This is a genomic window from Bacillus sp. FJAT-27231, assembly GCF_001183975.1.
Taxonomy (GTDB): domain Bacteria; phylum Bacillota; class Bacilli; order Bacillales; family Domibacillaceae; genus Pseudobacillus; species Pseudobacillus wudalianchiensis.
The window spans coordinates 3,203,908-3,261,049 of sequence record NZ_LFZU01000001.1; the positions used below are offsets into that span (position 1 = coordinate 3,203,908).

Annotated in this window: 57 protein-coding genes, 1 tRNA gene, 1 rRNA gene, 2 pseudogenes and 1 riboswitch (1 of these 62 cut by a window edge); of the genes and pseudogenes, 23 read left to right on the top strand and 38 right to left on the bottom strand. The window is 41.4% G+C overall.

The annotated features are described in order from the left end of the window. Nucleotides 1-8: 8 nt before the first annotated feature. From AC623_RS15425 to AC623_RS15435, 3 genes are all read right to left on the bottom strand, one after another. A 16S ribosomal RNA gene (locus tag AC623_RS15425) occupies nucleotides 9-1,562 on the bottom strand. Between the two features lie 334 nt (nucleotides 1,563-1,896). After that, nucleotides 1,897-2,811 carry a DMT family transporter gene (locus AC623_RS15430; protein ID WP_049663922.1) on the bottom strand — a complete coding sequence of 305 codons (915 nt, stop codon included), beginning with the start codon at nucleotides 2,809-2,811 and terminating at the stop codon, nucleotides 1,897-1,899. 348 nt (nucleotides 2,812-3,159) lie between these two features. Further along, nucleotides 3,160-3,232: transfer RNA gene (locus AC623_RS15435), tRNA-Ala, on the bottom strand. 96 nt (nucleotides 3,233-3,328) lie between these two features. Between AC623_RS15435 and AC623_RS15440 the strand changes: the two genes are divergently transcribed. Then, nucleotides 3,329-4,321 (top strand): potassium channel family protein, encoded by a 993-nt coding sequence (locus AC623_RS15440; protein ID WP_049663924.1) that lies wholly within the window; start codon nucleotides 3,329-3,331, stop codon nucleotides 4,319-4,321. On the opposite strand, the gene AC623_RS15445 is transcribed toward AC623_RS15440, so the two are convergent. Both AC623_RS15445 and AC623_RS15450 read right to left on the bottom strand, forming a co-directional pair. Continuing rightward, nucleotides 4,311-4,715: a YugN-like family protein gene (locus tag AC623_RS15445; protein WP_049663928.1), complete on the bottom strand. Its 405-nt coding sequence runs from the start codon at nucleotides 4,713-4,715 to the stop codon at nucleotides 4,311-4,313. The genes AC623_RS15440 and AC623_RS15445 overlap by 11 nt on opposite strands. Before the next feature lie 84 nt (nucleotides 4,716-4,799). Further along, nucleotides 4,800-5,963 (bottom strand): iron-containing alcohol dehydrogenase, encoded by a 1,164-nt coding sequence (locus tag AC623_RS15450; RefSeq protein ID WP_049663930.1) that lies wholly within the window; start codon nucleotides 5,961-5,963, stop codon nucleotides 4,800-4,802. A 133-nt stretch (nucleotides 5,964-6,096) separates the two neighbouring features. Between AC623_RS15450 and AC623_RS15455 the strand changes: the two genes are divergently transcribed. Further along, a complete protein-coding gene (locus tag AC623_RS15455) occupies nucleotides 6,097-6,330 on the top strand; it encodes a DUF378 domain-containing protein (protein WP_049663932.1) in 234 nt (77 codons plus the stop codon). A 72-nt stretch (nucleotides 6,331-6,402) separates the two neighbouring features. Here the strand turns inward: AC623_RS15455 and AC623_RS15460 are convergent, their stop codons facing one another. From AC623_RS15460 to AC623_RS21995, 3 genes and pseudogenes are all read right to left on the bottom strand, one after another. Then, complete coding sequence (locus AC623_RS15460) at nucleotides 6,403-7,647, bottom strand: Glu/Leu/Phe/Val family dehydrogenase (protein ID WP_049663933.1); 1,245 nt, start codon at nucleotides 7,645-7,647, stop codon at nucleotides 6,403-6,405. A gap of 31 nt (nucleotides 7,648-7,678) precedes the next feature. Further along, nucleotides 7,679-8,887, bottom strand: coding sequence for an ornithine--oxo-acid transaminase (locus AC623_RS15465; RefSeq protein ID WP_049663937.1), 1,209 nt, complete (start codon nucleotides 8,885-8,887; stop codon nucleotides 7,679-7,681). Between the two features lie 144 nt (nucleotides 8,888-9,031). Then, nucleotides 9,032-9,244, bottom strand: a pseudogene (locus tag AC623_RS21995) (L-glutamate gamma-semialdehyde dehydrogenase); the annotation flags it as partial. Between the two features lie 173 nt (nucleotides 9,245-9,417). On the opposite strand from AC623_RS21995, the gene AC623_RS15470 reads away from it, so the two are divergent. Further along, nucleotides 9,418-10,824, top strand: coding sequence for a sigma-54 interaction domain-containing protein (locus AC623_RS15470; RefSeq protein WP_049663940.1), 1,407 nt, complete (start codon nucleotides 9,418-9,420; stop codon nucleotides 10,822-10,824). A gap of 253 nt (nucleotides 10,825-11,077) precedes the next feature. Here the strand turns inward: AC623_RS15470 and nhaC (AC623_RS15475) are convergent, their stop codons facing one another. From nhaC (AC623_RS15475) to AC623_RS15505, 8 genes and pseudogenes are all read right to left on the bottom strand, one after another. After that, a complete protein-coding gene (gene nhaC, locus AC623_RS15475; RefSeq protein WP_049663942.1) occupies nucleotides 11,078-12,529 on the bottom strand; it encodes a Na+/H+ antiporter NhaC in 1,452 nt (483 codons plus the stop codon). Between the two features lie 226 nt (nucleotides 12,530-12,755). Further along, nucleotides 12,756-13,118 (bottom strand): S1 domain-containing post-transcriptional regulator GSP13, encoded by a 363-nt coding sequence (gene yugI / locus AC623_RS15480; protein WP_049663944.1) that lies wholly within the window; start codon nucleotides 13,116-13,118, stop codon nucleotides 12,756-12,758. A gap of 502 nt (nucleotides 13,119-13,620) precedes the next feature. Next, nucleotides 13,621-15,228: an FMN-binding glutamate synthase family protein gene (locus AC623_RS15485; protein ID WP_049663946.1), complete on the bottom strand. Its 1,608-nt coding sequence runs from the start codon at nucleotides 15,226-15,228 to the stop codon at nucleotides 13,621-13,623. A gap of 26 nt (nucleotides 15,229-15,254) precedes the next feature. After that, nucleotides 15,255-15,887, bottom strand: coding sequence for an NAD(P)H-binding protein (locus AC623_RS15490; protein ID WP_049663947.1), 633 nt, complete (start codon nucleotides 15,885-15,887; stop codon nucleotides 15,255-15,257). 108 nt (nucleotides 15,888-15,995) lie between these two features. Beyond that, a complete protein-coding gene (locus AC623_RS15495) occupies nucleotides 15,996-17,162 on the bottom strand; it encodes an aminotransferase (protein WP_049663949.1) in 1,167 nt (388 codons plus the stop codon). After that, a complete protein-coding gene (locus tag AC623_RS15500) occupies nucleotides 17,162-17,662 on the bottom strand; it encodes an Lrp/AsnC family transcriptional regulator (RefSeq protein WP_049663950.1) in 501 nt (166 codons plus the stop codon). The genes AC623_RS15495 and AC623_RS15500 overlap by 1 nt, the downstream gene beginning before the upstream one ends. 129 nt (nucleotides 17,663-17,791) lie before the next feature. Further along, nucleotides 17,792-18,173 (bottom strand): annotated as a pseudogene (locus AC623_RS21185) (amino acid permease); the annotation flags it as partial. A 76-nt stretch (nucleotides 18,174-18,249) separates the two neighbouring features. Then, the gene (locus tag AC623_RS15505) at nucleotides 18,250-18,513 is read right to left on the bottom strand and encodes a DUF1871 family protein (protein WP_049663952.1); all 264 of its coding nucleotides are present in this window, start codon (nucleotides 18,511-18,513) and stop codon (nucleotides 18,250-18,252) included. Nucleotides 18,514-18,610: 97 nt separating this feature from the next. Between AC623_RS15505 and AC623_RS15510 the strand changes: the two genes are divergently transcribed. Further along, a complete protein-coding gene (locus tag AC623_RS15510) occupies nucleotides 18,611-19,786 on the top strand; it encodes a MalY/PatB family protein (protein ID WP_049663955.1) in 1,176 nt (391 codons plus the stop codon). A 59-nt stretch (nucleotides 19,787-19,845) separates the two neighbouring features. Here AC623_RS15510 and queE read toward each other — a convergent pair whose 3' ends face one another. From queE to AC623_RS15535, 5 genes are all read right to left on the bottom strand, one after another. Further along, on the bottom strand, nucleotides 19,846-20,568 hold the full coding sequence (gene queE / locus AC623_RS15515) for a 7-carboxy-7-deazaguanine synthase QueE (protein ID WP_049663957.1): 723 nt from the start codon (nucleotides 20,566-20,568) through the stop codon (nucleotides 19,846-19,848). Continuing rightward, nucleotides 20,565-21,002 carry a 6-carboxytetrahydropterin synthase gene (locus AC623_RS15520; protein ID WP_049663959.1) on the bottom strand — a complete coding sequence of 146 codons (438 nt, stop codon included), beginning with the start codon at nucleotides 21,000-21,002 and terminating at the stop codon, nucleotides 20,565-20,567. Before AC623_RS15520 ends, queE begins: the two co-directional genes overlap by 4 nt. Then, nucleotides 20,999-21,661, bottom strand: a complete 663-nt coding sequence (queC, locus tag AC623_RS15525; RefSeq protein ID WP_049663961.1) for a 7-cyano-7-deazaguanine synthase QueC — start codon at nucleotides 21,659-21,661, stop codon at nucleotides 20,999-21,001. Before queC ends, AC623_RS15520 begins: the two co-directional genes overlap by 4 nt. Before the next feature lie 217 nt (nucleotides 21,662-21,878). Then, nucleotides 21,879-21,922: riboswitch (PreQ1 riboswitch) on the bottom strand. Between the two features lie 79 nt (nucleotides 21,923-22,001). After that, nucleotides 22,002-22,190: a hypothetical protein gene (locus tag AC623_RS15530; protein ID WP_049663964.1), complete on the bottom strand. Its 189-nt coding sequence runs from the start codon at nucleotides 22,188-22,190 to the stop codon at nucleotides 22,002-22,004. A gap of 157 nt (nucleotides 22,191-22,347) precedes the next feature. After that, the gene (locus tag AC623_RS15535) at nucleotides 22,348-22,938 is read right to left on the bottom strand and encodes a peptidylprolyl isomerase (protein WP_049666696.1); all 591 of its coding nucleotides are present in this window, start codon (nucleotides 22,936-22,938) and stop codon (nucleotides 22,348-22,350) included. A 268-nt stretch (nucleotides 22,939-23,206) separates the two neighbouring features. Here AC623_RS15535 and AC623_RS15540 point away from each other — a divergent pair, with 268 nt between their 5' ends. Continuing rightward, nucleotides 23,207-23,599, top strand: coding sequence for a kinase-associated lipoprotein B (locus AC623_RS15540; protein WP_049666698.1), 393 nt, complete (start codon nucleotides 23,207-23,209; stop codon nucleotides 23,597-23,599). On the opposite strand, the gene kapD is transcribed toward AC623_RS15540, so the two are convergent. After that, a complete protein-coding gene (gene kapD, locus AC623_RS15545; RefSeq protein ID WP_269429923.1) occupies nucleotides 23,596-24,210 on the bottom strand; it encodes a 3'-5' exonuclease KapD in 615 nt (204 codons plus the stop codon). The two genes, AC623_RS15540 and kapD, sit on opposite strands and share 4 nt — an antisense overlap. Nucleotides 24,211-24,654: 444 nt before the next feature. Between kapD and AC623_RS15550 the strand changes: the two genes are divergently transcribed. Beyond that, entirely contained in the window at nucleotides 24,655-26,505 is a 1,851-nt protein-coding gene (locus tag AC623_RS15550) for a transglycosylase domain-containing protein (RefSeq protein WP_049663968.1), read from the top strand. Nucleotides 26,506-26,712: 207 nt separating this feature from the next. Here the strand turns inward: AC623_RS15550 and AC623_RS15555 are convergent, their stop codons facing one another. After that, complete coding sequence (locus tag AC623_RS15555; RefSeq protein ID WP_049663970.1) at nucleotides 26,713-27,270, bottom strand: DUF5366 family protein; 558 nt, start codon at nucleotides 27,268-27,270, stop codon at nucleotides 26,713-26,715. Nucleotides 27,271-27,645: 375 nt separating this feature from the next. Between AC623_RS15555 and AC623_RS15560 the strand changes: the two genes are divergently transcribed. From AC623_RS15560 to mnhG, 7 genes are read left to right on the top strand one after another with little or no spacing between them, the layout of a single operon-like run. After that, entirely contained in the window at nucleotides 27,646-30,063 is a 2,418-nt protein-coding gene (locus AC623_RS15560) for a Na+/H+ antiporter subunit A (protein WP_049663975.1), read from the top strand. Beyond that, the gene (locus AC623_RS15565; protein ID WP_049663977.1) at nucleotides 30,053-30,475 is read left to right on the top strand and encodes a Na(+)/H(+) antiporter subunit B; all 423 of its coding nucleotides are present in this window, start codon (nucleotides 30,053-30,055) and stop codon (nucleotides 30,473-30,475) included. The genes AC623_RS15560 and AC623_RS15565 overlap by 11 nt, the downstream gene beginning before the upstream one ends. Then, complete coding sequence (locus AC623_RS15570; protein ID WP_041094411.1) at nucleotides 30,475-30,816, top strand: Na(+)/H(+) antiporter subunit C; 342 nt, start codon at nucleotides 30,475-30,477, stop codon at nucleotides 30,814-30,816. Before AC623_RS15565 ends, AC623_RS15570 begins: the two co-directional genes overlap by 1 nt. Continuing rightward, complete coding sequence (locus AC623_RS15575) at nucleotides 30,809-32,290, top strand: Na+/H+ antiporter subunit D (RefSeq protein WP_049666702.1); 1,482 nt, start codon at nucleotides 30,809-30,811, stop codon at nucleotides 32,288-32,290. The genes AC623_RS15570 and AC623_RS15575 overlap by 8 nt, the downstream gene beginning before the upstream one ends. A gap of 6 nt (nucleotides 32,291-32,296) precedes the next feature. Then, the gene (locus AC623_RS15580; RefSeq protein WP_049663979.1) at nucleotides 32,297-32,773 is read left to right on the top strand and encodes a Na+/H+ antiporter subunit E; all 477 of its coding nucleotides are present in this window, start codon (nucleotides 32,297-32,299) and stop codon (nucleotides 32,771-32,773) included. Nucleotides 32,774-32,787: 14 nt separating this feature from the next. Beyond that, nucleotides 32,788-33,057 carry a Na(+)/H(+) antiporter subunit F1 gene (locus AC623_RS15585; RefSeq protein ID WP_425415042.1) on the top strand — a complete coding sequence of 90 codons (270 nt, stop codon included), beginning with the start codon at nucleotides 32,788-32,790 and terminating at the stop codon, nucleotides 33,055-33,057. Further along, entirely contained in the window at nucleotides 33,041-33,379 is a 339-nt protein-coding gene (gene mnhG / locus AC623_RS15590; RefSeq protein WP_049663986.1) for a monovalent cation/H(+) antiporter subunit G, read from the top strand. Before AC623_RS15585 ends, mnhG begins: the two co-directional genes overlap by 17 nt. 173 nt (nucleotides 33,380-33,552) lie before the next feature. Here the strand turns inward: mnhG and AC623_RS15595 are convergent, their stop codons facing one another. Together AC623_RS15595 and AC623_RS15600 are read right to left on the bottom strand one after the other, a co-directional pair. Continuing rightward, nucleotides 33,553-33,936, bottom strand: a complete 384-nt coding sequence (locus AC623_RS15595) for a hypothetical protein (RefSeq protein ID WP_049663989.1) — start codon at nucleotides 33,934-33,936, stop codon at nucleotides 33,553-33,555. 64 nt (nucleotides 33,937-34,000) lie between these two features. Continuing rightward, entirely contained in the window at nucleotides 34,001-34,387 is a 387-nt protein-coding gene (locus AC623_RS15600; protein ID WP_049663991.1) for a hotdog fold thioesterase, read from the bottom strand. Between the two features lie 256 nt (nucleotides 34,388-34,643). Between AC623_RS15600 and nhaC (AC623_RS15605) the strand changes: the two genes are divergently transcribed. Continuing rightward, nucleotides 34,644-36,107 carry a Na+/H+ antiporter NhaC gene (nhaC, locus tag AC623_RS15605; protein WP_442853541.1) on the top strand — a complete coding sequence of 488 codons (1,464 nt, stop codon included), beginning with the start codon at nucleotides 34,644-34,646 and terminating at the stop codon, nucleotides 36,105-36,107. A 79-nt stretch (nucleotides 36,108-36,186) separates the two neighbouring features. Here nhaC (AC623_RS15605) and AC623_RS21805 read toward each other — a convergent pair whose 3' ends face one another. The 5 genes from AC623_RS21805 to AC623_RS15625 form a co-directional block, all read right to left on the bottom strand. Then, a complete protein-coding gene (locus AC623_RS21805; protein ID WP_197090981.1) occupies nucleotides 36,187-36,351 on the bottom strand; it encodes a hypothetical protein in 165 nt (54 codons plus the stop codon). Nucleotides 36,352-36,456: 105 nt separating this feature from the next. Next, on the bottom strand, nucleotides 36,457-37,776 hold the full coding sequence (locus AC623_RS15610; RefSeq protein ID WP_049663998.1) for a Na+/H+ antiporter family protein: 1,320 nt from the start codon (nucleotides 37,774-37,776) through the stop codon (nucleotides 36,457-36,459). Nucleotides 37,777-37,916: 140 nt separating this feature from the next. Then, nucleotides 37,917-38,732 (bottom strand): STAS domain-containing protein, encoded by an 816-nt coding sequence (locus AC623_RS15615; RefSeq protein ID WP_049664002.1) that lies wholly within the window; start codon nucleotides 38,730-38,732, stop codon nucleotides 37,917-37,919. Nucleotides 38,733-38,862: 130 nt separating this feature from the next. Then, entirely contained in the window at nucleotides 38,863-40,362 is a 1,500-nt protein-coding gene (locus tag AC623_RS15620) for a leucyl aminopeptidase (RefSeq protein WP_049664006.1), read from the bottom strand. 114 nt (nucleotides 40,363-40,476) lie between these two features. Further along, nucleotides 40,477-42,108, bottom strand: a complete 1,632-nt coding sequence (locus AC623_RS15625; protein ID WP_049664010.1) for an acetolactate synthase large subunit — start codon at nucleotides 42,106-42,108, stop codon at nucleotides 40,477-40,479. Between the two features lie 211 nt (nucleotides 42,109-42,319). On the opposite strand from AC623_RS15625, the gene AC623_RS15630 reads away from it, so the two are divergent. Continuing rightward, on the top strand, nucleotides 42,320-43,180 hold the full coding sequence (locus AC623_RS15630; protein WP_049664012.1) for a cobalamin-binding protein: 861 nt from the start codon (nucleotides 42,320-42,322) through the stop codon (nucleotides 43,178-43,180). 72 nt (nucleotides 43,181-43,252) lie between these two features. Here AC623_RS15630 and AC623_RS15635 read toward each other — a convergent pair whose 3' ends face one another. Then, complete coding sequence (locus AC623_RS15635; protein WP_049664015.1) at nucleotides 43,253-43,570, bottom strand: YuiB family protein; 318 nt, start codon at nucleotides 43,568-43,570, stop codon at nucleotides 43,253-43,255. A 194-nt stretch (nucleotides 43,571-43,764) separates the two neighbouring features. Between AC623_RS15635 and AC623_RS21810 the strand changes: the two genes are divergently transcribed. Next, nucleotides 43,765-43,890 (top strand): YuiA family protein, encoded by a 126-nt coding sequence (locus AC623_RS21810; RefSeq protein ID WP_197090982.1) that lies wholly within the window; start codon nucleotides 43,765-43,767, stop codon nucleotides 43,888-43,890. Between the two features lie 215 nt (nucleotides 43,891-44,105). Here the strand turns inward: AC623_RS21810 and AC623_RS15640 are convergent, their stop codons facing one another. Beyond that, complete coding sequence (locus tag AC623_RS15640) at nucleotides 44,106-45,323, bottom strand: NAD(P)/FAD-dependent oxidoreductase (protein ID WP_049664016.1); 1,218 nt, start codon at nucleotides 45,321-45,323, stop codon at nucleotides 44,106-44,108. 299 nt (nucleotides 45,324-45,622) lie between these two features. Here AC623_RS15640 and AC623_RS15645 point away from each other — a divergent pair, with 299 nt between their 5' ends. Both AC623_RS15645 and AC623_RS15650 read left to right on the top strand, forming a co-directional pair. Then, entirely contained in the window at nucleotides 45,623-46,264 is a 642-nt protein-coding gene (locus tag AC623_RS15645; protein WP_049664018.1) for an SDR family oxidoreductase, read from the top strand. Nucleotides 46,265-46,379: 115 nt separating this feature from the next. Further along, on the top strand, nucleotides 46,380-46,796 hold the full coding sequence (locus tag AC623_RS15650) for a DUF5412 domain-containing protein (protein WP_049664020.1): 417 nt from the start codon (nucleotides 46,380-46,382) through the stop codon (nucleotides 46,794-46,796). A gap of 49 nt (nucleotides 46,797-46,845) precedes the next feature. On the opposite strand, the gene AC623_RS15655 is transcribed toward AC623_RS15650, so the two are convergent. The 3 genes from AC623_RS15655 to AC623_RS15665 form a co-directional block, all read right to left on the bottom strand. After that, nucleotides 46,846-47,544, bottom strand: a complete 699-nt coding sequence (locus AC623_RS15655) for a DUF1287 domain-containing protein (RefSeq protein ID WP_049664022.1) — start codon at nucleotides 47,542-47,544, stop codon at nucleotides 46,846-46,848. A 45-nt stretch (nucleotides 47,545-47,589) separates the two neighbouring features. Continuing rightward, complete coding sequence (locus AC623_RS15660; protein ID WP_049664024.1) at nucleotides 47,590-48,063, bottom strand: YbaK/EbsC family protein; 474 nt, start codon at nucleotides 48,061-48,063, stop codon at nucleotides 47,590-47,592. Nucleotides 48,064-48,297: 234 nt separating this feature from the next. Further along, nucleotides 48,298-48,666, bottom strand: coding sequence for a HesB/IscA family protein (locus tag AC623_RS15665; RefSeq protein ID WP_082174445.1), 369 nt, complete (start codon nucleotides 48,664-48,666; stop codon nucleotides 48,298-48,300). Nucleotides 48,667-48,863: 197 nt separating this feature from the next. Here AC623_RS15665 and AC623_RS15670 point away from each other — a divergent pair, with 197 nt between their 5' ends. Continuing rightward, entirely contained in the window at nucleotides 48,864-49,568 is a 705-nt protein-coding gene (locus AC623_RS15670) for a DUF2225 domain-containing protein (protein WP_049664027.1), read from the top strand. Between the two features lie 75 nt (nucleotides 49,569-49,643). Here the strand turns inward: AC623_RS15670 and AC623_RS15675 are convergent, their stop codons facing one another. Next, nucleotides 49,644-49,880 (bottom strand): YuzB family protein, encoded by a 237-nt coding sequence (locus AC623_RS15675; RefSeq protein ID WP_049664029.1) that lies wholly within the window; start codon nucleotides 49,878-49,880, stop codon nucleotides 49,644-49,646. Nucleotides 49,881-50,087: 207 nt separating this feature from the next. Here AC623_RS15675 and AC623_RS15680 point away from each other — a divergent pair, with 207 nt between their 5' ends. From AC623_RS15680 to AC623_RS15695, 4 genes are all read left to right on the top strand, one after another. Continuing rightward, the gene (locus tag AC623_RS15680; protein WP_049664031.1) at nucleotides 50,088-51,155 is read left to right on the top strand and encodes an NAD(P)/FAD-dependent oxidoreductase; all 1,068 of its coding nucleotides are present in this window, start codon (nucleotides 50,088-50,090) and stop codon (nucleotides 51,153-51,155) included. 136 nt (nucleotides 51,156-51,291) lie between these two features. Continuing rightward, entirely contained in the window at nucleotides 51,292-52,782 is a 1,491-nt protein-coding gene (locus tag AC623_RS15685) for a spore germination protein (RefSeq protein WP_049664034.1), read from the top strand. A gap of 20 nt (nucleotides 52,783-52,802) precedes the next feature. Next, the gene (locus AC623_RS15690) at nucleotides 52,803-53,894 is read left to right on the top strand and encodes a GerAB/ArcD/ProY family transporter (RefSeq protein ID WP_049664036.1); all 1,092 of its coding nucleotides are present in this window, start codon (nucleotides 52,803-52,805) and stop codon (nucleotides 53,892-53,894) included. Continuing rightward, on the top strand, nucleotides 53,891-54,967 hold the full coding sequence (locus AC623_RS15695) for a Ger(x)C family spore germination protein (RefSeq protein ID WP_049664038.1): 1,077 nt from the start codon (nucleotides 53,891-53,893) through the stop codon (nucleotides 54,965-54,967). Before AC623_RS15690 ends, AC623_RS15695 begins: the two co-directional genes overlap by 4 nt. A gap of 39 nt (nucleotides 54,968-55,006) precedes the next feature. On the opposite strand, the gene AC623_RS15700 is transcribed toward AC623_RS15695, so the two are convergent. Both AC623_RS15700 and AC623_RS15705 read right to left on the bottom strand, forming a co-directional pair. Continuing rightward, complete coding sequence (locus AC623_RS15700; protein ID WP_049664040.1) at nucleotides 55,007-56,431, bottom strand: NAD-dependent succinate-semialdehyde dehydrogenase; 1,425 nt, start codon at nucleotides 56,429-56,431, stop codon at nucleotides 55,007-55,009. A 20-nt stretch (nucleotides 56,432-56,451) separates the two neighbouring features. Continuing rightward, nucleotides 56,452-57,142: the 3' portion of a sigma-54 interaction domain-containing protein gene (locus AC623_RS15705; protein ID WP_049664043.1), read on the bottom strand. Its footprint extends 674 nt past the window's final position; 691 of the gene's 1,365 nt are visible here — the last part of the coding sequence; the start codon falls outside the window, past its right edge — the gene reads right to left on this strand; the stop codon is at nucleotides 56,452-56,454.

Here is a 57,142-nt window from a genome sequence, read left to right on the forward strand (position 1 = left end):
TTCCTTAGAAAGGAGGTGATCCAGCCGCACCTTCCGATACGGCTACCTTGTTACGACTTCACCCCAATCATCTGCCCCACCTTAGGCGGCTGGCTCCCGTAAGGGTTACCCCACCGACTTCGGGTGTTGCAAACTCTCGTGGTGTGACGGGCGGTGTGTACAAGGCCCGGGAACGTATTCACCGCGGCATGCTGATCCGCGATTACTAGCGATTCCGGCTTCATGCAGGCGAGTTGCAGCCTGCAATCCGAACTGAGAATGGTTTTATGGGATTGGCTAAACCTTGCGGTCTTGCAGCCCTTTGTACCATCCATTGTAGCACGTGTGTAGCCCAGGTCATAAGGGGCATGATGATTTGACGTCATCCCCACCTTCCTCCGGTTTGTCACCGGCAGTCACCTTAGAGTGCCCAACTGAATGCTGGCAACTAAGATCAAGGGTTGCGCTCGTTGCGGGACTTAACCCAACATCTCACGACACGAGCTGACGACAACCATGCACCACCTGTCACCGCTGTCCCCGAAGGGAAAGATCTGTCTCCAGACCGGTCAGCGGGATGTCAAGACCTGGTAAGGTTCTTCGCGTTGCTTCGAATTAAACCACATGCTCCACCGCTTGTGCGGGCCCCCGTCAATTCCTTTGAGTTTCAGTCTTGCGACCGTACTCCCCAGGCGGAGTGCTTAATGCGTTAGCTGCAGCACTGAAGGGCGGAAACCCTCCAACACTTAGCACTCATCGTTTACGGCGTGGACTACCAGGGTATCTAATCCTGTTCGCTCCCCACGCTTTCGCGCCTCAGCGTCAGTTACAGACCAGAGAGCCGCCTTCGCCACTGGTGTTCCTCCACATCTCTACGCATTTCACCGCTACACGTGGAATTCCGCTCTCCTCTTCTGCACTCAAGCCTCCCAGTTTCCAATGACCCTCCACGGTTGAGCCGTGGGCTTTCACATCAGACTTAAGAAGCCGCCTGCGCGCGCTTTACGCCCAATAATTCCGGACAACGCTTGCCACCTACGTATTACCGCGGCTGCTGGCACGTAGTTAGCCGTGGCTTTCTGGTTAGGTACCGTCAAGGTACGGACAGTTACTCCCGTACTTGTTCTTCCCTAACAACAGAGCTTTACGATCCGAAAACCTTCTTCACTCACGCGGCGTTGCTCCGTCAGACTTTCGTCCATTGCGGAAGATTCCCTACTGCTGCCTCCCGTAGGAGTCTGGGCCGTGTCTCAGTCCCAGTGTGGCCGATCACCCTCTCAGGTCGGCTACGCATCGTCGCCTTGGTGGGCCATTACCCCACCAACTAGCTAATGCGCCGCGGGTCCATCTGTAAGTGACAGCCGAAGCCGCCTTTCCATCCTTCTCCATGCGGAGAAGAAAGAATATCCGGTATTAGCCCCGGTTTCCCGGAGTTATCCCAGTCTTACAGGCAGGTTACCCACGTGTTACTCACCCGTCCGCCGCTAACTTGAACAGAGCAAGCTCCGTCAAGTCCGCTCGACTTGCATGTATTAGGCACGCCGCCAGCGTTCGTCCTGAGCCAGGATCAAACTCTCCAAAAAGATTGTTTGCATAGCTCATTTAAAAATAAGAATTAACTTACTGGCATGTATTTTGTTCAGTTTTCAAAGATCAATCAAGAGTGCTTCTCAACATTAGCACACTCGTTTCATCCTGTCAAAAACTTTTTTCGTTTCTGTCTTTCGGACAAGTAATAATATATCACGATAAAATTAATATAGCAAGCACTTTTTAAAAAAATAAAGGTTTTTTATTTTCCCAATAAATCCAGTAAAATCTAGCACGTTTTATTTTATCACTTTCTATTAGCCTTTGAATATCTTTTTCTCTGCTCTCTTCTCTAAATTAAAATAGAGAGCTTCCTTAGCTCCCTATTTATTCGTGAATCTCCCTATTCCGCCTATAGATTATATTTTTTATCTTCTTAGGATCAGCTACAAATAATAAAAGTCCGGCGAGTACGATAGCTCCTCCTATTATTTGTGCGGTCATTAATTTTTCCCGCAGCAGCCACCAGGCAAGAATACTAGCACCGATTGGTTCTAATAATATAGCCATTGACACAGCTGAGGTACTAATATACTTGATCGACCAGTTAAATAAAGTATGTCCCAGCAGATTGGATAGGACGGCTAGCAAAAAGAAGTATAACCATTCCTTTGCTGGATATGGATAGAAAGCTTCCTTTTTGAATAGAACATAAAAAAATAAAACAATCGTGCAATTAAAATAAACGATAAACGTATAGGTGATTAATGACATGCGTTTACGGATTATTTGACCGAATAGCAAATAGCCAGTAATCAACGCACAAGCAATAAGAGCCAGCACATCTCCGTAGAGGGCTTGTCCGCTAACCCGTAGATCCCCCCACCCAATAATAAAGCTTCCAGCAATGGCAACCCCTCCGCCAATTAAAGCTCCCAATGTAAAACGTTCTTTGAAAATAAAGTACGTACCAACAAACGCAAAAAGCGGCTGTAAAGTGACAAGCACGGTAGAGCTCGCTACAGAAGTGTAATTCAGAGACTCAAACCAAAGAATGAAATGAAATGCTAAAAAAACACCTGCAATAAAGGAGAAGAACCAATCCTTCTTTGAAATCTCCTTTAGTTCTCCCACGTATTTAACAAGAAACAAAGGAAGCATAAGTAAAACAGTAAACAGCAGGCGGTAAAATGCAATCACTCCTGCATCAGCTGTAGACAACTTAACAAATATAGCTGAAGTAGAAACGAAGAAAACACCGATAATTAAAACCACATAAGGATTAAACTTCGGACTGTCCATAGACGTCCTCCTTTGAAAGATCTGGATGTATGATGTAAACAAAAGCCGTTTATCATTTTAAAGCTTTCTATACCAAATTTCCAGCCAATGAATCAAAACAGGGAGAATGACATATTTTACAGCGCCTAAGGCATAGTTTTTACGAGACAGGGAATAATAAAAAAAAGACTTTTCGTCATGACAAAAAAGAGAGGAGAATAGAATGACAACAAAGTGGACACGGACGACCGGAGGAATAATTTTATCAGCTGTCATTATTACCATTATGTTTCTTGCAGGATAGGCCATTAAGTGTAATAACAGATAAAGAGCCTGCAGACAAGATTGTCTGCAGGCTCTTTATGATAATGGAGCATAGCGGGCTCGAACCGCTGACCTCTACACTGCCAGTGTAGCGCTCTCCCAGCTGAGCTAATGCCCCGTCTCAGTACCCTATTGACTATTATATTAATTTCACTATAAATATCAATACTTTTTTTAAAAGAATATTAAAAATTTGTATAAGGAGGATAGCTTTATGTTTCAGGCGATATACTATAAATTTGTCGAATCTCCTCTTTTACTTCGTATCTTTACAATTGCAGTCTTTTTCATTATTCTCTTTGGAACAGCTGTCCATCTTATAGAACCTAATACATTCCCAACTGTTTTCGAAGGAATTTGGTGGGCTGTTGTTACTGCTTCCACGGTTGGTTTCGGAGATTTTGCTCCCAAAACAACAGCCGGAAGACTTCTTGGGATCGGATTAATTTTTGCAGGGGCTGGTTTTTTATCAGCTTATTTCATTAATCTGGCCGCTGCTGCCGTATCTTTGCAAAACTCTTTACAGGAGGGGAGAGCCATTTATACAAATAAAAATCACTTAGTCATCATTGGATGGAATGAACGTACGAAAGAAATCATCGACCACTTATGTACCCTTCCCTTTTCTCGGCACGTCGTTCTTGTTGATGAATCACTGCGGACAAACCCTTATTCAGAAAAAATTGTTCACTTCATTCAAGGAGCTCCCTACAAAGATGTAACGTTGAGAAAAGCAAATATAAAAGAAGCCGCGACTGCTTTAATTACATCAGACCAAAATAAAAACGAAATGCACGCAGATATGAGCTCTATTTTAACTCTAGTAGCTGTAAAAGGCAGCAATCCTGCTTTGCATTGCATCGTAGAAATCTTAACAAACGATCAGGTAGTGAATGCTAAACGAGCTGGAGCCGACGAAGTGATTCAAACGAATAAACATGCAAGCTCTGTCATGTTAAGCAGCATCCAACAAGAAGGTGCTTCATCGTCTTTAATGCATTTAATTGATCCTAAAAACGGCGGATTCTTAAAGTCTATAACGCCAGAATTAGAGTGGAATAATACCACATTCGGGGAGCTGGCCATTATCCTTTTAAAAAATCGGGTTCTCTTGATTGGCATCCAAAGAGCGGGAAACATAACAATTAATCCCCCGCTCACTTTCAAAATTAGCCTTAGCGACCAATTGCTCGTCATTAAACATTAAGAACCTTTTCTGTTTCTTCGAGTATTCTCTTGCCTGATATTAAATATTTTTCTTTCACGTCAGCATCAGCCTCTTTAGGCTCCGCAAACTGATTAAAAGCACCGCCTATATTCCCTGGAGAGGCTAATTCATCAATTCCTCCTTCAAAGATGTGGGCGAGAACGAATGGGGAACCAAACTTAACGATTACACCTGGTGAGTCTAACTGGCCATTGATCGCAGTAAAAGGGAGCCGCAAAAATTGGTACCCGTCTTCGTTATTCATCTTATAGTCAAAAGAACCATGATCATAATCCCAATTGCCGCCGATTGAATAACCGATCGGCTTTAACTTTTGTTCTAAGTCGTATAAATTAAATCTTTTTCCTTCTAGAGCTGAAGGCAATTCAATCATGTCATCATCTCCTCTCTTTTTTTATAGTATCTCCAATAATAAAAAAATTCCGCGGTTTTCCGCAGAATTTCTAAATTTCATGTATTAGAAAGAATCACGCAAAATAGCTAGTATCCGTTCTCTATCCATCCGATAAAAACGCCCAAATTCTCCTCTCATCATGGAGTGCTGAGCTATCTCTTCCAAGCGGCTGCTATCAATTCCATAATCCGCAAGACGAGTTGGGGCACCCAAAGTCACCCAAAAGTTTTGAAGGGCCTCAATTCCCTCATATCCTACTTCCTTTTCTGTCTTGCCCGCATCATCCACTCCAAATACCCGAACTGCCAATTGCGCAAAACGAGCCGGATGAGAATCAATGGCATGTTTCATCCATACCGGAAACAGAATAGCAAGTCCACCAGCATGAGGAATATCATACAAACCCGATAGTGCGTGCTCAATAATATGTGCCGTCCAATCGCCACGATAGCCTGATTGCAAAGTTCCATTTAGGGCAATGGTGCCTGCATACATGACTTTCGCGCGAGCATCATAGTTATCAGGCTCCGCCAATAATCGCGGCGCGGTCTCAATTAGTGTTTTCAACGTTATTTCACCGAAGCTGTCTTGTAATTCCGTATGCTCACCATTATGAAAATAATTTTCTAGAATATGGCACATGATATCAATAATTCCAAAAACCGTTTGCTCACGTGGCACCGTTACGCTATAAGAGGGGTCACAAATTGAAAATTGAGGAAAGACATATTGGCTGTGCCAATCAATTTTCTGGCTAGTGGCCAAATTTGTAATCACAAGCCCCGCATTCATTTCGGAGCCGGTAGCCGCTAATGTCAAAATCGTACCAAGTGGAAGGGCTTCCTTTATCGCTTTACCTTGCGAAATAACCTCCCAAACATCCCCTTCACATTTTGCTCCAGCTGCGATTGCTTTTGCAGAATCAATGACACTTCCACCTCCAACCGCCAAAATAAAGTCGATATTCTCTTTCTTACAAATCTCTACACCCTTATGTACAGCATCAAGCCGCGGGTTAGGTTCCACACCTGGCAGCTCATAAACGTTAGTATGAATAGCCTGTAGACTTTCCATCACCTCATCGTACAAGCCATTTCTTTTAATACTGCCACCTCCATAAACCAAAAGGATATTTTTTCCGAAACGAGACAATTCTGCCTGCAGCCTGCCTATAGACCCTTTTCCAAAAATCCATTTAACGGGGTTATATTGAATAAATCGATTCATCCTTTCTCCTCCTTTATTCTATTATGATAAATCCACCATCTTTTTTCAAAACAACACACTTTTTGTTCTATGTATGAAAAAACAAAATTCGCACATACTAAACATCGTTATAGTTGAAAGGAGGAAAACGAATATGAATACACTTCAACGTATTGCTCTTACGCTTACCATTATCGGAGCTCTTAACTGGGGATTAATCGGACTGTTTCAATTTGATTTAGTAGCAGCTATGTTTGGGGGCCAGGACTCCGTCATTTCAAGAATTGTTTACATCCTTGTAGGATTAGCAGGTCTAATCAACCTGGGGCTTTTATTCAAAACATGGAATGAAACAGACAATCGCCGTACAGCTACACCTAACACTTAATAACAAAAACAAGGCCGGTGAATATTCACCGGCCTTGAATTATGGAGGCTGTTCTCTCTTGTTTCTATCTAATTAGACCCATCCTCTGAACTTAGAAGCTTCTGCTGTTCTGCGAACGCCAACCATATAAGCAGCGAGACGCATGTTTACTCCACGTGTTTGAGCAGTTTCATAAATATTGTTAAAAGCACTGATTAAAGTTTCATGAAGCTTTTCATGCACTTCTTCTTCTGTCCAGTAGTAACCTTGGTTGTTTTGTACCCACTCAAAGTAAGATACAGTTACTCCGCCTGAACTTGCTAATACATCAGGAACGAGTAGAATGCCTCTTTCTGTTAATATTTTTGTCGCTTCCATTGTTGTTGGACCGTTAGCAGCCTCTACAACGATAGATGCCTTAATATTAGCAGCATTCTTTTCTGTAATTTGGTTAGAGATAGCAGCTGGCACAAGAATATCACAGTCTACTTCTAACAACTCTTGGTTTGAAATTGTATTTTCAAATAATGTAGTGATGGTACCAAAGCTGTCACGGCGATCAATTAAATAATCGATATCCAAACCATTTGGATCATGAAGGGCACCGTAAGCATCAGAAATCCCAATAACTTTCGCACCAGCATCATGCATAAATTTAGCTAAGAAGCTACCGGCATTACCAAAACCTTGGATCACGACACGTGCGCCTTCCATATCGATGCCGCGTTTTTTCGCTGCTTCTTTAATACAAATCGTTACGCCTTCTGCCGTTGCTTTATCGCGTCCGTGTGAACCACCTAATACAAGCGGCTTTCCTGTAATAAAGCCAGGAGAATCAAATTCACGAATATGGCTATATTCATCCATCATCCATGCCATAATTTGTGAGTTTGTATAAACGTCTGGAGCCGGGATGTCTTTTGTAGGGCCAACAATCTGGCTAATAGCTCGAACATAACCACGGCTTAAACGCTCTAATTCACCCATTGACATTTGGCGAGGATCACAAACGACTCCGCCTTTACCACCGCCATATGGTAAGTTAACAATACCTGCTTTAAGCGTCATCCACATTGATAAAGCTTTTACTTCTTCTTCATTCACATCCGGATGAAAGCGAACGCCGCCTTTAGAAGGGCCAGCTGCATCACTGTGTTGTGACCGGTAACCAGTAAATACTTTTGTTGAACCATCATCCATACGCACAGGAATACGCACTGTCAACATACGTAATGGTTCCTTCAAGAGCTCATACATTTCTTCAGAGTAACCCAATTTTGTCAAAGCTTCTTTAATGACATCCTGAGTTGATGTGAATAAATTTAGATTTTCCGACATTTTGAAATTCGCCTCTTTTGTTATTTAATCGTTAGTTTGTTGCAGATAGCACTTTTTGAATACGCTCGATCGCCCAATCCAATTCTTCTTTTGAGATAACGAGTGGAGGAGCGAAACGAATGACCGTGTCATGAGTTTCTTTACAAAGCAATCCTTCTTCTTTTAATGCTTCACAGTACTTACGTGCTGGCTCATTCAGCTCTACACCAATAAATAAACCTCTACCACGTACATCTTGAATCATTGGGTTATCAATTTCTTTCAGTTTGCCCACAAAATATTCTCCTAATTCGAGAGAACGGTCAGCTAGCTTTTCGTCTTCAAGCACTTCAAGAGCCGCTATAGAAACTGCACAAGCCATTGGGTTTCCACCGAAAGTAGAACCATGTGAACCAGGGTTAAATACACCAAGAATGTCCTTATTTGCTGCTACACAAGAAATTGGGAATACGCCGCCTCCTAGTGCTTTACCAAGAATATACATATCCGGCTCCAAGTCTTCCCATTCGCAGGCGAACATCTTACCTGAACGCGCAAGCCCAGCTTGAATTTCATCCGCAATAAACATAACATTATTTTCTTTACAAAGCTCGTAAGCGGCTTTCATATATCCAGCTGGCGGAATGTTGATTCCCGCTTCCCCTTGGATAGGTTCAATGATAAATGCAGCAGTATTTGGAGTAATGGCTGCTTTTAAAGCATCAAGATCGCCATATGGCACAAGTTTAACACCTGGAAGCATTGGACCGAAACCACGTTTATACTCTTCATCTGATGACAACGATACTGCCCCCATTGTACGACCATGGAAGTTACCTTCGCAAGCAATAATTTCAGCTTGGTTGTCAGAAATGCCTTTTACATCGTATCCCCAACGACGAGCCGCTTTTAAAGCCGTTTCTACTGCTTCTGCACCAGTGTTCATTGGCAATACCATATCTTTATTTGTTAATTTGGCAACTTTTTCATACCAAGGTCCAAGCTGATCGTTATGAAATGCACGGGATGTTAAAGTTACCCGATCTGCTTGATCCTTTAGAGCTTGAATGATTTTCGGATGACGATGCCCTTGGTTTACAGCAGAGTAAGCACTAAGCATATCCATATACTTATTACCTTCTGGATCCTTCACCCAAACGCCTTCTGCTTCAGAAACAACAATTGGTAGCGGATGGTAGTTGTGCGCTCCGTATTTTTCTGTTTGCTTGATAATCTCTTGTGATTGGACTGTGTTAGCCATCTTTTTCCCTCCATTTATTTTCAATAGTTTCGCTCTAATAGTCTCCTAAGCGCAGGCTTCTACTAGCAACTTTCCATTAAAGCCATTCGGATTTGTATCTTCCCCACCCATTTCTGCACTTACACGCTTTAACCAGATTTGGCCTTCATTTAATTTAGAGGCGCGGCCGATTGCTTGTTTTACCAGCAAGATTGTAAGAAACAATTTTATCTTCCTTTATAATCTTCTCTCCGGCGATCACAAGCGGGTAATCCTAGCCAAGACAACCTTCTGCAAACTGAAGGGCTTCTTCAAAGACTTTCTTTTTTCTGGTTTTGAAAAGTCAACAAACGGTTCATGCTTATATGGAATCAATATCTTTTCTTCTTTAAGATGGGCGAAAAATCCGCTTTTTATGCGACTGAATACGTTTTATGCGCAAATTATTTTTGCATCAACAAAACCCTTACATTTATTATAATGCAAAATATTATTGCTTTTTTCAAGTGTTTTTTCTTAAAATAGAAATATATTTTAAAGAGGGGGATTCTATGAACGCAAAAAGTTTAGAATCGCTATTAACAATGTACAAAGAAATCCTGGAGAAAATCGAGCTAGGAGTTCATGTCATTGATTCTAACGAAAGAACGGTTATTTACAATCAAAAAATGCGGGAAATTGAAGGAATGGATATTGATGATGTTCTTGATAAAAATTTAATGGACGTTTTTGACTTTGGCGCTGCCCAAGAAAGCACTTTACTGCAAGTGTTAAAGTCAGGGGAAAGCATTCAAAATGTCAAGCAGACCTATTTTAATAACAGAGGACAAGAAATCACAACCATTAACCACACCTTCCCAATTGAAGAGAATGGAACCGTGATCGGCGCTGTAGAAATTGCCAAAGACGTTACGAAGCTAGAAAAAATGATTCAAGAAAATATGTATAAGAAAGACGACATTCGTTATACATTTGATCAAATTCTTGGAGAAAACCCATTATTGAAAGAAGCAATTGAAACTGGAAAACGGGCTGCCCGTACCGCCTCCTCTGTGCTAATTATTGGTGAAATCGGAACTGGAAAAGAACTATTTGCCCATAGTATTCATAATGACAGTCCCCGTGCTGACGAAGTATTTCTTTCACAAAACTGTGCAGCCTTGCCAGATACATTAATGGAAACCTTGCTGTTTGGTGTTGAAGAGGAGGGAACAGAGGGACGTCCAGGCTTATTCGAACAGGCGCATGGCGGTACAATTCTGCTGGATGAAATTGACTCACTTAGCCCGGCCCTGCAAACAAGATTGTTAAAAGTCATTCAAGAGAAGAAAGTACGTCGCGAAGGTGGAAAAACAGACATTTTCGTTGATGTTCGCATTCTTGCTACGATTAGCGAAGATCCCATTGATGCAATCGCAGCCGGAAATTTAAGAAAAGACCTCTACTATCGTTTAAGCGTTGTTTCGATCTTTATTCCTCCATTACGAGAACGCAAAGAAGATATCGATTTGCTCACTTCTGTTTTTATTGAAAAATACAATCACTTATTCGGCATGGAAGTAGCCACTGTTGATGAAGAAGTAAAAAGCTATTTTCAAGAATATGACTGGCCAGGCAATATCCGTGAATTAGAACATGTCGTTGAAGGTGCAATGAATTTAATGGATCATGAAGAGGTCATTTCTTTTGATCATCTGCCGATTCAATTTCGTAATAAATCCGGCAGTGGCGGTTTATCAAGTAATTTAGAGAGAGTAGAAGGCTTTCTTTATCAACCAGACAAAGCCATTCTGCCACTTGACGATTATATCCAAGAAGCCGAAACATACTATATTACAAAAGCACTGCAGCATCATGATTTTAATGTAACAAAAACCGCGAAAGCCCTTGGGATGAGTCGCCAAAACTTACAATACCGTATTCGAAAATATAATATTGGCAAAGCAATCAATTTATAAAACTATTTAACAGAGCACTGAATGATCTCAGCTGCTCTTTTTTACTAGCTAGCGGTTGTTCTTCTACACCTGCTAGGAGTACTTAGGGGTGTTTTTAACTTCCAGTGATTAACTTTTCGGTCTAAGCGCAAAAAAACTATTCATATGCAAAATATTTTTGCACTGAAATCAAACTCTTATAGGCAACTCACAGAGTAAACATAAAACTCACAGAAAAGGAAACTTTCTTCTCTGTGAGTTAGTCATTGTAACATCAAGCAGTTTCTGTTTGTCCTGCTTCCTTTGCTTCTAAAGCCTTCACTTGCTCTTCTGTTAGAAACTCTACCTTCCAGCCAATAAAAGCCATGATAATCGCAATAATCGGAACCGAGTAATTCATAATAGCATATGGAGCATAAGCAAAAGGATGAACAGCCAATGTTGCTAAAATGAAGACACCACACGTATTCCAAGGAACAAGTGCCGATGTAATTGTTCCGCCATCTTCAAGGGCACGCGATAAATTTTTGGAGTGCAGCTTTTTATCCCGATAAGCCTTGGCATACATCCTTCCTGGCAAAAGAATAGAAACATACTGCTCAGAAGCGGTTGCATTCGTGAAAAATGCAGAAGCAACAGTTGCAGCAATCAAACTTCCCGCCGAGCGGGCAAACTTTAAAATTTGTCCTACAATCGCCTTAAGCATCCCTGTCCGCTCCATAATCCCCCCAAATGTCATGGCAATAATAGCGAGTGAAACCGTATACATCATGTCTCCAATTCCACCGCGGTTAAACAAATCGTCTACCATTTGATTACCTGATTCAATAGCAAACCCATCGTGAAGAGTATTGACTGCTTCCGCTAAAGAGCTTCCTTGCACAAAAGCATGGCAGATCCACCCTAAAAGAATCCCTGCTCCAAGCGCAGGTATAGCGGGTACCTTCTTTACAACTAACAGAATAACAGTCAGCGGTACGAGCATGAGCCATGGAGAGATAACAAAATTGTTCTGTAAGGCGATTAATACGTCATTAATTTCTTTAGAATCAATCGCTGCACCGGCAAATTTCTGTCCAAGAAAAAAGTAAACAATAAGGGCTAGTACAATTCCGGGAACCGTCGTATAAAACATATGCTTAATATGATCAAATAATTCAGTTCCTGTAATACCTGCAGCTAAATTAGTTGTGTCTGATAAAGGAGACATTTTATCACCAAAATAAGAGCCCGAAATAATAGCTCCTGCTACCATTGGAGCTGGAATTCCCATGCTAAGTCCAATTCCCATACCAGCAACGCCGATTGTTCCCATCGTTGACCACGAGCTGCCAATAGCTAAGGATACAATGGCACAAATCACACAAATTGATACGAGGAATAAAGAAGGTGTAATAATTTTTAACCCGTAATAAATCATAGTCGCTACAATGCCGCCGCCGATCCAAGCACCGATTGTCATGCCAACTAACATGATAATGAAGATAGCCGGCAAGGCTAAACGCACTCCATTGTAAGCGCCTTCCTCAATAACCTCCCACTTATACCCGAGTCTTGTAGCAATAAATGCTGCGATAGCCGCACCAACCAAAAGCGGCACATGTGGACTCCCCTCAAATTTTATAATGGTAACAGCCATTACGACAACCATCATAATCATTGGAATAATAGCCAAGGAAAATGGCATATTGATTTCTTCTTGCTTTTCTTTGTGTTGTTCTTTCATTCTCTACTCCCCTTTATCGTCATCGTATTTATGCCTAGCATTAGCTAAAAATTTCTACCCTTCTACAGCCCCCTTTAATATTTTTCTAAATATTTTAAATTCATTATACATGGTTCGCAGTTTTTATCTATATTTATTTCTATAAGCACTAAAAAAAGCATGAGTAAATCATCACTCATGCTTTTCAATCTTTACTGTTGTCTCAATTGATACTTATTTTGTTGCGTTACTTGCCTTCTCCAGATTGAGCAATCCATTCCTGCAGCTTGTCTTTTAACGTGTTGAATCCTTCACTATTTTCATCAATCTTTAAACGACGGACTGGCTGTACAGCAGACGGCTTTGCCTCTTCTGTCGCTCGAATGGATAAGCTGATTTTCCCCTCATCTGTGTTAACGGACATTACCTTTACCTTTACTTCTTCGCCCACTTGAAGGTAATCATGAATGTCCTTTACAAACCCATGAGTAATTTCTGAAATATGGACAAGTCCTTGCGTACCGTTATCCAGCGCAACAAACGCTCCGTAAGGCTGGATTCCCGTTACCTTTCCTGTGATAATCTGTCCTTGTTCGATCTGATTTCCCATCCAAACACTCCTAAATATTAATTTCATTATCTACGCATCGTAAAATTATAACATATTCCATCATAAATTTCTAAGCATAGCCACTTTCCCCGTTCACTTGCGTGGCGGCCAACTGGATTTTTTTAAAATTATTTTAACAAAAGGAGAATAATTTATAGATAAATAGGGAATGATTAAAATGAGCAACATTCCCTATTCTCCCCTTAACTAGAGAAGGCAGCTAAAAATAGCTGCCTTCTTTCGTTTGTGTACAAATGGTTATCTTTCCTATTTATCATTAGTCTCTGTTATGGTTTGTTGTTGATTTTCACTGCAGGCGGACGCTTTCCGCTACAATCAACTATATTAAAAAACAACATTTAATTGAGCTTATCTTAAGAAAAGAGCAGCTTGTTCAGCTGCTCTAAGAGTCTATTTTCTATCATTAAATTATTGTGTTTTAAAAATAAATAAAAGAGACAAGTTGTCCTCTATGAAAACTGCCACTTTATTCACTTTCTTATTAAGCTTCCTTCTTTCGTTGCGCTCGTTCTGCCGCCATAATAATATCCTCAAGCGGCACAAGGCGGCCCAGTTCGTCTTTGTAAACAACATGCTTTCGCTGGAACTTAGTTGGAGAGTCAATTCCAGCGGCGGCCGCTAAATTGTATAATCCTTCTCGAAGTGATACTACATAATTACACACACGATAGTACTTTTCTTCGATAACCAATCCGTCTTGCAGCTTTTCATCAGTCGTAGCTACACCGACCGGGCACGTATTGTTATGACATACCTGAGCCATAATACAGCCGACACTAATCATAAACCCGCGTGCGATATTCACAAGGTCCGCTCCTAAAGCAAGTGCGATCGCTATTTTGTCAGGAGTAATCAGTTTGCCTGAAGCAATCACCTTTACCCTGTCACGAACACCATACCTTTTCAACATCTCATCTAGAACAGGCAAGGCCGACATGATTGGCAGCCCTACAGTGTCAGCGAGTTCTTGGAAAGTAGCCCCAGTTCCTCCTTCACCGCCATCAACCGTAATAAAGTCTGGACCTTTTCCGCTTTCCTTCATATAGGAAATCATATTTTCAAGGGCATCCAGATCTCCCACAACAATCTTAATACCGACCGGCTTGCCGCCAACAGAACGCAGCTGCTCAATGAAATCAAACATAGTTGGAACATCATCAAATTCATAGAAACGATTCGGACTGTTAATCGTTTTTCCCGGTTCCACGAGACGAATGGCAGCGATCTTTTCGGTTACTTTTTCACCCTCAACATGCCCGCCTCTCGTTTTTGCTCCTTGTGCCAGTTTTAATTCAAATGCTCTTACATTTTCAATCTCGCTCTTCTTTTTAAATTCTTCCCATGAAAATTCACCACTCGGTTTACGCACACCAAATAAGTCTGGGCCGATCTGCATAATAATATCTGGGTGGCCTTCAAGATGATATTCAGATAGGCCTCCTTCTCCGGTATTCATCCACGTACCTCCTGCCAGCCCTAGCCCTTTGGACAATGCTGTAATAGCTCTTTCACCGAGCGCCCCAAAGCTCATGCCCGATTGACCAACTAGCCCTTTTACCTTGAATGGGTGACGACATCTGTTCTCGCCGAGAATGACAGCATCCTCTTCTCTTAAATAGTATGGATCAATTAATCGTTCCTCACTGTGCTCTTTGCGAGTAAATAAATTATCAGAATCTACTTTATACACACGTGTTTTTATTTTTTCCGTATTATCTACTTTCATTTCTTCTCGTTGCTTCGGGAATAATGTATTCCGTATGTAAAACCCGTCTTCAGTAAAGTCACGCTTTGAACCAAATCCAACTAGCCGTTCTTTATATTTACCGGCTTTTACGATGTCCTGATATTCTTTTCTTGAGAAGGGCTTAGCTTCATTGTCACCCTCAAATAAATATTGCCGCAATTCAGGACCAATGTGTTCAGTAAAGTATCGGACTTTTCCAATGACGGGAAAGTTACGTAAAATCGCATGTTGTTTTTGTCTATCGTCTTTAATGTAAATATAGATAAAAAAGCCGATAGGAATAACAATAAATAATAGAATAAACACAATAAGGGCCGTAATGAGCACTGACGTTAAGTTCATAGAAATCCTCCTTTATTCTCCACTTTTCATCCAAGAGCTTGGACGGCTTCGTCAATAGCCATGTCCCCACTAGCCACTTCAAATACTTGATTAAGAGCGGTCTCACTTTCAAGCACAGCAACTAATAGAGCAGCAACATCTTCTCGAGGAATCGTTTGATCTCCTTCTGTGATGGAATCCGCAATAGCTACCTTCCCCCTGCCAGGTTCATCTGTCATGCGAGCTGGCCGAACGATTGTATGAACAATGGCTTCTTCTTTAATCCATTCATCTGGTTTGTCTTTTGCTCCAATCATCTCATCACTGCTTGTCGGACCTTCTCCCACCCGCACGGCACTCATCATAATAAATCGTTTAACGCCGTTTTGCTGTGCAGCTTGGACGGCATCTAGAACCGCCTGATGGTCTACTAGGACTGTCTTACCCGCTCCTGTATTAGGACTAGAATCAGAAATGAAAATGACAGCATCACATTCTGAAAAAGCAGCAGTAAAATCTTCTCGGCCATTCGCCTCGACTTTTGAAGCGCCCAGCTTTTTCATGTCATGTACTTTATTTTCTTCGTTGATCACAGCAATTGATTGATGGCCTCTTTCCATTAAGTTTCGAATAACGAACTGACCAACCTGGCTGTCTGCCCCGATTACAATCACATTCATCTATGTCCCTCCTTTTTTGCATTATGGTTTCTTTTCCACTACCTTCTTTCTTTGAAACCTATAGCAGTAAGCGTCAACACAAAAAAAGAAGACAGCTAAGCTGCCTTCTCATCTATTATTGATAAAACAATTAATCCTTCTTACCGCTTCTTGCAGCTGCTCCATTGAAGAAGCATAGGAGCAGCGAATAAACCCTTCTCCGCTGTTTCCAAAGACCGATCCTGGAACAACCGCTACTTTTTGTTCCTTCAATAACTCTTCCGCAAATTGCTCTGATGTTAAACCGGTGCTCCGAATAGAAGGAAATACATAGAACGCTCCTCCCGGTGTGTGGCAATCAAGCCCCATGTCGTTAAAAGATTGCACGATATAATTGCGCCGGCGCCGATAGTCTTTTTTCATCTCCTCAACATCTTTCATTCCTGTTTTTAACGCTTCAAGCGCAGCATATTGTGCAGGAGTAGAAGCACACATCATTGCGTATTGATGAATTTTCAACATAGCGGCTGCCAGTTCAGATGGCGCGCAAATAAATCCAAGTCTCCATCCCGTCATGGCAAAGCCTTTTGAGAAACCGTTAATTAAAATAGTCCGTTCTCTCATGCCTTCCAAGCTTGCAATGGACGTGTGAGGAATATCGTAAGCAAGCTCCGCATAAATCTCATCAGCAATTACCAGCAAATCATACTTCTTCACAATCGCAGCAATCTCTTCTAAATCCTTTTTATCCAGTTGAGCTCCTGTTGGATTGTTAGGTGAGCAAAGCAACAGGGCTTTCGTTTTTGAAGTAATAGCCTGTTCAAGCGCTGCTGCCTGTAATTTAAATTGCTGGTCACTCGTTGTTTCTACAGTAACGCTCTTTCCCCCCGCCAATTCAACAAGTGGTGCATAGGAAACAAAACAAGGTTCTACAATCACGACTTCATCACCAGGATCAAGAATAGCTCGCAGCGCTAAATCCAACGCTTGGCTGGCACCTACCGTAAGAATAATTTCTTCTTTTGGCTGATAAGAAACGTGAAACCGGTTTTTCATATAACCTGATACTTCTTCTCGTAATTCTAATAGACCGGCATTGGCCGTATAAGATGTTAGGCCGCGCTCAAGTGATAAAATGGCCGCTTCACGTGCAGACCATGAAGTAACAAAGTCAGGTTCTCCTACTCCGAGTGAGATAACCCCTTCCATTCCGGCAGCCAAATCAAAAAATTTACGGATACCAGATGGCCGCATTGACTCTACTGACTTAGCGATATAGCTTTTCGTTCCTAACATTACGGAGACACCACGATTCTATTATCAATTTGCTTTTCTTCAAAGATTCTGCCGTCGTGCTTATATTTTTTCAACTGAAAATGGGTCGTTGTCGATACAACCTCTTCCAGTACAGATAGTTTCTCAGAAACAAATCTAGCTATTTCATTCATAGATTTCCCTTCAACGGTAACAGACAAATCATAAGCTCCTGACATTAAGTACACAGAACTTACTTCTTTAAAACGATAGATTCTTTCCGCTGTCTCATGAAAGCCGACTCCACGTTTCGGTGTTACCTTCACATCGATCATCGCAGTTACTCGCTGATCGTCATCAACTTTAGACCAATCAACAAGAGCTGTATAGTGAACGAGAACTTTCGCCTCTTCTAATTTTTTGATCATCGCTTGTACAGCTTCTTCACTTTTTCCTATCATTTTACTAATATCAGATGCTGTCAAACGGGCATCTTTTTCGAGAATTTCTAGTATCTCTCGTTCGTCATTGTTTATTTTCACAACAATTCCTCCAAATTTTCATCGAATGACACAATTATATCAAATTCACCTACGATAACACGACCCCTTTTTCATATTTTTTGCACAAAAAAAAGAACAACGCAGTTCCTGCGTTGCCCTTTTTTTATTTTAATTATGCTTTTCCTCATCAGCAAGATCAAACTCACACTCATAAAGAGGAACGACTTTTGTTTTCTTAATAAATTTATAGCCAAGCCATAAGAGAAGAAAAGCGGAATACCCATATAGGCTGCTACCACACTTCCCCAGTCAATCTTATCAGCAAGAAACGCCTGGAAGTTTTGGGCTAGAATGACGATTAAGCCGATTACGATCGCAAAGGACCAAATGGATACCATTTTGTTTGGTATGGCAGCTCATCAAGCGAATGCCCTTGCGCCAAAAATGCTTTACGGAAACGATAATGGCTGACAGAAATGCCAAGCCAGAAAATAAAACCAGTGATACCAATGGAGTTTATTAACCATACGTACACGATGCCATCCCCAAAGAGAAAAGGAACGTTTATCAACAGCCTGTAATTTTGCTCCATTTGTTTTATCGTCCAAAAGTTAAATCTTTTTATGTCATAATCCACAAGATAAATTATTTTTTATTTGAAGCAGCCTCTCTGCCACTTCCAAGCAACTCGTTAATGAAAGCGGCTGCTCAAAAGAGAATTCATAAATCTCTTGGATTTTCCGGGCTAATACCTGCTTATTATCAAATTGATGCACGGCTTGGATCGCATCAGCTGTTTCTGTGTCGTAAAAATCGCCTCCTTCTTTGAATGGGTCCAATTCACGGAGAATGCGGTCAAATGCTCTATTCTTTTCAATATCTTTGTTCATACTTTTATGCCTCCTTAAGTAAAAGAACAAAATACTGCCCTTTTTTCTTAAAATAATTTAACATGATTATATATTACTTGTCAGGATGGTGAAGATTATGAGTAGATTTGATCGAGTGATTAACCGCACAGGAACGAACGCGGTGAAGTGGGACAACATAAAAGCTGTGTTTGGTGTAGAAGACGCTTTGCCAATGTGGGTCGCAGATATGGATTTCGAAGCGCCCGATGCCGTAAAAGAAGCTGTTATCAAGCAAGCCGAACATGGCATCTATGGTTATACAGTCATCCCCGATTCTACAAGAGAAGCCATTAAGAACTGGATGGCTGAGCGGCATAATTGGCAAATTGAAACAAACTGGCTGCTATTCCACCACGGTGTTGTGCCGTCTCTTGGCACAGCTATAGAAGCATTCACCGATTTAGGAGACTCTGTTTTACTGCAATCACCGGTTTATACACCTTTTTTCGATATGATTGAGCGCAACGGCCGGCTCGTCGTGAACAGTGAACTCGTCTTGCGAAATGATCGCTATGAAATCGACTTTGCCGATTTAGAAGAAAAGTTATCTCGTAAGGAAGTAAAGCTCTTTTTACTGTGCAGCCCTCACAATCCTGGCGGCCGTGTCTGGACGAAAGAAGAGCTGACAATCATTGCGGAGCTTTGCCAAAAACACAATGTTCTCATTGTTTCCGATGAAATACATAGTGACTTAACAGCTGAACCTCATAAGCATATACCGATCGCTTCTATTCAGGAGCAATTTCAGTCTACCGTCGTGACATGCATCGCACCAAGCAAGACATTCAATTTAGCAGGTCTTCAATCCTCAGCTATGATTGTGCCTAATCGGGAATTACGCGCTAAGCTTCAGAAAGTGCTAGCGAAGCAAGGGTTCTTTACCTTAAATATGATGGGAATTGCGGCGATGGAAGCAGCCTACCGTGAAGGCGGCCCTTGGCTTGATGAAGTCATTAATTATATCCGTGGCAATGCTCGGCTCGTAAAAGAATTTATCGATCGTGAGCTGCCAGAGTTAACAGCCATTGAACCAGAGGGAAGTTATTTAGTCTGGATCGATTGCCGCAAGCTTGGGCTCAGCGACGAAGAGTTAATGAAGAAGCTGCTGTTAAAAGGAAAACTCGCTCTTGGCCAAGGCTCTAAATACCGGAGCGGCGGAGAAGGATTTGTACGCATGAATGTTGCCTGTCCACGATCACTCGTAGAAGATGGGCTCCAAAGATTAAAAACATCCCTTTCCGAAACTGATTAAAAAATAGTTATCAACAGCCTAAAAAGAGATGCCAACGGACCGGCATCTCTTTTTTTATCCTATACTCCTTGCTTGTTCCCCCACACAAAGGTGTGAAGCTGTGGTAAAACCCGAACATCCTTCCAATCAGAATCAGGCATAACTTTATTGATTAGCCACTCATATCTGCTAACAAGATAAGATAACAGGTTCGCCGGATTTTGTTCTTGCAGTTTATCATTTCCTACTTGTAGAAAGAAGGTTAAATCTGGATAAAGCTGATGGACTTTTTTAGCAAATGCCAAATCTTGATCATTAAAGATGACGATCTTCAGGCTGACAGCTTTTTCTTGCTTTGTTAAACGTTCAACAATGAGGGATAATTGTTCAAAGTCCGTTTCCATTCCAGAGCTTGGCGGTTTTGGTGAGATGGTTAATTCATCGATTTTGTAAAACCAATCCTGCCAGCGGCTTCCTTGTGTTTCAAGTGCCGTTTTAATTCCTTTTTCGATTAGCTTAGCAAGCAAATCATCTATTTGCGGAAGCAGGGCCGGATTGCCACCAGAAATTGTAACATGGTCAAATGTGTCCCCGCCTATTTTGATCAGCTCTTCCCAAATTTCTTCGGCTGTTAACAATTGAATTCGCTCTTTTGCTGAACCATCCCAAGTAAAGGCGGAATCGCACCAGGCACAGCGGTAATCACAGCCGGCTGTCCGGACAAACATCGTTTTGCGCCCAATCACGGCTCCTTCACCTTGTACAGTTGGTCCGAATATTTCTAATACCGGAATCTTTTTCATTGGAAATCCTCTTTTTGCGGCCGAAACACCACGTAGCTCGTCGGTGTTTCTCTCAAAAACACCTGAATGCACAACGGCTTATTCGGCAATTTATTGAGCGATTCCTGGATCACTTCCCAAAATTTCCGTGCCACTACTTCTGTTGTCGGAAAATCATTAGGATCCATTTCATTAAATAGGGAATCTTCATTTAAAATAGTATGATCAAAACGTTTATGGATTAAGTTTTTTATATCCTGAAAGTTTACTAAAAAGCCGGACTCATTTAGATCATTGCCGACAACGGTCACATTCGCAAAGTACGTATGGCCATGCAGGCGGCGGCAGGCCCCAGCTGCTTCATGAGGCACATAATGAGCCGCAGCAAACTGAAAATCCTTATTTAATTCATAGCGGTAAGAGTGCATAGGTACCGGATAAATTTGCTGTATCATTTTGATCCCGCCTCCCTTTTCGCTACATATTTATTTAATCCATTTTGACGAAGCTTGCATGCTGGACACTCCCCGCAGCCGCTCCCCTTTATGCCATTATAGCAAGTTAGTGTACGTTCCCTTACATAATCAAACGCACCAAGCTCATCGGCTAACTCCCATGTTTCTGCTTTATCTAGCCACATAAGCGGAGTATGAATGACGAATGAATAATCCATGGATAAGTTTAACGTTACATTCAATGATTTAATGAAGACGTCACGGCAATCGGGATAGCCGCTAAAGTCAGTTTCACACACACCCGTTATAATATGGCGGGCATCGTATTGCTTGGCAAGCACCGCAGCAAAAGATAAGAACAATAAGTTGCGCCCTTCTACAAACGTAGAAGGCGGCTCGCCGTCTTTTTCTGTAATGTCTATATCTGTCCGTGTCAGCGCATTAGGAGCAAGTTGGTTCAATAATGACATATCTAAAATGTGATGCGGTATATTTAAATCTTTAGCAATGTCAGCTGCACATTCCAGCTCTAGGCGATGGCGCTGTCCATAATCAAACGTGACAGCAATCACTTCGTCAAAACGCTCTTTAGCCCAAAACAAACAAGTTGTACTGTCCTGACCTCCACTAAAGACAACTACTGCTTTTTCTTTGCTCATCCTTTATCTTCCTTCCTTCTTTTCATTTGGCGCTGTTATATTGGGCGATTGATTTACAATACAGGCGGACGCTTTCCGTTGCAATCAACTATTGAAAAAACAATCTCTACCTTTAACAGAACCTTTTCTCTAAAAGAAGAAAGAGATTCAAGAACTGTGACTCTAAAATACCTTTATTTTAGGCAATAGAAAAAAACCGTCTAGACGTAGACAGGCTTCTCTCATAGTTTTTTATAGAGGGAGTTCGCGAACCTCTCCTGCCTAAAGCAGAATTCTTTCTTTTATTCTTGTACACTATAACACAAATTAGCCAATCTGAAAAATACAGCGCAGCCGTTTGTTATTTTTTCATGTCGCTGTACTTTTTATTGACTTTCTCTTCCTCTCGTTTAGAGATTTTTCTAAAGTACATAAAGACAGCTACAGCAGCTGCCGTGAAAATGCCCATTGAAATAACGGCGGGAATATACTCTGTCTTATCTTCAGGGAAATACAAAAAAAACATCCCCATTATAAATGATTGCAGCACGATTCCGTCTCCTTTCGCTGCCTAAACAGCAAATTCTTCAATCAAGTGCCTTCTTCTATTATATCAAGTTCTCTTTCCCAAACCAACTATCCACAAAAAACAAGACGAATTGATCTTCATCAATTCGTCTTGCACGTTCAGGCTTCTAGCGCCTTATTTATTCGATTACAGTAATCTTTTCAATGATGACGTCTTCTTTCGGCTTGTCCTGTGCACCCGTTGGCACACTAGCAATGGCGTCCACTACATCCATACCTTCTATTACTTGTCCAAACACCGTATGACGGAAATCAAGCCAAGGAGTACCTCCGTTTTTCATGTAGAAATCCGTAACATCTTGAGGGTATCCTGCTTTTTCCATCTGTTCTTTAAAACCAGGATCCATCTTGCTGTTTTGCACGATGAAAAATTGGCTGCCATTCGTATTAGGTCCAGCGTTCGCCATAGAGAGCGCTCCGCGGAAGTTAAACAATTGCTGAGAAAATTCATCTTCAAAAGATTGGCCGTAGATGCTTTCTCCGCCCGTTCCTGTTCCTTTCGGGTCTCCTCCCTGAATCATAAAATCAGGAATAACCCGGTGGAAAATCAAGCCATCATAATAGCCGTTTTTACTATGAGTGACGAAATTTTCAACCGTTTTGGGCGCCTGCTCAGGGAACAATTTAATTTTAATTGTTCCTTTACTTGTTTTCATTTCAACAAGCTGCTCATTCTCTGCTACTTCTGTTGTAAATTGTGGATAGTTCATTTTCCTATCTCCTTCCTGTTCTTTCCCTTTCTCTGCTGCTGGCTTTGATAATTCTGGCAACTCTTTCTTAGGCTCCGACTCTTTACCACAGCCAGTAAGCAAGAAGAGGGCTGTTACGAATAGAATGCAAAATAAACGATACATCCTCTCACCTCTGCCTTTTCTACTTTAACTGATTGATAAAAAAAAATCACCTGCTGGCACCTAATATTTCTTTCACAGATTGATTCTGGTAAAGTGGAGAGAGCAGAGGAGGTAGAAGATTGTGATTAAAACGGGAGAAATCGTGACAGCTTTTTATAAAACAGGAAAGTATATCGGGGAAGTTAGCGGCGTTCATCCGGACGGCTACACAGTGAAAATATTAGCCGTGCTGCGTCACCCCGCTCAAGGAGATCTTCATCATCCTAAACAGGTGGATGTACCATTTTTTCACGAGAGAAAAGCGCTTGCCTACACAGAAAGAGCTAACATTCCAGCAGCAACTGTCAAGCATTATGAGGGAAGCATTCCTGATTATAATGAGTCTCTAAAAGAAGCGGTTGCCGCACTTCAACACAGATTGGAACAAGAAGAAAGTGACTTCTCTAGAAAAAGCCTTGAAGCGCTGCAAGCAATTAAAAGAGAGTACGAACTCATGTACAATTTGTCATGGTCTTAGGCCATGCGATTAAGTAACTTAGAAAAGTCAACGAGGTCGCCGATCGTCGGCGGCTTTGATTTTTTCATATATTCTTTGTCTTTCTCAACGAGGTTATAAATATGATAAGTAGTCAGAGCATCATCAAGAGCCCGATGATGTTTGCCCGTTCCTTCTTTCCCATACTCCTGCACCGCTTTCCACAGCCCTGTCTGGTTACGATCACCGAAGAAGGTTTTATACTCCATCGATAAATCAATAAATTGGCCTTTGAGCGGAAATGCCAGTCCAGCCTCTTCACAGTTCCTTCTCAACACCTTCATATCCATATTGCCCCAGGTAACAACCGTTTGGTTCTCTTTCTGGCTTAGTTCCGCGAATAAACAGACTAGTTCCGGAAAAGCTAATCCTTCATCTACTTGTTTTTGCTCTATCTTTAAAAAACGCTTACATCTTTCAGTTAACTTTGGAAAGGCAGAAGGCTTCACATAGGAAGAAAAAGTGTGAACGATATTCTCTCCCTCAGCAACCACTATACCCGCTTCAATAATTTCAGGATAAAATCCTCGTGCTGTTAACTTAGCATCCGGCATAGAAAACTCAAAATCAATGAAAAAGATTCTCTTACTCACAGAAACCTCCTCCTTTAACCAAAATAAGCTGTCCTTGATTTATTCTATTATAATCCTTAGCTGATCATGATGTATATAACAGCTTGTTTCTCATTCTAAAAACCCCGCTGCCTTTTAAAAAATATACAAGACCTATTTACTTACTTTCCCGTCATTGTGAAAATTCCTGCAAGAAAAACATAAAATCAACATAATAAATGAATAAAAAGAGAAAATTTCTAAATTGGAGTCTTGCTGGCAAATTCCGATAGAGACACTTTCTTAACCTTCTTTTTAATGTATCTATTTTTTTACCCAACCACCAAAGCTTCTCGTATTTTCCTATTTTTCTCTTGATAGCCTCTTTCTAAATTGCCAGCTTTCGATTATGATGATGAAAGGATTATTTTTTTACTTGTTTTTCCACAAGAATAACAAATTAGAATGAAGAAGGCGGTTTACGGAATGAGGACAGTTTTTGGTTATATGTTAATAGTTTTACTCCTCCCGGTAGCTGTGTTTTTATTTTACGTTGCAAACGCAGAAGCACATAAAGTTAGGAGCTTTGATGAAGTAGTCGATGACAAGATTGTCATTAAAGACGTCCATCTTTCCCAGGCAAGTACGATTGTTGATAAAGATGGCAACCCTTATTTGGAGATTCATCAGCCTTACCGGATTATAGCAGACGGTAAAAATATTCCTCCTTTTTTAAAAGAGTTATTTTTGCAGTCTGAGGATAAGCACTTTTATGAACACTCCGGCATTAATGCGGCAGCTGTTATGCGCGCCATGCTCGTGAATGCTAAAGCCGATGGAATTGAACAGGGGGCAAGTACGATCACACAGCAGCTTGCTCGTAACGTATATTTGAATCATGATCGGACGCTTGTCCGGAAAGTTTCAGAAATATTGTATGCCTATGAGCTTGAGAAAAGGCTGAATAAAGACGAAATTTTAAACCTTTATCTAAATGCTATTTATTTTAATCATCAAGTATATGGTGTAGAAGCTGCTTCGCAGTTTTATTTCCAGAAACACGTGAATGAACTAACAAAAGCACAGCTTGCTTTTATTGCGGCTATTCCGAACAACCCATCACTATATGATCCGATCCAGCATTTCAACAATACAAAAAAGCGCCAGGAACGATTAATTGACATGATGAAGCGGGAAGAATTCATCACAGCATCCGAAGCAGAAGCAATCAAAAAGGAACCCATCAAACTCCAAGTGAGGGATCGAATCGATAAATATGCCAGCTATTCAACTTATGTAGAGGACGAATTAACACAATTAGTTGCTAAAACAGAAGGCTTTGATCAACAGTTAAAAAATGCTAAAGGCGATGAAAAAGCAGTGATTGAGCATAAGCTGAAGGATCGCGTTGAAAAAGTACGATCATCAGGCATTATTGTTTACACCTCTTTAGATCCTGCTTTACAGCAAAAAGCTGAAAATGCCGTTAACTCTGTACTTAGCGGCTCATCCGTACAGGCATCAGCGGCTGTTATTCAAAATAATTCCCGAAATATCGTGGCTCTTGTCGGTGGAAGAAACTTCGACCGCACGCAATTTAACCGAAGCTTTCAAGGATTCCGGCAGCCTGGTTCGACCATTAAGCCACTACTTGATTATGCGCCATACATTGATACTACCCAGGCTAGCATTGATAGCCTAGTCAGCGCGGACAAATATTGCGTTGGCAGTTGGTGTCCAAAAAACTACAGTGGAAAAGAGTATGGAATGGTTACATTAAAAACAGCTTTAGCCAATTCATATAACACAGCCGCTTTGCGTTTGTTCGTAAAAACAGGGAATGAGAAAGCCTATTCTTATTTAGAAAAGTTTGATTTTGAAAGAATGACTGAGGAAGATCGAAATTCATACGGCAAAGCACTTGGCGGTTTTAAACATGGCATGACGACGCTCGAAATGGCAGGAGCCTATACCTCTTTTATTGATGGCACATTCAAAAAGCCTCATGCGATCCAAAAGGTAACAGACCGCCAAGGCAACTTACTTTATGAGTGGAAAGATGAGCCGCAGACAGTCTGGTCGAAAGCAACGACTTATAAAATGCGTGCTCTATTAGCAGGTGTTATCCAAAACGGGACCGCTAAAAAGGCTAACCCTGGCAAAGCGTATTCTGGTGGTAAAACTGGGACCACAAACAGCACAAAAGACCTTTGGTTCTCTGGCCTAACAGATCAGTACACGGCAAGTGTCTGGGTAGGAAAGGACTTGCCAGAGAGCATACGTTACTTAGAAAGCTACGCACCAAATCAATTAATCTGGCGTAACATTATGCGCTAACACTAACAAATGAAAACAGCTGCAGGGCTTGGATCCTGCAGCTGTTTTTTATTTTCTTAAAAAAGCTATTTTCCCTTTATTCAGCGGCGGCCTTTTCTTTGTTCTCATTCGCCGTTGTCCATCGCTCCCACTTTTTTCTTCACGCTTCCCCACTATTTTTGTCTCACTTTTTGATATTACCCACAAAAAAAACCGCCAAAGCGGTTTTTAAAGCGGCAAGCTGCCGAGCAATCCGTTGTAGACTTTCATTCCGAGTAATGCAAGTGCAACTCCTAAAGCTGACCATGAGACAATTTGGAAAGTAATAATTCCTATTAAATTAGCTATAGAAAGCGCTGGACTTGTTTTGTACACGAAAAAAACGAGATAGCCAGCTGCTGTTAATAGAAAGATAGCCAAAATCCCAATTATTGAAGAGAAGCTAATTAAGGAAAGCAGCCCACCGACAAAAAAGATGATAGAGCCGTTACGAACAGCTTTTAGCAGCTCCCCTTCAGTGTCTTTGGAAAAAAACAAAAGAGACAGCTCGTTTACCGTATTAGCGATCACTTTTAAGCCAGCAAGTATAAAGAAGAAGAGAATCATTAATGAAAGAGTGATCACTAAATTGACTTCTGTCTCTGTGAACAGCTCTAGCATTTCATTATACAAACCTACTTTCTTAAATAACGAGATAATAAGTTCTTGGACAAATAAAGCGAACGACAAACTAAATAATAAAATAGCTATAAGAGGTAAATAACCAGTTAGATAAGTATTCTTCATAAACAATATACGCTCCTGTTCCGTTCAATCCATTTTATTATGCAAGAGCCAGCAAACAAAGACAAGTTCTTTTTTAATAATTTTTGGAAGCGACAAACATTTTTTGGCAAGAAAGTTACGGGCAAGAAGTATGATAAAAAATTTTTTAATAAGCCATTATGCCACGTTCCTACATATTTATTATTATTGACCGACTTTTCAGCAAGTTTCCCTTTTAGACAATGCATGAAGTAATTTTTTACGTTATAATGCACTAGGAGGTCAAAATTTGCGCAAGCAACGGTCGGCTTAGCTTGAAAAAGGAATGGTTGCCTGCAAACATTTGTCCTTCTTTTATACACATTTACAGATTTAATTTATGAGGGGGGGATTTTTTTGTCTTTACTGCATTTGGCCATCTTTTCTCCTTTTTTAATGGCTATTTTAGTTCCTTTCTTTTATAAAGGACTGCGAAGCATACATACAGGCTGGTTTGTTCTGATCTTGCCAATTTTGCTTTTCACTTATTTTATCGGGTTTCTTCCAGTTACTCGTCATAATCAAGCAGTGGAAAAATCATTTGATTGGATTCCATCATTGGGTATCCGCTTTACTGCCTATGTAGATGGATTAGGCCTATTATTTGCTTTACTCATTACAGGGATTGGCTCACTCGTCGTGCTTTATTCCATCTTTTATTTATCAAAGGAAAAGGAAAGTCTTCACAATTTTTACGTTTATTTATTGTTATTTATGGGCGCCATGCTTGGTGTTGTGCTGTCAGATAACCTCATTACGTTATATATGTTTTGGGAACTGACATCTATTTCTTCTTTCCTATTGATTGCTTACTGGTATGACCGCGAACGTTCTCGTTATGGAGCGCTTAAATCGATGCTCTTAACTGTATTCGGCGGCCTTTCCATGCTTGGGGGTATTTTATTGCTTTCTATCATGGGTGATACCTTTAGCATACGCGAACTCGTCTCGCAAGCCGGTGAATTAAATGGCCATCCGCTCTTCTTGTTTGCGCTGATCCTCATTCTATTGGGAGCCTTTACAAAATCAGCTCAGTTTCCATTTTACATATGGCTTCCTGATGCGATGGAAGCGCCTACTCCTGTTAGTGCCTATTTGCACTCTGCCACCATGGTCAAAGCCGGAATTTACTTAGTTGCTCGTTTAAGCCCTATTTTTGCTTTTTCAAGCTACTGGTTTTGGATTGTTGGTGCGATTGGTATTTTCACCATGTTCTGGGGCTCATTTAATGCAGTCAAGCAAACAGACTTAAAAGGAATTCTTGCTTTTTCTACCGTTAGCCAGCTCGGGTTAATTATGTCACTTTTAGGCGCTGGAGCTGCCGCTTTACACTTTGATTCATTAAATGACAACATTTACATTGCGGCGATTGTTGCTGCCGTCTTCCATTTAATCAATCATGCTACATTTAAAGGCAGTTTGTTCATGGTTGTGGGCATTGTCGATCATGAAACCGGTACACGGGATATCCGGAAGCTAGGCGGGTTGCTCAGCTTTATGCCGATTACCTTCACAATCGCTGTGATTGGAGCCTTCTCCATGGCAGGTCTTCCTCCATTTAATGGGTTTCTAAGTAAAGAAATGTTTTTTACCGGCATGATTCAGCTTCTTGACTTAGATATTCTCAATTTGCGAACATGGGGACTGTTATTTCCTGTACTCGCTTGGGTCGGCAGTATCTTTACGTTCATTTACAGCATGATGTTTGTATTTAAGACATTTTCCGGGAAATATCAGCCGGAGAAACTCGAAAAAAAGCCGCACGAGGCGCCTATTGGCATGCTGATCTCACCCATCATCCTCGCTGCACTCGTTATCTTGTTCGGGCTGTTTCCAAATTTATTATCCTATACTCTCATTCAACCAGCCGCTGCTGCTATCGTTCCTTCGTTAGTCGCGCCTGGTGAACAGCTGCCGGTCCATATTTCTCACTGGCATGGGGTTACACCTGAACTCATGATGACGATTGGCGTTGTGGCTGTCGGTATCTTAATGTACGTAACGTTAAGCAAATGGATTAAGCTATATACACTGTTTCCTGGAAAAGTAACACTAAATGCCCTGTATGATACGAGCTTATATGCAGCTGAGCGTGGTTCGTATACACTCACGAAAGCGTATATGAACGGCTTTATCCGTACCTATCTCGTTTACATTTTCGTTTTCTTTATCGGTATCCTTGGATTCACAATGTGGACGCAAAATGCTTTGACGCTTGATAAGAGCAACTTAGCTCCTATCGGTGTGTATGAGATTGTATTGGTGATCATTATTGCTGCCGGTATCTTTACTATTTTGTTTGCTAAATCTCGGTTAACTTCCATCATTGCCTTAGGAGCAGTTGGCTACACGGTGTCCCTCTTCTTCGTTATTTTCCGGGCACCAGACCTAGCCCTAACGCAATTAGTCATTGAAACAGTATCTGTCGCTTTATTCTTGCTTTGTTTTTATCATTTACCGAAGCTTAACCGCCACGAGGAACGCATGGGCTTTAAACTCGGTAATGTTATTATTTCTGTTGGAGTTGGGGCTGTTATCACGTTAATGTCCATCTCCTCTCATAGCAATAAAATGTTTGACTCGATCGCTAATTACTATATCGCTAACACATATAAAGAAGCCGCAGGTAAAAATATGGTCAACGTTATCCTTGTTGATTTCCGTGGATTCGATACATTGTTCGAGATCAGCGTACTAGCAATCGCCGGCCTTGGAATTTTTGGCCTCATTAAGCTGCGGTTAGCGAAGAAAGGAGAAGAAGCCGATGAAAACTAATGATGTGATTTTACAAACAACGAGCAAAGTTGTGTTTTTCATCATTATTCTCTTTGCTATCCACCTATTCTTCGCTGGGCATTACCATCCCGGCGGCGGGTTTGTTGGCGGGTTAATGACGTCGGGGGCGATCGTCCTTCTTCTTCTCGCCTTTGATATTAAGACAGTAGCGAAAGGTTTTCCGATTGATTATAAAATCTTAATCGGCATTGGTTTGCTATTTGCCATCGGCACAGCAGCCGGTTCGCTTATTTTTAATGTTCCTTTTTTCACCCATGTGTTTGGCGATGTTTATTTGCCGCTTTTCGGAGAAACTTCTCTCCATACTGCTATGCTATTTGATTTAGGGGTTTACTTAGTTGTCATTGGTGTGACCATGACCATTATTCAAACGATAGGAGAGAGTGAATAATGGAAATTTTAATGTCAATCGTAATCGGTGCTCTCTTTGCCAGCTCAGTCTACTTAATGCTTTCTAAAAGCTTGCTGCGCATCATTATCGGCACCGGGCTGTTAAGCCATGGCGCCCATTTGTTAATTATTACAATGGGCGGATTAAAAAGAGGCGCTGCTCCTCTTCTCGGTGAAAAGGCAGCCTCTTATGTAGATCCACTGCCACAGGCGTTGATCTTAACAGCCATCGTTATCAGCTTTGGGGTTACAGCCTTGTTCCTCGTTTTGGCCTATAGAGCCTATCAGGAGCTTGGTACCGATAATATGGATGAAATGAGAGGTAATGAAGCAAATGATTAACTTGTTAGTTTTGCCGCTGCTTATTCCTCTCCTAACTGCTGCTTTGTTGATTTTTTTAGCTAAATCACTTAAAGCTCAGAGAATACTTTCGGTCATTTCTGCTATTGGTACATTAACTGCTTCTATTATTTTATTGCTTACCGTTAAAAAGAATGGAATTCAAACAGTCAACGTTGGTAGTTGGGACGCGCCATTTGGGATTACACTTGTTTCCGATACCTTATCTGCCCTGCTCGTGACAACGTCTTCTCTGATTACACTGTGTGTAATTCTATATTCCATCCGCTCGATCGGTACGGCGCGTGAACGATTTTATTACTATCCCGTCGTTCAATTTTTATTGGTTGGCGTAAACGGAGCTTTTACGACAGGTGATATTTTCAACTTGTTCGTCTTTTTTGAAGTCATGCTCATGTCTTCTTATGTATTGATTGTGATTGGCGGCACAAAAATCCAGTTGCGTGAATCTATTAAATATATTTTAGTGAATGTTATTTCGTCTGCTCTTTTCGTTATTGCTGTCGCTATGTTGTACTCTGTCGTTGGCTCTTTGAACATGGCAGATATTTCTCAGCGTATCGCCGAAATTGGCCATTTGCCGATCCTGACTGTGATCGCGGTGTTATTCCTAATCGTATTTGGATTAAAAGGGGCCATCTTCCCGCTTTACTTTTGGCTTCCAGGTTCCTATTATGCACCGCCAGTACCGATACTCGCTTTATTCGGTTCCTTGCTTACAAAAGTGGGGGTATACTCCATTTTACGCAGCTATTCCCTGTTCTTCTATCATGATCAGGCTTTTACACATGAGCTACTCGGAATCCTAGCCATTATTACAATCATCGTCGGCTGTATCGGCGCTATCGCTTACTGGGACGTAAAAAAGATTGTGATTTACAACATTATTATTGCAGTCGGCGTGCTCGTATTCGGGATTTCTGTTGCTACTGAAGAAACTTATAAAGGAACTGTCTTTTACACGATTCATGATATGATTGTGAAAGCGGCCCTATTCTTATTAATTGGAGTCATGATTAAAATTACTGGGACAAGTGATTTACGAAAAATGGGCGGGTTGATGAAGAAATACCCACTGCTTGGCTGGACGTTTCTCGTTGCTTCTTTCGCACTTGCCGGTATTCCGCCGCTCAGCGGATTTGTTGGAAAGCTGTTAATCGTACGCGGAGGACTGGCGGAAGGAGAATATGTAGGTTCCTTAGTTGTTCTCTTATCCAGTCTGGTCGTTCTTTATTCTGTTATTAAGATCTTCATGAATGGGTTTTGGAGAGCGCCAAAAGACTATCCGGGTGAAGAAAATCAGCCTGTGATGTCTTTATGGGTGCCAGGAGCCATTCTCGTGCTTGCATCGGCATTTTACGGTGTAGGAGCTGAATTGATGTACCCGATTATTTCTCAAGCCACTGATGCACTCGTACATCCGGCAATCTATATTGATGCAGTGTTAAAGGAGTAATGTCTTATGGCTTTTCAAATTTTACTTAATTTCTTTTTGGCGTTTCTATGGATGTTTCTACAAGTATCCTTTAACAGCAAAACCTTTATTATCGGATACTTAATTGGCTTGATTTTAATTTACGGCATGCGCCGGTTCTTTAAAACAGAACTGTACGTGCGCCGTGTGTTTGCCATCATTTACTTAACTCTTCTCTTTTTTAAAGAGTTGATTATGGCAAACATCGACGTATTAAAAGTGATCTTAAAACCAAAACTTGATATCCAGCCAGGAATTTTTGCTTTGCCGACTGAGCTGGAATCAGACTGGGAAATCACCTTGCTTGCTAATTTAATTACATTAACTCCCGGCACATTAGTCATCGATGTATCGGATGATCAAAAGATCTTATACGTCCATGCGATCGACGTACCTGATGTACAGGATGCGATCAACGGCATAAAAGAATCATTTGAAAAAGCGATTATGGAGGTGAGCCGCTGATGTTAGTAACAGTTATGAAACTGTCACTTATTTTAATTACCTTAGCGATGCTCGGCTTCATCTATCGGCTTATTAAAGGGCCTACCATCCCTGACCGGATTGTCGCTTTAGATGCGATTGGCATCAACTTGATCGCCATGATCGCCATTCTCTCTATGCTATTTAAAACGAATGCGTTTTTAGATGTTATTTTATTGCTTGGCATTTTGTCCTTCATCGGTACGACTGCTTTCTCTAAGTTCCTTGAGAAAGGAGAGATCATTGAAAATGACCGTGATCGTTGAGCTTGTGATCATTCTCTTTCTGTTATTCGGCGTCTTTCTTACTTTGGCGGCTGCCTTTGGGGTTATTCGGCTTCCTGACGTATATACCCGCAACCATGCAGCCTCTAAAAGTGCCACACTTGGAGTGATGTCGATCTTGCTCGCTTGCTTTTTATATTTCTACTTAATCGAGGGGCACTTCAGCTCGCGCGTTTTGCTCGGAATTGCGTTTATCTTTATTACCGCTCCAGTCGGTGGACACTTAATTAGCCGTGCGGCCTATAATGCCGGTGTTAAGCTGTGGGATAAGAGCGTACGCGATGATTTGAAAAATAAAAAGTAATCAAAAGAAAAAGAAAACAGCCAGTGGAAAAACACTGGCTGTTTTCTTTTTCTTTATTGATTTTCGCTGCAGGCGGGTGCTTTTTCCACCGGAGTCCCTGCCTTCCACTACAATCAACTATTAAAAATAACATTTACCATTCACAGATTTTTTATAAAGTGGTCTTTGGAAGCTTAATTCTCATAGAGACGTGTTTCTTCACTCCCATCCGCATGATGAACAACAAGAATGCCATCGCGCTCTTTTACATACTCTTTCGCCTTATCTGAAAGCCCTTCTTTTGTTTGATCTGCTAAAATGCTGTGCGTGGTTTCCTTTTTCACAAGCTGCCAGCCTTCGCCGCTCTCTTTTGGCTGCAAATGATAGACTGGGCGTTCCTCATCGTTTCCATGCCCTTTGCCGACCGAGCTGCGGGCACGATCAATCGCGATGGCAATGGCTTTCCCTTCTTCATACTCTTCTTCTAGAAGGGCATTGGCAATTTCAATCGCTTTCTCCCGTACTTTATCGGGCAGATTTTTCATTGAATCAGGGTAATCCTGGTTAGTCCATGGCATATTTTATTTCCTCCTGCTCATTGAATTACCCTTCTTTTTCCCTGTTTTTGTTTTTTAGAAACGTCTACGCTTTCTTTGGCATGACAGCTACTGTACAGCGTGAAAGACAAATAAGCTCCTCCTGCTCATCTCGAATCTCAATTTGCCATACCATTGTCGTTCGGCCGCGATGTACAGCTTGTGCTGTAGCCGTAACAATCCCTTCCCTTTTAGCCTTAATATGATTCGCATTAATTTCAAGCCCAAAACATATTTGTGTTTCCTGATCAATTAAATAAGCTGTTCCGACACTCGCTGCTGTTTCTGCTAAAGCAACAGAAGCACCGCCGTGCAAATAGCCGAGTGGCTGACGAGTTCGTTCATCGACTGGCATCGTCATGACTACTTTTCCTTCGCTGATTTCCACAAATTCCATGCCTAATGTGTGTGATAAATTGTGTGTGTCTTTCACTTGATTCTTCCTCTCTTTCTTCCTAAAAAGTGAATAACGATTCACTATACTACATTCTTCTTTTAAGATTAAAAACCTCTTTTATGCAAAATTAAATATTTTATGCAATAAAACATAAAAATAATTTTTTATTCTTATGCTTTGAAGCATAAAGTTACTTTTTTTCGCATAAACCCAACACTTTTCAGATAATTCTATCTTTTGGTATGGTTCTTGCAATCTATTATATAAAAAATAATAAAAAAGAGGGATGATAGTGAAAAAAATTAAAACTCCATCACTTGCCGTCGCTTTAATTCCAATCATTGCGATGGTCACATTCTTATTTACCGGTATTTTTGTCTTTGAGGCAGATGCCCATATTCCCCTTTTGTTAAGCGCGGTAGTGGCAGCAATTATAGCCATCTATCTCGGCCATACGTGGCGAGAAATTGAAAAAGGGATCATTAACGCAGTAACATTGGCGATGCAGGCCCTTCTTATTTTAATGGTCATCGGAACGATCATCGGGACTTGGCTTGCCGGTGGAATTGTGCCGACGATGATTTACTACGGACTGGACATTTTATCCCCTGCTTATTTCCTCCCGGCTGCCGCTGTTATTTGCAGCATAGTTGCCATTGCCTCAGGAAATGCTTGGACAGCAGCTGGCACTATTGGCATCGCGATAATGGGAATTGGAGCAGGCCTTGGTGTTAACTTGGCGATGGTAGCTGGTGCAGTTATTTCCGGCTGTTACTTTGGCGATAAAATTTCACCTCTTTCCGAAACAACGAACATGTCACCTGGAATTACCGGTGTGGAGTTATTTGACCATATTCGTCACATGCTGTATACGACCATCCCAGCCTTAGTGATTTCTGTTGTTATTTATTTCTTTATGGGCCTTTCTTTTAAAGGGAAAGGGGCTGGAATTGATGAAATTACTGCCCTTCAAAGCAAGTTAAGTGACATCTTTATCATTAGCCCATGGCTTTTACTCGTTCCTGTTGTGGTGCTAACGCTGATTGCTATGAAAACGCCGGCTCTTCCCGGTCTCGTCATTGGCTCGATTTTAGGAGGAATTGTCGCCATTACCGTCCAAGGGGTAGCTATTGGAGAAATATTAGCGATTATGGTGTATGGTTTCGAAATGGATACAGGCAATGAAGTACTGGATAACTTATTAAATAACGGCGGTACAGAAGCCATGATGTATACTGTTTCTCTCGTTATGATTGCTATGAGCTTCGGGGGGATCCTCGAAGTAAGCGGCGTGCTTGAGGCTCTCGTCAACAATTTGCTGAAACTGGCCAAGTCGACAGGAAGCTTAATTACGACTACTGTTATTACGTGCATTACCGCCAATGTTATTGCATGTGATCAATACTTATCTATTCTTCTGCCCGGACGGATGTATATTAAAGCCTATAGAAAGCGCCGGCTTCATCCAAAGAACCTGTCACGGACACTGGAAGATGCCGGTACAATGACATCACCGCTCGTTCCTTGGAATACATGTGGAGCCTTTATGACGGCTACCCTCGGCGTTTCAACCTTTCAATACGCGCCGTATGCTTTATTATGCCTGATTAGCCCATTAATGGCGATTCTTTATGGTTTCACTGGTTTTAAAATTACAAAGCTTTCTCAGGAAGAGATCGATCGCTTAGACGCAGAAGAACGAGCAATGAAAGGAACAGCTGAAAAAGAGTTGGCCCGTACGTCTGAAGCGTTTTAATCTTCCTTTTATCAGCGTCTATCTGTAAAAAATAAAAGGACCCCGAGCATACAGCGGAGGTCCTTCTTTTATTCTTTTCTTAATAGAAACCGTAAGGGCCAAAGGGTCCGAAAGGAGGATATGGTGGATAAAAAGGACGATATCCGAAAAACGGGCGCGCAATCGCTCCACCAACCAACCCACCTAGCAGTCCTCCAACAAACGGACCGCCAACAAAAGGAAGAAACCGTTGATTTCTATACATTGTTAAAAAGCCTCCTTTTTCTCTGCCTACTATGTTTTATGCGAGAAGAAAGAAAAAGGGATGGGCTGCTTCGGCCATCCCTTTTTCTTATATGAGAGACTATTTCTATAAAATCATCGCAGCGATCCAGCCAAATAAGATAACAGGCAGATTATAATGCAGGAACGTTGGGACACATGTATCCCAAATATGATTATGCTGTCCATCTACATTTAAACCAGCTGTCGGTCCGAGCGTACTATCTGATGCGGGCGAACCTGCATCTCCTAGTGCGCCGGCTGTTCCAACAAGAACAATGGTAGCCATTGGACTGAAACCAAGTTCAAGAGAGAGCGGTACGAAGATGGTCGCAATAATTGGGACAGTTGAGAAGGATGAGCCAATCCCCATTGTTACCAGTAAGCCGACAATCAGCATTAATAACGCACCAAATGCCTGATTGCCTCCGATAATACCCGCTGCTTGTTCTACGAGTCGTTCAACGTCTCCAGTGGCACTCATTACTTTCGCAAAGCCAGAAGCAGCGATCATAACGAAACCGATGAATGCCATCATTCTCATTCCATCCGTAAGCAGACTGTCTGCTTCGTTCCAGCGCAACACTTTTGTTACATATAAGACAGTGATGCCTCCTAATGCACCAAATACCATGGAATCAGTCCAAAGCTGGGCAGCAAGGGCGGCAATAATAGCAATTATTGCTATAACAATCCCTGACTTCGAATATCCCTCTGACTCTTCTTCTACAGCCATTACCGCTCTCTCTTCATATTCTCTCGGCTTTCGATAAGAAAAGAAAACGGCAATGAATAAACCGGTAATCATACCAATTGCAGGATACATCATCGCTTTTGACACATCATCCATCTCTACCTTTAATCCGCTTTCTACGATATTAGATGTAATGATTTGATGAAAAATTTGACCAAAACCAACAGGCAATAGCATGTATGGTGTGACTAGCCCAAAAGTAATAACAGAAGCAATCAAGCGCCGATCTATTTTCATTTCATTTAAAATTTGCAATAGTGGCGGAATCAATATTGGGATAAAAGCAATATGAATCGGGATTAAGTTTTGAGAAGAAATAGATACTAGCAAAATAAAAAAGATAATAAGCGCTTTAGGTAATTTCTTCTTCCGTGCCTCTTCTTTCTTTCCTATCCGTTTTAATACAAATTCTACAAGCGCCTTCGGAAGACCCGTACTAGAAAGAGCTACCGCAAAACCGCCAAGCGCTGCATAACTAAGTGCTACATTCGCTCCGCCGCCAACTCCTTCAGTAAAAGCACTGACCGTCCCTTCTATTCCTAAGCCCCCGACGACTCCCCCGATCAGCGCACCCGTAATCAATGAAAATACAACATTTACACGAAATAGACTGAGGAGGAGCATAACAAGAACAGCTATTACAACCGCATTCATCTAAAATGCCCCTTTCACTTTACTATACTAAAATGGTAGTGAACTAAAATGTAAGATAACAAACTTTTGGGATTGATGTCAATGGATTTTCAAAAAGAAAAAACCTTCAAACAATTGAAGGTTTTAAAAAATGACTATGCTTATTTGATCTGTTCCATTGCCTGCCTAACGGTTGCATAGGTCTTGATAGAAGAAAGATCGGAGCCAATATTCACCAATTTCTGAGCCAGATCCGGACGAATCCCTGTCGCAATAGCTTTAATGCCAAGCAAACCAAGAATGTGATAAACATCTAATAAATGCTTCTCGACCATGGCATCGACTTGAAGGATACCTGAAAAGTCTACAATCAAACATCTTAATCGCATTTCAGCCATTTTAGGAATAGCCTTTTCTATCAAATATTGAACTCTCTCTTCATCTATAGAACCAACAAGCGGCAATACAGCGAGACCATCACGCAGGGGAACAACGGGTGCCGATAAATCCATGATTTCTGTGCGCGCTTTCTTAATAATCGCATCTGTCACTCTTTCGAAAGCAAGAACGGTTTCATTCATACTGATATCCAGCATGTAATTCAGCTGAGTATTAATAAATATCACTTCCTCAGTCGATAAACCGAACTTTAAGGAAGCATTCGTCAGTTTTTCTACAAAGACAATCCGGGTATAGGGATACCGAGCCACAATAATAGAAATTTTCTCTCCATGAGCAGCTGTTCGTTCCCCGTTCTTTTGGCTCCACTCAAGCAGTCCTTCCGGCACCTTTCCTTTCTTAGATAAAATGGCTTCTCCTAACATGGCGATGAAGTCTGTATATACGAGAATGGCGGCCTCAACTTCCTGCTCAGGTACGTGTGTTTCAAATTTCGGAACAACCGTATGTACAATGTCACGAGCTAGTTCTTTCGCATGCTCCTGTAAATAAGCAGACACTTTCGAAATGCTAGTCATCGTCTCTCACTTCTCCATTTTCTTTTTTTCTTATTATAGTCTAAAAAGGGAATCAGAAACATTAAATTGTTTTTAAACTAGACAAAGAGAGATGCACACCCTTCTCCTTTTGGCATCTCTCTTATGATCATCATTCCTCTGTTGTTCTCATGGCTAACAAGGCAAGTGTACGTGCCATTACGCCTGTAGCTCCAGCGGGACCTAAAGCTCCTGCTTTGTTTGTATCGGCCGTGCCGGCAATATCCAAATGAACCCATGGTGTCTCTTCTGCAAATTCACCAATAAAGCCGCCTCCCATAATAGCATGGCCTTCACGTCCGGGAGAATTATTTAAATCTGCAATTTTACTGTTGCGAATCCGTTTTTTATCTTTTTCTGTAAGCGGCAGCTGCCAAACAAATTCTCCTGCTTCTTTAGATGCTTCGACTACTTCTTCCAAGAACTTCTCATTATTTGTAATAGCACCTGTTTTGTCTGTTCCAAGCGCTACGATCACTCCTCCTGTCAAAGTGGCTACATCTACTAGGTAATCCGCTTTATGATGCTTAGCGTACGTCATAGCGTCCGCGAGCACAAGACGCCCTTCTGCATCTGTATTGAGCACCTCAATTGTTTTGCCGCTCATAGACGTAATGACATCATCTGGTTTCAATGCCTCACCATTAATCATATTGTCTGTCGACGGAATAACGGCCACTATATTTTGATCCGGCTTCAATTCACCTATAATCTCCATCGCTCCCAATACAGCAGCCGCACCGCCCATGTCTATTTTCATGCCGACAAGGCCGTCCTTCGGCTTGAGAGAATAGCCGCCAGTATCAAAAGTAATTCCTTTTCCAACAAAACCAAGGACATCTTCCCACTCTTCCCTTGGCTGATATTTTAACGTAATCATTTTAGGAGGCGCTACGGAACCTTTATTAACAGCTAACAAGGCCCCCATGCCAAGCTTCTCCATGTCTTCCTTCTCAAGAATTTCAACTTCAAAACCATACTTGTCAGCTAATTGCTTCGCGTGTTCTGCTAAGTCAGCTGCAGTCATTAGATTCGCTGGTGTATTTGCCAATGTCCGGGCAGAATTCGTTCCCTGACTAAGCACGTAACCAACATGAAGAGCAGCTTTCGCCTCTTCTAAGTCTGCTTCGGTGTACACTGTAATTTGTTCAATCCATTGCTCTGGCTCATTAGAAGGCTGCTTGTACCCTTTAAACTGATAGGAAGCAAGACCGTACGCTTCACTAAAAGCCTGTGCAGCCTCGTTATACTCAATCGCTTCACATACAAAGCTATCGAGGGCAACTGCTGCAGAACTGAGCTTTATTTTGTTCATTTTCTGTACGGCTGTACCGATCGCTTCTTTGAGTTCATGAAAATCTGCTTCCTTTTCTTTGCCGAGCCCGACGAAAAGAAGCCTTTTAACGGGAATTCTCCCTAGCACAGGAATGACAGCCGTTTCACCTAGCTTGGCAGAAATGTCCCCTTCTTTCACAAGTTCAGTTAGTTGTCCATCCATTGCCTCATCCAGCTTAGCGAGCTCTCCTTCAAACTTGAGAGGACGGTCATAAAGGCCGATAAGTAGAACTTCTTCTTTCTGATCATAAAAAGATTGTTTTTTTACACTGAACATCCTTCCACCTCCATTTCCATTATACAGGAAAGATTTTGAAGGAACGAATGTCTTCCCTAATTGGAGTTGGAATAGTGGAAATTCCCTCTGTTTAGTGCATCAGCATGATCCATGCTAGCAAAGCAGATCGCCTAGTTTTTCAGTTAGCTTCATATTCTCACTGTAATCTACCGGACAGTCGATCAATACAGGCTTTTTTAGGGAAATTGCCTCTTCAATAGCCGGCTTCAGCTGTTCAGCTTTTTTTATTTCGATTGCTTCAAACCCGTATGACTTGGCCAGCTGGATAAAGTCAGGATTTCCGAACTTAATGTTCGATGATCGTTTGAATTTTTTAAGCTGCTTCCACTCTATTAACCCGTATCCACCATCTCTCCAAAGCAAAATAACAATCGGCAAATTTAATCTCTTAGCCGTTTCCAGTTCAGCACTGGACATTTGGAGCGAGCCATCCCCGCATATCGCCACCACATTACGATCCGGATAGACCATCTTAGCAGCGATCGCTCCAGGAACAGACACTCCCATGGAGGCTAATCCATTTGAGATTAAACATGTATTTGGCTCATACGTATGATACATTCGCGCTATCCACATTTTATGGGCGCCAACATCAGAAATTAGAATATCTTCTTCACCTAAAGCTGACCGCACATCCGAAAGAATTTTTTGTGGTTTTACAGGGAAAGCTTGGCTGTCTTTATATTCTTCTAATTCAGCCAGTGCCTCCTGACGAACTTCTAAAACCCAGTCATTATTTCTTTCTATTAATGATAGAGCAGAGCTTAGTTCTTTTAAATTCTCATCGATATTCCCAAGCACATTTAATTTCACAGGATAACAAGCGTCCGTTTCTGCTTCCTGTGTGTCGATATGCAAAATAGGCACAGCTCCATCGGGGTTCCAATTTTCTGGAGGATATTCAGCCATATCAAATCCTATAGCGATGATTAAATCCGCTTTTGTAAATCCACATGTAATGTAATCCTTCCCCGCCATGCCTGCTGTTAACAGGCTAAGATCGTTGTTCCAAGGCAAGGCGCCTTTCCCCATAAAGGTATGAACGACTGGAATAGATGTTTTTTCAACGAACGTACGTAAGCTGGCTGCAGCATTTCCTCTTGCAATTCCATTTCCAGCTAGAATAAGCGGATGCTCTGCTTGTTCTATCAAATTAACGGCTTCGCTAATAACCCGTTCACTCGCTTCTGATAAAGTATGGTCCATTAGATTTAACGGTGCTTCGTCTACCTCCATGCCAGCAATATCTTCTGGAAGATCAATATGGGTTGCCCCTGATTTTTCTTGAGTAGCGACTCTAAATGCTTTCCGGACAACCTCTGGCACGATTTCTCCTGTCTTGATTTGGGTGTTCCACTTCGTAACAGGCTTGTATACAGAAACTAAATTATAATATTGATGGGACTCTTTATGCTGGCGATCCAGGCCTGCCTGTCCGGTTATCGCTACCAATGGGCAATGATCCATATTGGCGTTGGCCACACCGGTCAATAGGTTCGTAGCTCCTGGCCCCAATGTCGACAAACAGACACCCGGCTTGCCTGTAAGTCTTCCATACGTACCAGCCATAAATGCTGCACTTGCCTCATGCCTCGTAACAATAAATTCAATACTTGAATCAAGAAGTGCATCCATGATATCCAAATTTTCTTCCCCTGGCACACCAAAAATATAGTCAACTCCTTCATTTTCAAGGCACTTCACAACTAATTCAGCTACCTTCATTTGCCACACCCTTTTCGATTTATTCATCTTTCAGCTTAAGTATGCGTCTCTCAATCCAATAATAGACTTGTGATATGATCCATCACTGTTGGATACTAAACTTAATTCCCCTTTTCCACGATGGCGGTTGAATAAACGGAAATAGAAGAATCTTTAAACAGCTCTTTCACACGAGAGAATCTGTTACTATTGAAGAAAAGGAGGCGTTTTAATGAGACTTATTTCTATTTGTCCAAGTAATACAGAGGTAATAGAATTTCTCGGTTTAACTTCTCAGCTTATCGGTGTGGATGATTACTCTGACTGGCCAGCTGACGTTTGTCACTTGCCTCGGCTCGGTCCTGATCTTGATATTGATATGGAGAAAGTGGAAGCTCTGCAGCCGGATTTAGTCGTTGCCTCATTAAGTGTTCCAGGCATGGAGAAAAATGTAGAAAAATTGCAAGCCCGAGGTATTCCGCATATTGTCACTAACCCGCAGTCACTAGCGGATATTGGAGAATCAATTGAAGAAATAGGAATAGCATGCGGCGTTTCAGAACAAGGAAAACTGGGTGCCGAGCGTTATCGGACACAGCTGGCGCAATTTCACTCGCTCGCTTCGACGGTTGAGAAACGCCCTTCCCTTTATTGGGAATGGTGGCCCAAACCTATTTTCACCCCTGGGAAAGTGAATTGGCTAACAGAAATGAGCGAGCTGGCTGGCGCTTATAATGTATTTGCCGATCATGACACAGCTAATTTCCAAACTGATTGGGAAGACGTAAAAAAGAGAAATCCGGACTTTATTTTGCTTTCTTGGGTAGGAGTTCAAACTGAAAAGATCAATCCGGCTATTGTATTGAAGCGGCCGGGATGGGGAGAACTTACAGCCGTGAAAGAGCAGCGCATAGCTGTAATGGAGGAGAAATTTTTCTGCCGGCCATCGCCACGCCTCCTCATTGGCTTAGAGAAGCTAGCAAAAATGGTTCATCCGGAGGCGTTTGAATCTCTTAAACTCGATTCTCTCTTTCTTGAAAAAGGAAGTTTGACGAATAAAAAATCAATTCTGGATGAGAAACTGCATTATTGAATCATAATATGGCCCTATTTGATCATAAAATACTTATGTTTGAAAAATAAAAAACGGCCGCTCAATCGGCCGTTAAAACATTTGGTATCCTTTTTGACGCAAGACTCTCATCGTGACACCAGATGTCAGCGCACCGATAAAACCACTTGCTAGAATAATAATATCTGGCAGCTTCAAAGAAACTGCTCTCGTTCCTAACGTATTAAATGCTTCACTTGCATTAAAAATATAGTCAAATGTGCTGATTCCATCCACAATTGCAATCGTTACCAGCGGATAAAGAATCGCCATAATCCAAGTCATTCGAAGCAGCATATTCAGCAAAAATCCGATGCCAAAAAAAAGCACGAAAAACAGCAAAACCGAAACAAGTAAAACGGCTACATGCATTTCTGTTTCCCCCCTAAATCACTATTGAATAGTGTACTCAATTCTACCTAAAACGTCAACCATACGAGCTAGGGCAGTCCCCGGCACGTTAAAGCTGTTCTTCCTTTGATATGAGTTTAAGCGAAAAAGGAGATTGATTGGCTAGGAGGAACATGATATATTATCTGAAAATTCTATTAACTAGGAGGCGTTTTATGTCTGTTCAAACAAAAACAAAGCCATGTAGTTATTGTGGAGGCCAAGGCTATTTTCAACTTTTATTAGGCGGTTCAGAGACGTGTCCGAGCTGCAAAGGCAAACAGCAAGTGGAAGCAAAATAAAAACCAGCTACAAGCTGGCTTTAGAGTGCAGGCAAAGTCTATTGTCCATATTGCAAGCTAGTTGAAAACATTTGGCTTTCGAATCGCAGTACCTCACGAGGATTGGAGTAACTACCAGAGGGCCAAGAGCACCACGGTAAGGAAACAACAAATAAAGCGGATGTTTATCAACAGCATGAGAGGCCAGCTAAAAGCTGACCTCTCTCGCTATATCCTTAAATAAAGTTAAATTTACCTTTTTTAAGTACAAGTGATGGACCGCCGATCATAAGTAAAGCACGGTTGTCGATCATTTTCTTCATAAAGGAAGCTTTTGTACCTGTTAGTTTTTTGCCGAAGACCACACCAATCGCATCGTCATCACCTAAAGAACAAACAGTTCCTTTAATATCTGGCTTGAACGTTTCTAACTCTCCCTCGCTGCCGCGAACAAGTTTCACGATATTGCGAGCACAAACTTCTCCTTGCTGCATAGCAATTTGAGCTGTTGGAGGATATGGACGATTGATTTCTTCATTAATAACGAGAGAAGAATCACCGATAACGAAAATATTATCATGGCCTGGAGCACGCAGGTCAGGATTTACTTTTACGCGAGCGCGCATGTTGTCAATTCCTGCTTTTTCAATAATACTGTTTCCACGAACCCCTGCTGCCCAGATAACTGTGCCTGCTTTGATTTCTTCAATGTCGTCGCCTTTAGCCACTTTAATGCCATCTTCTGTAGCTTCTTTAATCGCTGTACCAATTTTGAACTCAACACCTTTTTTCTCAAGCTGAGCTACAGCGTACTGAACAAGCTCAGGATCGAATCCAGGAAGAACCATTGGTGCGGCTTCTACGCAGTAAATACGTACTTTTGCATAATCAATGTCGTATTCGCGGCAAAGCTCAGGCACACGGTTAACAAGCTCACCAAGAAACTCGATGCCTGTGAAACCCGCACCGCCAACAACGATTGTTAAGCGCTCTTCTTGCTTTTCTAACTCTGTTGCATATGTAGCAAATTGATAATCAATATGCTCACGGATTTGGCGAGCTGCGTTTACGTTGGAAATTGTAAAAGCATATTCTTTTAGACCTTGAATGCCAAATGTTTCTGATTCGCCGCCTAGCGCAAATACTAAGTAGTCATATTCAATTTCGCCAGTGTTTAAAATAACTTTCTTTTCATCCGTTTTAATGTCCTGTACTTCCGCACGAATGAATTCTACCTTGCTGCGGTTGATGACATTGTTAATGTCATAACGAACACGATCATGGTGAAGCGTGCCTGCAGATGCTTCATGCAGCCAAGTTGTTTCATAGTGGTAATCATTCTTGTTTACAAGAACGATATCTGCTTCCTCTTGCCCTAATGCTTTTTGAAGCCGAGTAACTGTCATTAATCCGCCGTAACCTGCACCTAGAACAACAATTTTTGTTTTTCTCATACTGTTCCCTGCCACCTTCTGCACATATTTTGCGATTATTTCGCTTGAATATTTAGTAGTCTGCCACTTGTTCGTTGAAAATGTGATTTTTTTCACGAATAGTTGTAAAAAAACACAATAGAAATTGTCATGAAGTTTTAACAAAGGCATATCTACCTCAATAATATTCTTTTTATAATGGTTTTTCAACCCATTTAACCGATTTCATTTAATTGCTTTTGAGTATAGTAACTTCCGTTTTTTTTACCTTTATAAGGGTACACTATTTAATAAATGTCTTTAAGAAAAGGGTGATCTTTTTGAACGTACTTGTTATCGGCGCAGGAGGATTAACCGGTAAAAAAATTGTCAAACAGCTAGCTGAAAGCAATCAGCATCTCGTTCGAGCCATGATCCGCAAAGCAGAACAGACAGATGAAATGGAAAGGTTAGGTGCAAAGGCGATTCTAGCTGATTTAGAACAAGACTTTAGCTTTGCCTTAAATGATGTCAATGCTGTTATTTTTGCAGCAGGCTCCGGTTCATCTACCGGTCATGACAAAACGATTGCAGTTGATCAGGAAGGCGCGAAGAAAACAGTAGATTTCGCAAAGGAAAAAGGAATTGAACGCTTTATCATGCTTAGTTCGATGGGAGCCGATACAATAGAAGAAGCACCGGCCTCTCTCGTACCTTATTTAGAAGCAAAAAAGGCAGCAGATGAATATTTAATTAAAAGCGGTTTAAGTTTTACAATCGTACGCCCTGGCGGATTAACGGATGACCCTGGCACCGGGATGATTGAATTAGCTACACGCTTTTCCCCGATGGGCGGCACGATTCCACGTGAAGATGTGGCCCAGGTGCTCGTTGAATCATTGACAATGAAGGAAACGGAAGGTAAAGTATTCGAAATTATTAGCGGCTACACCCCTATAAACAAAGCGTTGACTAGAATATAGGAATGAGTAAAAAAATCAGCCGCTTGATTAAATGAAAGATAACCATTAAAGGATAGTTAGTCCGTTAAACGGCTAATTATCCTTTTTATTTACATAAAAGATCAATGGGGTAAAAATGATAAGAAAACAAGCGAGAATATTGTATGAAGGGGGAAAAGGCTTGCGAAAAAAACAAATTATTATTCCTTTCATAATTCTTGGATTGTTAGGATATGTGGTCTATTGGGCTTTTTTTGACATGAACCGGTTACCAAAAGGAGAATTCATTTCGGAGGCAGAGTCTCCTAACGGGGAGTATACAGTGAAAGCCTATATTACGAGCGGAGGAGCTACTACAGATTTTGCTGTCCGCGGAGAATTACATTTTAACACGGAGAATAAAAAGCCGAAAAATATTTATTGGAATAATCATGAGGAACAGGCGGTTATTAAATGGAGCGATGAAGATACAGTCCTCATTAATCATCATAAACTAAATGTTCCCCATGAAGTGTTTGATTATCGGTACACCCGCAAAAGTAGTAAACGCTAGCTCTGTTTAATTCTATAAGCAGGTTCTTTTCATTGATGTCAAAATAGCTTCAATAATTCCAGCGAAAATGGCCGGCTATAGGAGAGTTATAAGAGGTTAATTTAATTTCCGAGGCAAAAGGCGGTGTATTGTGAATGAAGTAAGGGACTCCATCTTTTGTTCGTTTATCAGAAATAATGCCAATGTGGTCTGGACCATCCAAATAAACCACAATGTCTCCTGGCTGCCATTCTGCTAGGTTCTCCCGATCATCCGGAACAATTTCAGTCGTTAAAGATTTTGCAGATCGTTGAAAAAAGACATGTTGATTAGGAACCCTTCGAAAATCAATATTAGGATCAGGTTTCTCTTTCACCCGCGGATATAGATGAGGATGACGTTGAATATCCTCATCCATTAAATCTTTTAACTTAATATGAGCTCCCATGAACCCTCTCCATATAACATCCGTGCACACCCCTTCTTCGTCTGGCGGGTATCCGCCTTCGTAATAGGCACTTTTGTACACCGTTCGATTTTCCGCTTCTTTTCTAGCTGCCTGTACTACGTCAATCGGATCTGCCACACCATTATCATTTCGATCAACTCGTGCATACCTTTCCTCTACGGTTATCTTCTTGGTAAATAAGCTGTTTAAATGAATACCCGCCATATCCAATATCAGCCCATTTCTAAATAAAGCCGAAAAAAGCGTTCCACCTATGGCTATCACGATAAGAGAAATGATGAAAACTTTTTTAACACTCATTTTCATTCCCCCGTAGCATAACAGAGACTAAAAATTGAGCCGACGCTATTTTACGCAAGTGACTTGCCCTTTTGTCATTTGGATCAGCTCTTCTGGTGTTAATTGAAATACGGCTTTAGGATGTCCGGCAGCAGCCCAAATTTTCTGATACTGAAATAAATCTTCATCAATGAGAGTCAAAATTGGTTTTACATGTCCTAAAGGCGGCACACCACCAATGACGAATCCAGTATGCCCACGAACAAAATCAGCATCTGCTTTGCCTAGTTTTTCATTTAGATAGGTTCCGATATGCTTTTCATTAATTCGATTGATTCCGCTGGCGACAACTAATAAAGGTTGATTCGAGCTTTTAAGCTTGAAAATAATAGACTTTGCAATATGGGCAACCTCACAGCCGATAGCATCAGCAGCTTCTTGTGCAGTCCGGGCACTATCCGGCAGTTCTATCACTTTATTTGTATGGCCCATTTCTATTAATTTATTTTGAAACTGCTGCGCACTCTCTTTAAGTAACATGTCCAAGTTGTCCCCCTTTATTTATGTATACACTCCACAAAATAATTCCTTATGAACGATCAATCTCCTTCTTTTATTTTAACGCCATAAAAAAACGACCTCTTTTAACGATTTTCTATAGACCGTTAAAAGAAGTCGTTATTCACAACCTTAAATCGCTTTACCTGCGACTGTTTTACTGAAGCTTTTCTTCCTTACGCTAAAATGACTGCTTATACTCAGATACTCCTAATATTAGCAATTCTCAGGTGTTCCCGTTTCTGTTGCTGTACGGAACGACGAACCACAGCCGCAGGAAGCGATCGCATTCGGATTGTCGATCGTAAATCCGCCGCCCATTAAAGATTGTTTATAGTCAATGACTGTTCCATTCAAAATTGGTGCACTTTCTGGATCAACAGCAATATCAATTCCGTGTTGATTAAGCTTAATGTCATCTTCCTTAATGTCACGGTCAAATCCCATGCCATAAGATAAACCACTGCAGCCTCCACCATGCACTGTCACACGCAGAGTAGCTCCTTCTTCTTCGTTTTGCTTCATCATTTCTTTTATCTGAAAAGCAGCTGCTTCTGTAATTTTCACTACTTCTTGTTCTTGCAAGGGGACCCCTCCATTCTTTTGTTCTTACTATTAGTATATACGTGAAAAAACACCTTCTCAACCAATTCGCTTCTAGCCGTCATTAAAAATTCATCAAAAAGTTCTATAGACGTAGTTCTTTTTACATAAAAACGATATAATTAATAATATCATCATAAGTAGAACGACTTATATTTTTTAGTCAGGAGGCAGTTAATATGGAAAACCTTTCTCCTCTTTATGCAAAACAAGAAACATGTCCTCTATGTGAGCAAAAATTTTCATCCATGAAATTGAGAAATCGCTTTGCCAAAGTTGTAGGACAGGACACAGACTTAAAACCGAATTATGAAGACTCTACATTGAATCCGTCACTTTACAACGTAAAAGTCTGTCCACAGTGCGGCTATTCTTTTACAGATGATTTCTCTAAATATTTTGCCCCTGGTACAAAGAATATTTTAAAAGAAAAAATCACAGACAACTGGGTTTCCCAAGATTACGGTCAAGCTAGGACGGTTCATGAAGCGATCAATAGTTATAAGCTAGCCTTCTACTCCGGTTTTCTAAAAAAAGAAAAACACTTAACTCTAGCAGGGTTAGCTCTCCGTATCGCCTGGTTTTACCGGGACTTAGCGGCAAGAGAACAAGAACAGCGTTTTCTCGCAGTAGCAGCCGAGCAGTATGAACAAGCTTATTTAAATGAAGATTTGACTTTAACGCCTATGTCAGATGTCAAGGTCATGTATCTGCTGGCAGAGTTACATGTACGGCTTGGTCATGGAAACGAAGCTGTAAAATACTTCTCTAAAGTACTCGAAAAACAGCGCGGCTCTAGAGAAAAGCACATCATCGAAATGGCAAGAGATCGTTGGTATGAATTACGTGATGAAATGAAAAAAAGCGAAGCAAGCGCCGTTTAATTTAAAGCAAACATGGAAAATAAAAAAGAAGGAGCTTCTGAACAACCATCTGTTCAAGCCTCCTTCTTTTTTTGATTAGAACATTGGATTCTCTTCCAAATATTCATATATATTGTCAACCAGCTCTTCTGGTGTCTCTCCGTCTACGGGCTCTCCGTTGACTAGTGCGTACAAGCCTTCGGCACATCTTGTACAATAACCGAGACAGCCATATTCAATTACATCAAGGTTAGAATCTCGCTCTAATATTTCAAGCGCTTTTTGCGCACCGTTCGCTAAATTGCTGATGCAAAACTCAATAATCGGTTTCATCCTTTGTTCACCTCTGCTTTTTATTTTACTATCCTTTCCTTTCCGAGAAAAGCAGAAAACTTTAAAACGAAAATATCTCAACTCAGTTGTGAAAAACGCTGTATTTAGATATACTCAGGGTGGCAGATAAAAAAGTTGTGAGTACTTTCACAATCGATTGAAAAACCCTGAAGTTTCAATACATATTGTACAGAAAGGAAAATCCAGATGAAGAATTTAGTATTGCTTGGCGGCGGTTATGGCAACATGCGTGTGTTGCTCAGGCTGCTTCCAAACCAATTGCCTGAAGATGTCACCATTACATTAGTAGATAAGTTTCCATACCACTCTTTAAAAACCGAGTACTATGCTTTAGCAGCCGGAACGATCTCTGACCAGGAGGTACGTGTTAGTTTTCCTGAGCATTCTCGCCTGAACTTGCTGTTTGGTGAAGTAACGAGTGTTGATTTAGAAAACAAGCAAGTTTTCATCAAAGATAAAGAGCCTCTTGCCTATGATGACCTTGTGATTGGACTTGGCTGTGAAGACACATATCATAATGTGCCTGGGGCTGCAGAATATACACACAGCATCCAATCGATTGATAAGTCAAGAAAGACTTACCAAACGCTGTCCAACATGCCAGCTGGCTCAAAAGTGGGCATTGTCGGAGCCGGGCTAAGCGGAATTGAATTGGCTAGTGAGCTTCGTGAAAGCCGCCCAGATCTTGAAATCATTTTATTTGACCGCGGCCACCGTATTTTGAAAGACTTCCCGGAACGTTTAAGTAAATACATTCATAAATGGTTCGTTGATCATGGAGTAGAAGTGGTTAATAACGCAAACATCACAAAAGTTGAGCCGCATACAATCTATAACCATGACGAGGCCTATCCAATGAATGCAGTGGTCTGGACAGCTGGTATCCAGCCAAACCACGTTGTTCGTGAGATGCCGGTCGAAAAAGACCGCTCCGGCCGTGTGAAGCTCTCCCAATATCATAACCTGCCAAACGACGAGCATGTCTATGTTGTCGGCGACTGCGCCAGCCTTCCACACGCTCCAAGCGCTCAGCTGGCTGAAGAACAAGCAGAACAAATTGTTCAAGTTCTCTTAAAACGCTGGAAAGGTGAACCTCTTCCAGAAGAACTGCCGGAAATTAAACTAAAAGGTATCCTCGGTTCATTAGGTAAAAAGCAAGGCTTCGGCTTTGTAGCTGACCGAGCCATCACAGGCCGTGTAGCCCGCTTCTTAAAGTCAGGTGTACTTTGGATGTATCGCTATCATAACGGATAATATTAATTTTAGAACTATCGCGATAGGTTGAATATATTGCGGTAGTTCTTTTTTATATTTGCCACTTTTTCATTATAATCCTTTCCTCTTTTGGACATAATAAGGGTGTTTATTTGTGTGAAAGGGGACAGAAAGGATGATAAAAAGAAATAGGCTTGACCCTGTTGCTTTTAAGCGCAGTGATGTCGGCAAGCTAATCAGCCAATGTAGTGAATCGGCAGATTTTATGAGCTTTAAGTTAGATGAAGATTCCCCTTTTTATATTTCTTATTTTCAAACACTAGTAGACCAAAAAATAGTTCATCAAGATGTCCTTAGCATTCTAAAAGGAAGTAAATTTACTTCTTTAGAAGAAATAAAAGATGTAGTTCATGTAGAAAATATCATGCTTACAACTGATGTTTCCTCCATTCAACAAAGATTAATGCTCGGAAATATTCTTATTTACAAACAGGAAGCACACCCCTCCTGCCTGCTTATTTCGGCTTCTAAGAAGGAAAAGCGTCAAATTTCTATTCCTGAAACTGAATATTCTGTCGTTGGACCGAAAGAAGCATTTGTAGAATCTCTAGATACCAATATCAATCTTATTAGGAAAAGGATTCCCATACCTGATTTTCAAGTAAAAGAATTAACTGTCGGCAAACTATCCAAAACCCGGGTAGCTGTTGCCTATATTAAAGGAATTGCCGATGAAGAAAACGTTAATACTGTTATCCAGCGCATTAACGATATTAACTATGATCAACTTATCGATACCTCTTTTATTAGCCAAATGATCGCTGATAACAGCAATTCTCCTTTTCCCCAACTGGTGGATACAGAACGCCCTGATCGGACGGCAAGCGTGTTAATGGAAGGGAAGGTAGCAATTCTTGTGGACGGTTCCCCAAGTGCCTTAACCGGTCCTACTGCACTTGTTGAGTTTTTCTCGGCGTATGAAGACTATCTCATTGTCTGGAGCTTAGGTTCAGTTTTCCGGTTAATCCGTTTATTTGCGGTTACTTTTTCTGTTTTATCAACCCCTTTGTATGTTGCCATCTTAACTTATCATTACGAGGTAATCCCGCAGGACCTATTGACTGCATTAGTGTCCTCAAGGGGAGGCATTCCGTTCCCTCCCATTCTAGAGGCCATTGTGCTGGAATTGACCATTGAATTGCTCAGGGAAGCGGGAGCCCGTCTGCCAACAAAAGTTGGCCAGACAATTGGTATCGTGGGTGGTATTGTCATTGGAACAGCTGCTGTACAAGCCGGCTTAACAAGTAATGTACTACTTATCGTTGTCGCCCTAAGTGCCTTAGCTTCTTTTACAACACCTGTCTATCAAGTGAGCAATGCCATTCGGCTAATTCGTTTTCCTTTTTTGCTCTTTGCCCAGCTTCTTGGACTCTTAGGGGTGGCAGTATGTTCTGCTATGGTCTTAGCTCATTTGTTTAAATTAACATCACTTGGTCGTCCTTTTCTCGAGCCGGTTTATCCATTGCGCCTGACAGATATGAAGGACGCGCTCATTCGTTTGCCTTTTAATAAACAAGCAGCACGTCCGCTATTCATGCGCCCTCAAAATGTTCTAAAACTTCAACAGCACTCTTCACAAAAGAATTCTAAGGATATTGATGAATAGTTTTCACTGGAGGTGGTTGCATGCTGCCGTTGCCGTCCGAAGATAAGAAAGTTTCTCCCTATCTTGCTTTTTATATCGTCCATAGCATGCAACTGGGAGTAGTTGTTTTCAGCTTCGCACGTATCATTGTAAAAGAAGCTGGCCATGACGCTTGGATTTCTGTTTTGATTGCTGGGGCAGCTATCCATCTTATTTTATGGATGACTTATCAAATCGTCATCAAGGGAAATAACGACATAACTGTTATCCATCGGGAGCTGTTCGGGAAGTGGCTAGGAGGATTGTTAACTTTGTTACTAGCCGCTTATTTAATGGTTATATTTGTCGTTATTATGCGGGCTTATATTGAAGTTATTCAAGTCTGGATGTTCCCCCAATTGCAAACATGGTATATGGGGATCCTTTTGTCTATCCTTGTCTATCTTTATTTGATGGGTGGATTTCGGGTTATTGTCGGTTTATGTTTACTTAGCTTCTTTTTTACTATCCCTTTGCTGCTTTCATTGGTCTTTCCGCTGGCAAACGCTCAGTTTTCTTATTTACTTCCGGTTATGGAGCATTCAACAATAGAGATTCTTAAGGGGACGAAGCAAATGTCCATCATCTTTTCCGGATTTGAAGTGATTCTTTTTTGTTATCCTTTTATAAAACAAGGACAGCGTTCTCACAAATGGGCTCAATTTGGCACTGCTTTTACAACATTTGTTTATTTAGTTTCCACAATGGTTCCCATTGTATATTTCAGTCAGGGTCAATTGGAAAAAACAATCTGGCCTACTTTAACCTTATGGAAAATTGTTGATTTCCCTTTTCTTGAAAGGTTTGAGTATGCTGGGATCTCCATCTGGTTGTTTGTTATGCTGCCAAACTTGTGTATGTATTTGTGGGCTGCCACTCGTGCATTGAAGCAAGTGTTTTCTATCCAGCAGAGAAAGATGGTTATGCCTCTTCTCTTTCTTACTGTTTTTGCCTCCACTCTTATTGAAAATGGGATTCAAATTAGGCAATTTAATACCTTTGTGGACTGGGTAAGCTTTTATGTCGTTTTTGCTTATGTTCCTTTTGTTTATTTTTATCAATTAATTAGCAAAAAAATGAGGCGAAGCGAATGAAAAAAGCTTTATTCTGGACTGTTATTGCTGTTATTTTGCTCTTTAATTATAATTTGGAGACAAAGGTACTCGAAGACATTCAAATTATTACAGCTACTGGTTATGATTATGTAGATAAAGATACGTTAAGAGGAACAACGGATGCCCCTTTTTATCCTCAAGGCCAAGATGTGAAGCCCATTAACGCTTCTTTTACAGCGTCTGGGCATACGATTCATGATATTAGACAGCAGAGTCAACGAGAAGCCCAAAGGAATCTAGGAGCGGGCCGCTTGCAAAGCTTTTTAATTAGTAAAGAAGTAGCCAAGCATGGAGTCAAACATTTAATTGATCCTCTTGGCCGCAGCACGTATATTGGAAGGGATATTAAACTTGCTGTCGTTGATGGCAGCACAGAAAAGCTTTTGACTGCTGACTATTCCAATTCCCAAGTTACTTCCCGCTATCTCTCAGATTTACTTGAAGAAAGTATCAGCCGGCTGGCCCCAGAAACGGAACTTCACACTTTTTTAGCACAGCTTGACGGATTTGGACAAGAACCGTTCTTGCCTATTATTAAACAACGAGACGATCACATCCGCTATATGGGCCTGGCACTTTTTAAGGATGACAAATATGTAGATGAACTCTCCGTTCAGGACAGCTACATTTTTAAAATGCTTCATGAGAAATTTAAGCATGGAATATATGAAATTAAATACAAAGGTGCCTACATTGCGATCGAAAACCTTCAATCCAAAGTGAAATACAGCGTATCAGGCACAGCGGCAAAACCACGATTGACCATTCATGTCACCTTGAGAGGAAAGGTCCAGGAAGGTTATGGACTTACCTTACATACGAAAGCAAAAGTCCATGCTGTTGAAAAAGAATGGAGAAAAGAAATGACCACAAAAGCAGAAAAATTAATCCGTAAGCTGCAGACATTACGAACAGATTCCCTCGGCATTGGCGAGAGGGTGCGAAGTCATTTCCGCAATTTCCCTAAATCTTCATGGGAAAACCTTTATCCGAACGTTCCCATTCACGTTGAAGTAGAAACAAATATTGTGAATACAGGTATTATCGAATAAAAAAAGACATCCGGGCTCCCCGGATGTCTTAAAGTATTATCAAAGACCTAAAGAAATATATTTAATTTCTAAATATTCGTCAATTCCGAAATGGCTGCCTTCACGGCCAAGACCGCTCTCTTTATAACCGCCAAATGGAGCTTGGGCAACAGATGGAAGGCCGTCGTTCAAGCCGATAATGCCGTATTCAAGCCCCTCTGCAATCGTAATGGCTTCAGTGATGTTTTCGCTGAATACGTAAGCAGCCAAGCCATATGGTGAGTTATTAGCACGCTCGATCACTTCTTCTGTCGTTTTATACGTAGCGATTGGCGCAAGCGGGCCAAATGTTTCTTCATTCATACACAGCATGTCATCTGTAACATTTGTGACAACTGTCGGCTCAAGGAAATAACCATTTGCTCCTTCAACTGTGCTGCCGCCCGCAATCACTTTAGCACCTTTTTGTTTAGCATCTTCGATTTGGCTCACTACTTTATCGACTGCCTGCTCATCAATTAAAGGACCAATCGTTACGCCTTCTTCTAATCCGTTTCCTACTTTTAACTTCGCTACTTCTTGCTTAAATGCTTCCGCAAATTCTGCTTCGACGGACTCATGTACATAGACTCTATTCGCACATACACATGTTTGGCCAGCGTTACGGTATTTAGAAGCGATTAAGTTCTGAGCTGCTTTCTCAATATTAGCGTTAGCCGTTACGATAAACGGTGCGTGGCCGCCAAGCTCAAGAGAAATTTTCTTTACTGTATCAGCTGCTCCGCGCATCAATGTTTTCCCGACTTCTGTAGAACCAGTGAACGATACTTTCCGTACACGGCCATCCTTCATCCACGCTTCACTAATTTGACGTGCGCTTCCAGTTACAATGTTGATAACACCTTTAGGAATTCCAGCTTCCTCTGCTAGTTCTACAAGACGAATCGCTGTTAGAGGAGTTTGAGTAGCCGGCTTGATCATCGCTGTACAGCCAGCCGCTAAAGCAGGGCCTACTTTTCTTGTAATCATAGCTGCCGGGAAGTTCCATGGAGTGATGGCAGCGATAACCCCTACTGGCTCTTTTTGAACGAATAGACGCTTGTTCGGATGAGAAGCAGGAATTGTTTCGCCGTAAATACGCTTTCCTTCTTCTGCATACCAAGAAATAAAGCTATTGGCATAGCTAACTTCGCCGATTGCTTCTGGCAGCGGCTTACCTTGTTCTTGTGTCATTAGCTTGCCGATTTCTTCTTTATTTGCATCAATCAAGTGGTACCATTTCATTAAATAATCAGCACGCTCATTAGCTGTTAGCTTTGACCAGCCTTTTAATGCTTCATAAGCTGCATCGGCTGCACGCTCTGCTTCTGCTGTGCCGCCATCTGGAATGGTTGCGATCACTTCTTTTGTAGCTGGATTGATGACTTCAATAGTTTTTTCTGCTTCTACCCACTCGCCATTAATATAAATCTTCCAGTTTTTCATTCTTTTCTCCTCCTCTTATTCTATTCATCTCTTTCTTCTTCAATATACTTTCTGACCTTCCTTACGGCTGATGATTGACTGATCCCGAGCATTTTCGCAATTTTGTATGTTGATTTATCTTTGTTATAGGCCTGGACAATCATCTTCCTTTCCACTTCTTCAACCACTTCTGGAAGAGTCATCCCTGCCTCCGTTATTTCCTGCTCCAACATATCGGTTGGCAGGTCATTTAGCGTAACGACTTCATCTCCTGTTACAACAAGCCGTTCTACCATGTTTTCGAGTTCACGAATGTTTCCTTTCCATTCAAAACCGAGAAAAGCCTGCAGCACTTTCGGCGAGAAGCGGACATTGCTTTCATATAATTGGTTAAAGTAATCTAAAAAATGGTAGGTGAGCGGAACGATGTCTTCTTTTCGTTCCCGAAGCGGCGGAACATGAATAGGCACAACATTGAGACGATAATATAAGTCTCTGCGAAAACTGCCTCTGCCTACCATGTTTTTTAAATCTTTATTCGTGGCAGCAATAATACGGATATCCAAAGAAATGGGGCTCCGGCCGCCAACCGGACGAATTTGTTTTTCTTGCAAAACGTGCAGTAATTTTCCTTGAGCAGCAAGCGGCAGTTCTCCTACTTCATCTAAAAACAAAGTGCCATGATTGGATAATTCAATTAGCCCCTTTTTCCCTTCTCGAAAAGCACCGGTA

Bases quoted from the DNA above. Each gene is read 5' to 3' on its own strand.
- AC623_RS15430 (WP_049663922.1), bottom strand. From the start codon at position 2,811: ATGGACAGTCCGAAGTTTAATCCTTATGTGGTTTTAATTATCGGTGTT.
- AC623_RS15440 (WP_049663924.1), top strand. From the start codon at position 3,329: ATGTTTCAGGCGATATACTATAAATTTGTCGAATCTCCTCTTTTACTT.
- AC623_RS15445 (WP_049663928.1), bottom strand. From the start codon at position 4,715: ATGATTGAATTGCCTTCAGCTCTAGAAGGAAAAAGATTTAATTTATAC.
- AC623_RS15450 (WP_049663930.1), bottom strand. From the start codon at position 5,963: ATGAATCGATTTATTCAATATAACCCCGTTAAATGGATTTTTGGAAAA.
- AC623_RS15455 (WP_049663932.1), top strand. From the start codon at position 6,097: ATGAATACACTTCAACGTATTGCTCTTACGCTTACCATTATCGGAGCT.
- AC623_RS15460 (WP_049663933.1), bottom strand. From the start codon at position 7,647: ATGTCGGAAAATCTAAATTTATTCACATCAACTCAGGATGTCATTAAA.
- AC623_RS15465 (WP_049663937.1), bottom strand. From the start codon at position 8,887: ATGGCTAACACAGTCCAATCACAAGAGATTATCAAGCAAACAGAAAAA.
- AC623_RS15470 (WP_049663940.1), top strand. From the start codon at position 9,418: ATGAACGCAAAAAGTTTAGAATCGCTATTAACAATGTACAAAGAAATC.
- nhaC (WP_049663942.1), bottom strand. From the start codon at position 12,529: ATGAAAGAACAACACAAAGAAAAGCAAGAAGAAATCAATATGCCATTT.
- yugI (WP_049663944.1), bottom strand. From the start codon at position 13,118: ATGGGAAATCAGATCGAACAAGGACAGATTATCACAGGAAAGGTAACG.
- AC623_RS15485 (WP_049663946.1), bottom strand. From the start codon at position 15,228: ATGAACTTAACGTCAGTGCTCATTACGGCCCTTATTGTGTTTATTCTA.
- AC623_RS15490 (WP_049663947.1), bottom strand. From the start codon at position 15,887: ATGAATGTGATTGTAATCGGGGCAGACAGCCAGGTTGGTCAGTTCGTT.
- AC623_RS15495 (WP_049663949.1), bottom strand. From the start codon at position 17,162: ATGTTAGGAACGAAAAGCTATATCGCTAAGTCAGTAGAGTCAATGCGG.
- AC623_RS15505 (WP_049663952.1), bottom strand. From the start codon at position 18,513: ATGAACAAAGATATTGAAAAGAATAGAGCATTTGACCGCATTCTCCGT.
- AC623_RS15510 (WP_049663955.1), top strand. From the start codon at position 18,611: ATGAGTAGATTTGATCGAGTGATTAACCGCACAGGAACGAACGCGGTG.
- queE (WP_049663957.1), bottom strand. From the start codon at position 20,568: ATGAAAAAGATTCCGGTATTAGAAATATTCGGACCAACTGTACAAGGT.
- AC623_RS15520 (WP_049663959.1), bottom strand. From the start codon at position 21,002: ATGATACAGCAAATTTATCCGGTACCTATGCACTCTTACCGCTATGAA.
- queC (WP_049663961.1), bottom strand. From the start codon at position 21,661: ATGAGCAAAGAAAAAGCAGTAGTTGTCTTTAGTGGAGGTCAGGACAGT.
- AC623_RS15535 (WP_049666696.1), bottom strand. From the start codon at position 22,938: ATGAACTATCCACAATTTACAACAGAAGTAGCAGAGAATGAGCAGCTT.
- AC623_RS15550 (WP_049663968.1), top strand. From the start codon at position 24,655: ATGAGGACAGTTTTTGGTTATATGTTAATAGTTTTACTCCTCCCGGTA.
- AC623_RS15555 (WP_049663970.1), bottom strand. From the start codon at position 27,270: ATGAAGAATACTTATCTAACTGGTTATTTACCTCTTATAGCTATTTTA.
- AC623_RS15565 (WP_049663977.1), top strand. From the start codon at position 30,053: ATGAAAACTAATGATGTGATTTTACAAACAACGAGCAAAGTTGTGTTT.
- AC623_RS15570 (WP_041094411.1), top strand. From the start codon at position 30,475: ATGGAAATTTTAATGTCAATCGTAATCGGTGCTCTCTTTGCCAGCTCA.
- AC623_RS15575 (WP_049666702.1), top strand. From the start codon at position 30,809: ATGATTAACTTGTTAGTTTTGCCGCTGCTTATTCCTCTCCTAACTGCT.
- AC623_RS15580 (WP_049663979.1), top strand. From the start codon at position 32,297: ATGGCTTTTCAAATTTTACTTAATTTCTTTTTGGCGTTTCTATGGATG.
- AC623_RS15585 (WP_425415042.1), top strand. From the start codon at position 32,788: ATGAAACTGTCACTTATTTTAATTACCTTAGCGATGCTCGGCTTCATC.
- mnhG (WP_049663986.1), top strand. From the start codon at position 33,041: ATGACCGTGATCGTTGAGCTTGTGATCATTCTCTTTCTGTTATTCGGC.
- AC623_RS15595 (WP_049663989.1), bottom strand. From the start codon at position 33,936: ATGCCATGGACTAACCAGGATTACCCTGATTCAATGAAAAATCTGCCC.
- AC623_RS21805 (WP_197090981.1), bottom strand. From the start codon at position 36,351: ATGTATAGAAATCAACGGTTTCTTCCTTTTGTTGGCGGTCCGTTTGTT.
- AC623_RS15610 (WP_049663998.1), bottom strand. From the start codon at position 37,776: ATGAATGCGGTTGTAATAGCTGTTCTTGTTATGCTCCTCCTCAGTCTA.
- AC623_RS15615 (WP_049664002.1), bottom strand. From the start codon at position 38,732: ATGACTAGCATTTCGAAAGTGTCTGCTTATTTACAGGAGCATGCGAAA.
- AC623_RS15620 (WP_049664006.1), bottom strand. From the start codon at position 40,362: ATGTTCAGTGTAAAAAAACAATCTTTTTATGATCAGAAAGAAGAAGTT.
- AC623_RS15625 (WP_049664010.1), bottom strand. From the start codon at position 42,108: ATGAAGGTAGCTGAATTAGTTGTGAAGTGCCTTGAAAATGAAGGAGTT.
- AC623_RS15630 (WP_049664012.1), top strand. From the start codon at position 42,320: ATGAGACTTATTTCTATTTGTCCAAGTAATACAGAGGTAATAGAATTT.
- AC623_RS15635 (WP_049664015.1), bottom strand. From the start codon at position 43,570: ATGCATGTAGCCGTTTTACTTGTTTCGGTTTTGCTGTTTTTCGTGCTT.
- AC623_RS21810 (WP_197090982.1), top strand. From the start codon at position 43,765: ATGTCTGTTCAAACAAAAACAAAGCCATGTAGTTATTGTGGAGGCCAA.
- AC623_RS15640 (WP_049664016.1), bottom strand. From the start codon at position 45,323: ATGAGAAAAACAAAAATTGTTGTTCTAGGTGCAGGTTACGGCGGATTA.
- AC623_RS15650 (WP_049664020.1), top strand. From the start codon at position 46,380: ATGATAAGAAAACAAGCGAGAATATTGTATGAAGGGGGAAAAGGCTTG.
- AC623_RS15655 (WP_049664022.1), bottom strand. From the start codon at position 47,544: ATGAGTGTTAAAAAAGTTTTCATCATTTCTCTTATCGTGATAGCCATA.
- AC623_RS15660 (WP_049664024.1), bottom strand. From the start codon at position 48,063: ATGTTACTTAAAGAGAGTGCGCAGCAGTTTCAAAATAAATTAATAGAA.
- AC623_RS15670 (WP_049664027.1), top strand. From the start codon at position 48,864: ATGGAAAACCTTTCTCCTCTTTATGCAAAACAAGAAACATGTCCTCTA.
- AC623_RS15675 (WP_049664029.1), bottom strand. From the start codon at position 49,880: ATGAAACCGATTATTGAGTTTTGCATCAGCAATTTAGCGAACGGTGCG.
- AC623_RS15680 (WP_049664031.1), top strand. From the start codon at position 50,088: ATGAAGAATTTAGTATTGCTTGGCGGCGGTTATGGCAACATGCGTGTG.
- AC623_RS15685 (WP_049664034.1), top strand. From the start codon at position 51,292: ATGATAAAAAGAAATAGGCTTGACCCTGTTGCTTTTAAGCGCAGTGAT.
- AC623_RS15690 (WP_049664036.1), top strand. From the start codon at position 52,803: ATGCTGCCGTTGCCGTCCGAAGATAAGAAAGTTTCTCCCTATCTTGCT.
- AC623_RS15695 (WP_049664038.1), top strand. From the start codon at position 53,891: ATGAAAAAAGCTTTATTCTGGACTGTTATTGCTGTTATTTTGCTCTTT.
- AC623_RS15700 (WP_049664040.1), bottom strand. From the start codon at position 56,431: ATGAAAAACTGGAAGATTTATATTAATGGCGAGTGGGTAGAAGCAGAA.